At 36.5% G+C, this 50552-nt stretch carries 52 protein-coding genes, 1 other RNA gene and 1 riboswitch; of the genes, 9 read left to right on the top strand and 44 right to left on the bottom strand.

Annotated elements, in window-relative coordinates; genetic code table 11:
- Positions 1–215: 215 nt before the first annotated feature.
- The 5 genes from CCE82_RS10700 to CCE82_RS10680 form a co-directional block, all read right to left on the bottom strand.
- Positions 216–581, bottom strand: a complete 366-nt coding sequence (locus CCE82_RS10700; protein WP_086429368.1) for a YutD family protein — start codon at positions 579–581, stop codon at positions 216–218.
- Between the two features lie 18 nt (positions 582–599).
- Entirely contained in the window at positions 600–1517 is a 918-nt protein-coding gene (gene lipA, locus CCE82_RS10695; RefSeq protein ID WP_086429367.1) for a lipoyl synthase, read from the bottom strand.
- 76 nt (positions 1518–1593) lie between these two features.
- Complete coding sequence (locus tag CCE82_RS10690; RefSeq protein WP_086429366.1) at positions 1594–2922, bottom strand: bifunctional metallophosphatase/5'-nucleotidase; 1329 nt, start codon at positions 2920–2922, stop codon at positions 1594–1596.
- 16 nt (positions 2923–2938) lie between these two features.
- On the bottom strand, positions 2939–3763 hold the full coding sequence (locus CCE82_RS10685; protein ID WP_086429365.1) for a sulfite exporter TauE/SafE family protein: 825 nt from the start codon (positions 3761–3763) through the stop codon (positions 2939–2941).
- A 14-nt stretch (positions 3764–3777) separates the two neighbouring features.
- Complete coding sequence (locus CCE82_RS10680) at positions 3778–4626, bottom strand: DUF72 domain-containing protein (RefSeq protein WP_086429374.1); 849 nt, start codon at positions 4624–4626, stop codon at positions 3778–3780.
- A gap of 123 nt (positions 4627–4749) precedes the next feature.
- Between CCE82_RS10680 and CCE82_RS10675 the strand changes: the two genes are divergently transcribed.
- Positions 4750–5457: an alpha/beta hydrolase gene (locus tag CCE82_RS10675; protein ID WP_086429364.1), complete on the top strand. Its 708-nt coding sequence runs from the start codon at positions 4750–4752 to the stop codon at positions 5455–5457.
- A gap of 21 nt (positions 5458–5478) precedes the next feature.
- Here the strand turns inward: CCE82_RS10675 and CCE82_RS10670 are convergent, their stop codons facing one another.
- The 8 genes from CCE82_RS10670 to sufC all read right to left on the bottom strand — a co-directional run bounded on the left by CCE82_RS10670 (position 5479) and on the right by sufC (position 14203).
- Positions 5479–6552, bottom strand: coding sequence for an NAD(P)H-dependent flavin oxidoreductase (locus CCE82_RS10670; protein ID WP_086429363.1), 1074 nt, complete (start codon positions 6550–6552; stop codon positions 5479–5481).
- Between the two features lie 83 nt (positions 6553–6635).
- The gene (locus CCE82_RS10665) at positions 6636–7634 is read right to left on the bottom strand and encodes a hemolysin family protein (RefSeq protein WP_086429362.1); all 999 of its coding nucleotides are present in this window, start codon (positions 7632–7634) and stop codon (positions 6636–6638) included.
- Positions 7635–8026: 392 nt separating this feature from the next.
- Positions 8027–8740, bottom strand: a complete 714-nt coding sequence (locus CCE82_RS10660) for a type 1 glutamine amidotransferase domain-containing protein (RefSeq protein ID WP_086429373.1) — start codon at positions 8738–8740, stop codon at positions 8027–8029.
- 158 nt (positions 8741–8898) lie between these two features.
- Positions 8899–10296, bottom strand: coding sequence for a Fe-S cluster assembly protein SufB (gene sufB / locus CCE82_RS10655; RefSeq protein ID WP_086429361.1), 1398 nt, complete (start codon positions 10294–10296; stop codon positions 8899–8901).
- 97 nt (positions 10297–10393) lie between these two features.
- Entirely contained in the window at positions 10394–10843 is a 450-nt protein-coding gene (gene sufU / locus CCE82_RS10650) for a Fe-S cluster assembly sulfur transfer protein SufU (protein ID WP_086429360.1), read from the bottom strand.
- Positions 10833–12083, bottom strand: a complete 1251-nt coding sequence (locus CCE82_RS10645; RefSeq protein ID WP_420822117.1) for a cysteine desulfurase — start codon at positions 12081–12083, stop codon at positions 10833–10835. Before CCE82_RS10645 ends, sufU begins: the two co-directional genes overlap by 11 nt.
- 19 nt (positions 12084–12102) lie before the next feature.
- Entirely contained in the window at positions 12103–13410 is a 1308-nt protein-coding gene (gene sufD / locus CCE82_RS10640; protein ID WP_086429359.1) for a Fe-S cluster assembly protein SufD, read from the bottom strand.
- A gap of 22 nt (positions 13411–13432) precedes the next feature.
- Entirely contained in the window at positions 13433–14203 is a 771-nt protein-coding gene (sufC, locus tag CCE82_RS10635; RefSeq protein WP_086429358.1) for a Fe-S cluster assembly ATPase SufC, read from the bottom strand.
- A 297-nt stretch (positions 14204–14500) separates the two neighbouring features.
- Here sufC and popT point away from each other — a divergent pair, with 297 nt between their 5' ends.
- Complete coding sequence (gene popT / locus CCE82_RS10630; RefSeq protein ID WP_086429357.1) at positions 14501–15361, top strand: polyprenyl-phosphate transporter PopT; 861 nt, start codon at positions 14501–14503, stop codon at positions 15359–15361.
- 382 nt (positions 15362–15743) lie between these two features.
- On the opposite strand, the gene CCE82_RS12980 is transcribed toward popT, so the two are convergent.
- The 9 genes from CCE82_RS12980 to CCE82_RS10585 form a co-directional block, all read right to left on the bottom strand.
- Positions 15744–15914 (bottom strand): hypothetical protein, encoded by a 171-nt coding sequence (locus tag CCE82_RS12980; protein WP_159454537.1) that lies wholly within the window; start codon positions 15912–15914, stop codon positions 15744–15746.
- Between the two features lie 722 nt (positions 15915–16636).
- The gene (locus CCE82_RS10620; RefSeq protein WP_086429355.1) at positions 16637–17455 is read right to left on the bottom strand and encodes a MetQ/NlpA family ABC transporter substrate-binding protein; all 819 of its coding nucleotides are present in this window, start codon (positions 17453–17455) and stop codon (positions 16637–16639) included.
- A gap of 129 nt (positions 17456–17584) precedes the next feature.
- Positions 17585–18406: a MetQ/NlpA family ABC transporter substrate-binding protein gene (locus tag CCE82_RS10615; RefSeq protein ID WP_086429354.1), complete on the bottom strand. Its 822-nt coding sequence runs from the start codon at positions 18404–18406 to the stop codon at positions 17585–17587.
- Between the two features lie 19 nt (positions 18407–18425).
- Entirely contained in the window at positions 18426–19121 is a 696-nt protein-coding gene (locus CCE82_RS10610; protein ID WP_086429353.1) for a methionine ABC transporter permease, read from the bottom strand.
- Complete coding sequence (locus tag CCE82_RS10605) at positions 19114–20142, bottom strand: methionine ABC transporter ATP-binding protein (protein ID WP_086429352.1); 1029 nt, start codon at positions 20140–20142, stop codon at positions 19114–19116. Before CCE82_RS10605 ends, CCE82_RS10610 begins: the two co-directional genes overlap by 8 nt.
- Before the next feature lie 97 nt (positions 20143–20239).
- Positions 20240–20347, bottom strand: a riboswitch (SAM riboswitch).
- A 37-nt stretch (positions 20348–20384) separates the two neighbouring features.
- The gene (locus CCE82_RS10600) at positions 20385–20702 is read right to left on the bottom strand and encodes a thioredoxin family protein (protein ID WP_086429371.1); all 318 of its coding nucleotides are present in this window, start codon (positions 20700–20702) and stop codon (positions 20385–20387) included.
- Positions 20668–21063 (bottom strand): toprim domain-containing protein, encoded by a 396-nt coding sequence (locus CCE82_RS10595; RefSeq protein WP_086429351.1) that lies wholly within the window; start codon positions 21061–21063, stop codon positions 20668–20670. The genes CCE82_RS10600 and CCE82_RS10595 overlap by 35 nt, the downstream gene beginning before the upstream one ends.
- A gap of 78 nt (positions 21064–21141) precedes the next feature.
- A complete protein-coding gene (gene gcvH, locus CCE82_RS10590) occupies positions 21142–21522 on the bottom strand; it encodes a glycine cleavage system protein GcvH (protein WP_086429350.1) in 381 nt (126 codons plus the stop codon).
- Positions 21523–21595: 73 nt separating this feature from the next.
- A complete protein-coding gene (locus CCE82_RS10585; RefSeq protein ID WP_086429349.1) occupies positions 21596–21952 on the bottom strand; it encodes an arsenate reductase family protein in 357 nt (118 codons plus the stop codon).
- 286 nt (positions 21953–22238) lie between these two features.
- Here CCE82_RS10585 and CCE82_RS10580 point away from each other — a divergent pair, with 286 nt between their 5' ends.
- A complete protein-coding gene (locus CCE82_RS10580; RefSeq protein WP_086429348.1) occupies positions 22239–22559 on the top strand; it encodes a thioredoxin family protein in 321 nt (106 codons plus the stop codon).
- Between the two features lie 170 nt (positions 22560–22729).
- On the opposite strand, the gene CCE82_RS10575 is transcribed toward CCE82_RS10580, so the two are convergent.
- From CCE82_RS10575 to CCE82_RS10565, 3 genes are read right to left on the bottom strand one after another with little or no spacing between them, the layout of a single operon-like run.
- Positions 22730–23275, bottom strand: coding sequence for a nitroreductase family protein (locus tag CCE82_RS10575; RefSeq protein ID WP_086429347.1), 546 nt, complete (start codon positions 23273–23275; stop codon positions 22730–22732).
- Positions 23276–23329: 54 nt separating this feature from the next.
- Entirely contained in the window at positions 23330–24055 is a 726-nt protein-coding gene (gene aroD / locus CCE82_RS10570) for a type I 3-dehydroquinate dehydratase (protein ID WP_086429346.1), read from the bottom strand.
- Between the two features lie 21 nt (positions 24056–24076).
- Positions 24077–25081, bottom strand: coding sequence for a D-2-hydroxyacid dehydrogenase (locus CCE82_RS10565; RefSeq protein ID WP_086429345.1), 1005 nt, complete (start codon positions 25079–25081; stop codon positions 24077–24079).
- 148 nt (positions 25082–25229) lie between these two features.
- Here CCE82_RS10565 and CCE82_RS10560 point away from each other — a divergent pair, with 148 nt between their 5' ends.
- From CCE82_RS10560 to CCE82_RS10550, 3 genes are all read left to right on the top strand, one after another.
- On the top strand, positions 25230–25649 hold the full coding sequence (locus CCE82_RS10560) for an Ohr family peroxiredoxin (RefSeq protein ID WP_086429344.1): 420 nt from the start codon (positions 25230–25232) through the stop codon (positions 25647–25649).
- 942 nt (positions 25650–26591) lie between these two features.
- On the top strand, positions 26592–27092 hold the full coding sequence (locus CCE82_RS10555; RefSeq protein ID WP_086429343.1) for a GNAT family N-acetyltransferase: 501 nt from the start codon (positions 26592–26594) through the stop codon (positions 27090–27092).
- A 10-nt stretch (positions 27093–27102) separates the two neighbouring features.
- Positions 27103–27474, top strand: coding sequence for a DUF1722 domain-containing protein (locus tag CCE82_RS10550; RefSeq protein WP_086429342.1), 372 nt, complete (start codon positions 27103–27105; stop codon positions 27472–27474).
- 58 nt (positions 27475–27532) lie between these two features.
- Here CCE82_RS10550 and CCE82_RS10545 read toward each other — a convergent pair whose 3' ends face one another.
- Positions 27533–28756 carry a serine hydrolase domain-containing protein gene (locus CCE82_RS10545; RefSeq protein WP_086429341.1) on the bottom strand — a complete coding sequence of 408 codons (1224 nt, stop codon included), beginning with the start codon at positions 28754–28756 and terminating at the stop codon, positions 27533–27535.
- A 261-nt stretch (positions 28757–29017) separates the two neighbouring features.
- The gene (locus CCE82_RS10540; protein ID WP_086429340.1) at positions 29018–30958 is read right to left on the bottom strand and encodes a CDP-glycerol glycerophosphotransferase family protein; all 1941 of its coding nucleotides are present in this window, start codon (positions 30956–30958) and stop codon (positions 29018–29020) included.
- Positions 30959–31454: 496 nt separating this feature from the next.
- Here CCE82_RS10540 and CCE82_RS13410 point away from each other — a divergent pair, with 496 nt between their 5' ends.
- Both CCE82_RS13410 and CCE82_RS10530 read left to right on the top strand, forming a co-directional pair.
- Positions 31455–31844: a DUF6978 family protein gene (locus tag CCE82_RS13410; RefSeq protein ID WP_420822116.1), complete on the top strand. Its 390-nt coding sequence runs from the start codon at positions 31455–31457 to the stop codon at positions 31842–31844.
- A gap of 22 nt (positions 31845–31866) precedes the next feature.
- Complete coding sequence (locus CCE82_RS10530) at positions 31867–32643, top strand: DUF1828 domain-containing protein (RefSeq protein ID WP_086429339.1); 777 nt, start codon at positions 31867–31869, stop codon at positions 32641–32643.
- A gap of 104 nt (positions 32644–32747) precedes the next feature.
- On the opposite strand, the gene CCE82_RS10525 is transcribed toward CCE82_RS10530, so the two are convergent.
- From CCE82_RS10525 to CCE82_RS10450, 16 genes are all read right to left on the bottom strand, one after another.
- Positions 32748–33077, bottom strand: a complete 330-nt coding sequence (locus CCE82_RS10525; protein WP_206184390.1) for a nuclear transport factor 2 family protein — start codon at positions 33075–33077, stop codon at positions 32748–32750.
- Positions 33078–33144: 67 nt separating this feature from the next.
- Positions 33145–33567 (bottom strand): FosB/FosD family fosfomycin resistance bacillithiol transferase, encoded by a 423-nt coding sequence (gene fosB, locus CCE82_RS10520; RefSeq protein ID WP_086429338.1) that lies wholly within the window; start codon positions 33565–33567, stop codon positions 33145–33147.
- Between the two features lie 384 nt (positions 33568–33951).
- Complete coding sequence (locus CCE82_RS10515) at positions 33952–34746, bottom strand: exotoxin (RefSeq protein ID WP_086429337.1); 795 nt, start codon at positions 34744–34746, stop codon at positions 33952–33954.
- A 516-nt stretch (positions 34747–35262) separates the two neighbouring features.
- Positions 35263–35622: a transfer-messenger RNA gene (gene ssrA / locus CCE82_RS10510) on the bottom strand.
- 73 nt (positions 35623–35695) lie between these two features.
- On the bottom strand, positions 35696–36160 hold the full coding sequence (gene smpB / locus CCE82_RS10505) for an SsrA-binding protein SmpB (RefSeq protein WP_086429336.1): 465 nt from the start codon (positions 36158–36160) through the stop codon (positions 35696–35698).
- 15 nt (positions 36161–36175) lie between these two features.
- Positions 36176–38536, bottom strand: a complete 2361-nt coding sequence (gene rnr, locus CCE82_RS10500; RefSeq protein WP_086429335.1) for a ribonuclease R — start codon at positions 38534–38536, stop codon at positions 36176–36178.
- A gap of 50 nt (positions 38537–38586) precedes the next feature.
- Positions 38587–39327, bottom strand: coding sequence for an alpha/beta hydrolase (locus tag CCE82_RS10495; RefSeq protein WP_086429334.1), 741 nt, complete (start codon positions 39325–39327; stop codon positions 38587–38589).
- A 98-nt stretch (positions 39328–39425) separates the two neighbouring features.
- Positions 39426–39659, bottom strand: coding sequence for a preprotein translocase subunit SecG (gene secG / locus CCE82_RS10490; protein WP_014614477.1), 234 nt, complete (start codon positions 39657–39659; stop codon positions 39426–39428).
- A gap of 67 nt (positions 39660–39726) precedes the next feature.
- Positions 39727–40194, bottom strand: coding sequence for a hypothetical protein (locus tag CCE82_RS10485; protein ID WP_086429333.1), 468 nt, complete (start codon positions 40192–40194; stop codon positions 39727–39729).
- Positions 40195–40311: 117 nt separating this feature from the next.
- Entirely contained in the window at positions 40312–41022 is a 711-nt protein-coding gene (locus CCE82_RS12915) for a hypothetical protein (RefSeq protein ID WP_119184412.1), read from the bottom strand.
- A gap of 298 nt (positions 41023–41320) precedes the next feature.
- Positions 41321–42625: a surface-displayed alpha-enolase gene (gene eno, locus CCE82_RS10475; RefSeq protein ID WP_086429332.1), complete on the bottom strand. Its 1305-nt coding sequence runs from the start codon at positions 42623–42625 to the stop codon at positions 41321–41323.
- Between the two features lie 128 nt (positions 42626–42753).
- Positions 42754–44271: a 2,3-bisphosphoglycerate-independent phosphoglycerate mutase gene (gene gpmI / locus CCE82_RS10470; RefSeq protein WP_086429331.1), complete on the bottom strand. Its 1518-nt coding sequence runs from the start codon at positions 44269–44271 to the stop codon at positions 42754–42756.
- Positions 44272–44273: 2 nt separating this feature from the next.
- Positions 44274–45035 (bottom strand): triose-phosphate isomerase, encoded by a 762-nt coding sequence (gene tpiA, locus CCE82_RS10465; protein ID WP_086429330.1) that lies wholly within the window; start codon positions 45033–45035, stop codon positions 44274–44276.
- 45 nt (positions 45036–45080) lie between these two features.
- Positions 45081–46271 (bottom strand): phosphoglycerate kinase, encoded by a 1191-nt coding sequence (locus CCE82_RS10460; RefSeq protein ID WP_086429329.1) that lies wholly within the window; start codon positions 46269–46271, stop codon positions 45081–45083.
- 131 nt (positions 46272–46402) lie between these two features.
- Positions 46403–47410, bottom strand: coding sequence for a type I glyceraldehyde-3-phosphate dehydrogenase (gene gap / locus CCE82_RS10455; protein WP_086429328.1), 1008 nt, complete (start codon positions 47408–47410; stop codon positions 46403–46405).
- A 75-nt stretch (positions 47411–47485) separates the two neighbouring features.
- Entirely contained in the window at positions 47486–48511 is a 1026-nt protein-coding gene (locus CCE82_RS10450; protein WP_086429327.1) for a sugar-binding transcriptional regulator, read from the bottom strand.
- Between the two features lie 301 nt (positions 48512–48812).
- Between CCE82_RS10450 and CCE82_RS10445 the strand changes: the two genes are divergently transcribed.
- The gene (locus CCE82_RS10445) at positions 48813–49043 is read left to right on the top strand and encodes a hypothetical protein (protein WP_086429326.1); all 231 of its coding nucleotides are present in this window, start codon (positions 48813–48815) and stop codon (positions 49041–49043) included.
- Positions 49044–49142: 99 nt separating this feature from the next.
- On the opposite strand, the gene CCE82_RS10440 is transcribed toward CCE82_RS10445, so the two are convergent.
- Positions 49143–49838, bottom strand: a complete 696-nt coding sequence (locus tag CCE82_RS10440; protein WP_086429325.1) for a DUF4887 domain-containing protein — start codon at positions 49836–49838, stop codon at positions 49143–49145.
- Positions 49839–50552: the final 714 nt, after the last annotated feature.

Below are 50552 nucleotides of genomic sequence, written 5' to 3'. Positions count from 1 at the left end.
GAGTGTTTGCGTCCGACTTCCTTCAGATTCCACTTCGCAATGGACACCCTTGTCTTTCGCTAACAGTTCCTACTACCAAGCCTGTAACGGACTTTCACCGTCAAGATGTTACCCATGCCGGGCGCACTAAAAAAACAGCATGCACACAATGAAGTTATCCATGCTTCACTATGCACATGCTGCTCCTATATGATTCAATCTATGACACGTTAGATTTAATCTTGTATTGTCGGTTGTATTTTAACATCTTTCAGTTTGTCTGTTGCATCAATAGGTGTATCATGTCCTAATTGTTGCTCGACTTCTGATTTTGAAAGTCGACGTAAGACAAAGTAGGCACATCCAAAATTACAATATTCATAGAGATAATCTTGTATCGTGGAAAAGCGTTTATTAAAATCTGCTTTTTTATACGAATCATGATAAAAGCCCTTTAATCTCAATTGATCATAACCATAATCCCCAACCACAAAGTCATATTTATCTAGAATTTCAGAATATCTCGCAATAAAATCATCTTCATTGAACCCATCTTTATATGACGTTAATAATTCAAAATAATGGTTTCCTACTTTAATCATACGTTCATCACCTGGTTCTTATAATTTAAGTTGTTCTTCACCAAGTCGATGTTTAGCTTTTGCTGCTTCATTTACTTGTTCATCTGCATGGTAAGAACTACGCACTAATGGACCCGCTTGACAATGTTTGAAGCCTTTTTCCATCGCAACTTTACGCAATTTACCAAATTCTAATGGTGTGTAATATTTTTGAACTTTTAAATGTTTACGAGAAGGTTGTAAATATTGACCGATTGTTAAAATATCTACACCATTGGCACGTAAATCATCCATTGTTTCATGAAGTTCTTCAATTGTTTCACCTAATCCCACCATAATACTTGATTTTGTTGGAATGTCAGGTTGTAATTCTTTAGAACGACGTAAAAACTCTAATGTACGATCATAAGTAGCACGTGCACGCACTCTCGGTGTTAAACGACGTACTGTTTCAATGTTGTGGTTTAAAATGTCTGGACGTGCAGCCATTAATGTTTCTAGTGCTTCATAATCACCACCCATATCAGATGGTAAAATTTCGATTGTCGTGAATGGGTTGAGCTCACGTACTTTACGCACTGTTTCAGCGTACACATTTGAACCTGCATCTTTTAAGTCGTCACGTGCAACTGCAGTGATAACAACGTGTTTAAGGTTCATTTGTTTTACTGAGTCCGCTACACGCGCTGGTTCACCTAAGTCTAACTCGTTCGGTAAACCTGTTTTAACTGCGCAGAAACGACATGCGCGTGTACAAACATCACCCAAAATCATAAATGTTGCAGTACGACGTTCACCCCAACACTCGTGAATGTTTGGACATTTCGCTTCCTCACATACAGTATGTAGCCCCTTTTCGCGCATCATTTTCTTTAAGCCTGTGTAGTTCTCGTTTGTATTTAACTTTATTTTAAGCCAATCTGGTTTGCGTAAAATTTCTTCATTTTTTGTAGCCATAACAGCGGAAAACCTCCCATAATTTATAGGTCTTACTATATTATAACGAACTTTACAAGAAATTAAAATCTCCTGTTCATGTAAAATAAACCGTTAACAACTTTTCTTTAAAAATGTCTCTCAAAAACTCGGGCATTAAGTATTGGATATGACCGCCTTTTAATGTTGGAAAATAACGACCAAATGTGTACATATCAACTGTACCTAATATATATATCGCCTCATCGTCAATTTCTTCGCCTTTCACAAAGTAGCGTTCACTCGATTCAATATAGCCGGCATCGTATAAAATATAGCCACCAAATATATCTCCACGAAACCCTAAACCTTGCGCATATTCATACATATATTCTTGCGCACGTGCTTTCAATAATACTTCTTTGAGTTCAGCACCTGTTAACCGAATACGCACAACATTAATCGGATGTGGCAACATTTGATGGACATCATATTCAGTTAATCGTTGTTCTGTATACCCTTTTACAATGAGCCCTGCATTGATAATTGTACAGTCCGCTTCGGTAAATTCATGCACACTTTCGGCTAATAAATAGCTTGCTTCTGTAATATGATTCATCGCGCGCTGCAAAGTAACAGGCATATCAACGACGGGGGCATTGAGCAAGGCTTGACCTTCAGCTTCAAAGTTCGTCTCAACTTCCGGCAATTGCTCAAGTGTGTGTAACATCGCAGTTTTCTCAATGACTTTTCCATTTTCTATCTCTAAAGTCACTTCTCCTAAAAACTGACCATACTTTCCTGCTGCTGCCATTAATACACCATTTTGAACCTCACCGTCTTCAAAGTAATGATGCGTATGGGCGCCAAAAATGACGTCAATTTCTGGCATGGCTTCACAAAGTTTTTCATCAAAAAAGATACCGACATGGCTTAGGACGATTAATACATCATATTCGCCTTCATGTGCAGCAATCTCTTGTTTAATCGCATCAAACGGATCTGTGACGACCCAATCTAACGCCCGATAAAATGGAGTGAACGGGGCTGTCGCTGCGACATACATGATACGCACATCTTCAATTTGTTCAATGTAAGACGTTAAAAAGTTGTGCGGTAATTGCCCTGATTCATCTAATACATTCGTACATGTCACTTTAAACTGTGCCTCATCGTACAATGCATTGAGTGCCTCGTGCGAAATCGTCATCCCTTCATTGTTACCAATCGTGACCACATCACATCCCGCTTCATTCAAAAGCTCTACGTTGCGCTTACCTAACGTCCCTTCTGTCACAGGTAGTGATAAGTCCACATGGTCGCCAATATCTACATAACGAGAAGGGTGCGTTAATTTTGCACGTGCCTCTCTTAAATATGCTGTGATACGTGAATAAGCATGTAAATGACTATGAATATCATTAGTATGATAAATCGTTAAACGCATAATCTCGCCTCACTTTTTAGTTAAAGAATGATTGTATGATGAGATAAATTCCTAACCCCAACATGACGAGTCGTAATATTAATACAACAGTGTCGGATTTGACGGTTTTATTTAATTTCACACCTAATTGTGCACCGACCCAACTCGAAATGATTAAGATTAAACTGTAACCCCATAATACATGGCCTAACACGATATGGCCTATCGAGCCGGTCACACTCGAAAAGAAAATCATCATCATGCTTGTCCCTACTGCTACGTGTGGTGGGAAACGGAATACAAGCAACATTAATGGCGTCATGAGTGCACCACCGCCAATACCAAACAAGCCTGCTGTGAGACCAATGACAAATGACGCGATAATCGCAATCGACGGCACTACACCATAGCGATAATGTTCACCGTGTGAATCCGTAAATGACTTCATATAACGTTCTTGCTGGAATGCTTTGATCGGTGGAATACGATGGCGCACCATGAGTAGCACCGACACGACGATGAGAAATATTCCAAAATATAAATTAAATGAATGAAGCGTTAAAAACTGACTTAAATAAGCCCCAATCAACGCCCCAGGAATAATACCAATCGTGAAAATAATCCCGTTTTTCACATCGACTTGTTTTTGTTTTAAATACCCTACTGTTGAGGATAAACCTGTTGCAATCAAAATAATAGATGATGTGCCGATTGCCGTTTGAGGCGTGATGCCCCCTAAAATATTTAAAGTGACACCAAAGTATATTAATGTCGGTACTATAATAATGCCGCCACCAATTCCAACTAAGGAACCGATAATAGCGGATAAAAATCCTATAATAATCAGGATAATCACACTCACCGTCGTGGCCTCCTTTAAAATAATTTAAGTTGTTGTGGTGCTAAACCTTCATAATCAATACCTAAAAGCTTTTGAAAATATTTCGCATTCGCTGCAGCATGACCACCTGAGTTATTGTTAAATACGACGTACACCTGTTGTGCCTTTTGATTTAACAACGTCACTTTATCCGCTAATTGTTGTAATTCTTCAGCGTTATAATTATAAAGGTAGCGAACGTCTCTCCATTCTTGATCCGTCATATCTTTTTTCGTCCAACCATACTTGTTACGGCCATGAAGTCGAACGAGCGCCGTGTGATGTGTAATGCGATTGACAAAAGGAATGCTCCCTTCACCTATTTGCGGCTCATCACACACAGAATGAATGAGTTGATTGTCTGTCAAAAATTGCAACGTATGTTCTTTCATTTCGCCTTGGAACCAAGATTGATGACGAAACTCGATACATACCGGCACATGCTCAAGTTGCGCTCGGACGTAGCGAATATATTTAATATTTTTAGCGTTACAATCAAACCAAGGTGGAAATTGAACGAGGACCATTGCTAAACGATCAGCCTCAACCAATGGCTGTAACATGAGTCGAAAATCATTAAACAAGCTTTCAATCGTGTCAGCATAATCATGATAGTCTGCATGCAACGTCAATGCTTGATGAATTTTGACGACGAATTTAAAACGTTGCGGTGTCTCACTGATCCATTTCACGATATTACGTTCTGGTTGAATGGCATAATATGAAGCATCTAATTCCACAATTGGAAAATGACTCGCATAAGTTTGTAATTTATCTGTCTTGCGCTGTAAATCTTCATACAAGGTGTCGTGATCGCCCCACCCTGTTAGACCAATTTCTATCATTTTTATCACCGCCTTCATTTTATCATATCCACCCCTCTGATGTATGGGATGGTGCCCCTCGTTTGTTTAGAAGTGGCATAGGGTATAATGGGATTAAAGTCGTGTAAAAAGGAGTTTTCAATCATGGTTAAACAAATCAGTTACGGGACACACGAAGATCAACATTATGACGTTTATGAAAATGAACAAAAGACGTCACAAGTATGGATTGTACTGATTCATGGAGGCTACTGGAGACAAAAATATAGTAAAGCGATGATGGATTTAATGATTGATACATTAATTGAAGCAGGTTATGCAGTCGTAAATGTTGAATATCGTCGTGGTACGTCACATCCATGGCCGATACCGAGTGAAGATGTAGCAGAAGCGATTCAACACTTTAAAGCTTCTACTTATCAACCGCAACAACTGGTCGGCATTGGACATTCAGTAGGAGGGCAACTCGCTTTATTAAATGCACAGTTGTTTGATCAAATCGTCGCACTTGCACCTGTGACAGACGTCCTTTACACGTTGCATCAACATTTAGGACAAGATGCTGTAGCAGAATATTTTGATACGAGTTCAACTCATATAATGCGTGCAGCTTCACCTTTAATGCAAGACCCAGTGGATGTAGATACACTCATTATACACGGATTTAACGATACTTCCGTGCATATGGATACCACACTTTCTTATGTACAAGAAAACTATAAAAATGGCCGGTATTTAACCCTTTATGCCCTTCCATTTTTGGACCATCTGGACTGTATTAATCCAGGTGCGACACATCAAAATATGTTACTAGAATGGCTAGCCCATCGAACTGCTGGCGATAAAGTCTAGCCATTCACTCATCATGCACAGTTACAATTTGAATTTTTCAACTTGTGATTGTGCATTTTGAATGAGTTGCGTGAAAAATGTCGCCGCATCGACATCACGTGCCATACGTACACCTTGACCACTCCACATATGCATCCACTCTGACTTGCCCACCTTACCCGCTGTCGCACGTATATGTTTTGTTAAATCATTTTGTATCGGATACGGTAATGTCGCTGGTCCATCTTCACGTAGATGTTGAATCAATGCATTATGTATACCTCTTGCAGGTTTCCCACTCAGTTCGTGTGTCAGTATAGCGTCTGTTTCTGCACTATTAAAAATAGCTTGTTTATGTGCCGACTTTGCTTGACTGTCATGTGTCGTCAAAAAGGCAGTCCCCATTTGAATTCCTTGAGCACCTAACGCATGACTTGCAAGCCACCCACGACTATCCATCACGCCCCCTGCTGCAATCACTGGAATATTGACATGATCTACTACTTGAGGGATGAGCGCCATTGTTCCGATTAATGGCGACGTCTCTTCGCTGTCATCAAATGTTGCACGATGACCACCTGCTTCGCTCCCTTGTGCGACAACGGCATCAAATCCTGCTACTTCCACTTTTTTTGCTTCTTCAACAGTTGTGGCACTCCCGATTAATACGATACCTGCCTCTTTTAAACGTTGTATCGTTTGTTCATCTGGGATACCAAATGTGAAACTACAAACCGGGACTTGTTGCTGAATGACAATGTTGATTTGTTCATCAAATGTAGAACTATCATGTTGCCCTATCGTAGGTTTTTCAAGTTTTAATGCCTCTCGGTACGGTGCTAAGAAATCATTCATAGCTTCCACATCATCATCCGTATACGAAAAAGACTCTGGTACGAATAAATTAACTGAAAAAGGTTTCGATGTGCGTGTCTTAACCTGTAAAATCTCTTGTTCAAGTGCATCAGGCGTCATATAACCTGCACCAATCGTTCCTAGTCCACCTAATTCACTCACCGTTGCGACGAGTTCAGGCGTCGTACTGCCCGCCATCCCTGCTTGAATAATTGGATAGTCAATTTGACATTGTTCTGTCACCTTTGTTTTGTACCACATTGTCATTTCCCCCTTAAGTTTAAGAAAAAAGCCGGGATATACGCGACTCCCAGCTAGTTTTCTATATGTTGATGAATATTGTTTTAACGGATTTGTTTCAATTTATCGCTTTCTTCACGATCCATTTCATCTTCAATTTCCATACCTAACATTTCTTCGATTAAATCTTCGTGTGTCACGATGGCATCTGTACCACCATATTCATCAAGTACAATGGCCATATGTTTACGTGTGACCGTCATCTTTCTCAATACCCATTCAGCACGGTTATGCTCATAAACGAATAAAGGTTCTGAACAAAAATCTGTCACCGCTTTGTCCGGCGTTTTACTCCAAGCTAACAAATATTTCGAATGAAACACACCTACTACGTTATCAATATCCCCCTCATATACTGGATAGCGCGTGTATGGATGATTCATCACAATGTCATACACTTCATCATACGTATCCTCTACAGATAAGGACGTCACATTCACACGCGGTGTATTGCTCACATCATTCACTTTCAAACGATCAAAATCCATGACCCCTTGAATACGATTCCGTTCCATTTCGTTAAACGCACCTTCAGTTCCTGCAATCGACACCATCGTGCGTACTTCTTCTTTGGACATCCCTTGATTTTCTTGACCACGTGACAACATACGATTAATACCATCTGTCAATGCATTCAAAATGATTGTTATCGGCTTGAATACGATGACACAAAACCGAATAATTGGGAACACAAGACGTGCAATGGGATCAGGAAATGTTGCGGCTACTGATTTGGGTATCACTTCGGCAAATACGATAATCACGACTGTCAAAATCGCCGACGCAATCCCTACATTAATTCCCATATCCACTGCTAAAATTGTCACTAATGTCGGTAACAAAATATTCGCAATGTTATTACCGATTAAAATCGTCGTAATGAATTCACTCGGTTTTTCTAATAATTTTAATAACTTCGCGGATTTTTGGTGATTTTGGTCCGCTTCAGATTTCAGTTTGACCTTGTTTGCTGCGGTAAGCGCCGTTTCACTACCTGAAAAGAAACAAGAGACAATGATTAATAAAATGATCGCAATGATCATTAAGCAGTTCCCCCTCTTAATCTCTAGCTCAAGGAAATAGTCGATATGTTAAAGTAATGAAGAAAATCAATAGTATCCGATTTATATGTCTAACTTATCCTCATTTTTCAACTGTTTTATCATTATAAATGTACAATAAAACCATTAGAATGAAGAAGATGAGAAAACTTAATGCCTCACCCGATTCCCCTCTTATTTCTGCATATCGCGCTACTTCCCAATCATCTTAAACCTTACACACCGAAAATACATACGGCAGTAATACTCTTATTGTGTCTGAACAATAGGTAAAATGCAAATGAATCACATGGACTAATCGCATGATTTTCACACGTCATTCAACATGAATTGAAGCAAGTTTGATATCTTTATTTGGACACCCTAACAAAAAATTAGCCCCGCTCTTTAACAGCATTGTTATCCTGCTCTAATAGCTCTGCAACAGCTTGGGCGACGTGTTTTGGAGATTGTGGATTTTGGCCTGTCACTAGCCTTTCATCAATTTGGATATAAGGCCTAAACGGTAATTTTGATTTGCTATAATGCGCACCCCGTTTTTCTAATTCGCTTTCCAACATAAAGGGAACGATTCTTTTACGATTGGCTAAAACTTCTTCCACATTCGAAAAACCGGTAAGACGTTTGTTATCTACAAAAAATCTTCCTTTCTCATTTTTCACATTCAATAATGCTGTCACACCATGGCATACCGCAGCAATAACACCGCCGTGATTGTATATTTCATTCACCGCATTTCGTATCGCTTCATTGTCAGGAAAATCATACATCACGCCATGACCTCCAGTAAAATAGATGGCATCATACTGTTTAGGATCTGCATCGGTGATAGGTTGTGCATTTTTTAATACATTTATAAACTGTGTATCTTCATAATATTGTTGCGTGACACGGTCTAACATCAATTTGTTTAAACTCACTGGGTCGATTGGCGTATCCCCACCACGAATATTAAAGATATCAATTTTATAATCATCGTGGTTAAAGTAATCATAAAAATGGACAAGCTCTCCTAACCATAAGCCAGTTGGTTTTTGAGTACCGTCAAACTGATTGTGACTTGTGTTAACAATCATCATTTTTTTCATTGTAAGTATCCTTTCTTGATTAACGAAATGATTTTTCAAAAAACTCATGTAAAAATAAATACCCCTTTATTTTGAACATAATCAAAATAAAGAGGTATTAAAATGGTATCCAGCAGCTTTTTCCAACAATCAAAACTGCTCAACCATGCGTGTTCAGCTTAACCGATACTACCTTCCATCTCAAATTTGATGAGACGGTTCATTTCAACGGCATATTCCATTGGTAATTCTTTAGTAAATGGTTCAATGAAGCCCATGACGATCATTTCAGTTGCTTCTTCTTCAGAAATACCACGAGACATTAAGTAGAATAATTGCTCTTCAGATACTTTAGAAACTTTCGCTTCGTGTTCTAATGAAATGTGGTCATTGAAAATTTCGTTGTAAGGAATTGTATCAGATGTGGATTGGTTATCTAAAATCAACGTATCACATTCGATGTTTGAACGTGCACCTTTTGCTTTACGTCCAAAGTGTACAATACCACGGTAGACAACTTTACCGCCATCTTTAGAAATTGACTTAGATACGATAGTAGAAGATGTGTTTGGTGCTTTATGAATCATTTTAGCACCCGCATCTTGGACTTGACCTTTACCTGCGAATGCGATAGATAATGTGCTACCTTTCGCACCTTCACCAAGTAATACACATGCTGGATATTTCATTGTCAGCTTAGAACCTAAGTTACCGTCAACCCACTCCATGTTACCATTTTCATGAACGAATGTACGTTTTGTTACAAGGTTGTAGACGTTGTTCGCCCAGTTTTGAATTGTTGTATAACGGACGTGTGCATCTTTGTGTACAATGATTTCAACCACTGCTGAGTGTAATGAGTTTGTTGTGTACACTGGTGCTGTACAACCTTCAACATAGTTTACAGATGCACCTTCGTCAGCAATGATTAATGTACGTTCGAATTGACCCATGTTTTCTGAGTTAATACGGAAATACGCTTGTAGTGGTGTATCTAATTTTACGTTTTTCGGCACGTAAATGAATGAACCACCTGACCATACCGCTGAGTTCAATGCTGCGAACTTGTTGTCAGCTGCTGGAATGACAGATGCAAAATATTCTTTGAAAAGGTCTTCATTTTCTTTTAACGCTGTATCTGTATCTTTGAAAATGATCCCTTTTTCTTCAAGTTCTTTTTCCATGTTGTGGTATACCACTTCTGATTCATACTGTGCAGATACACCTGCTAAGTATTTTTGCTCAGCTTCCGGAATACCTAATTTATCGAAAGTACGTTTAATTTCTTCAGGTACTTCATCCCAAGAACGCTCTGAACGCTCTGACGGTTTAACATAATACGTAATGTCGTCAAAGTCTAATTCAGATAAGTCGCCGCCCCATTGTGGCATTGGCATTTTATAAAATTGTTTTAAAGATTTTAAACGGAAGTCTAACATCCATTCAGGTTCATCTTTCATTCTTGAAATTTCACGTACAATATTTTCTGTTAAGCCACGTTCTGATCTAAAAATCGATACGTCTTCATCATGGAAGCCATATTTATAATCGCCTACATCAGGTGCTTTTTTAGCCATCATTGATCACTCCTATTTCTTAACTAATTGATGAGTGCCTTATGACAACTCATTTTCAACTCTATCGTTATAACTGTGTAAAATGCATCATACAGTCTTAATTTTCACTTTTACCTTCTTTTTCTACAGTACCCTTTTCGAGCGCCTTCCATGCAAGTGTCGCACATTTAATGCGGGCAGGGAATTGGGAAACACCTTGTAATGCCTCAATATCTCCCATTTCTTCAGTGATTTCATAATCTTCGCCGAGCATCATTTTCGTAAATTCTTGGCTCATTTGCATGGCTTCTTTCAAACTATGCCCTTTAATCGCTTCAGTCATCATAGAAGCACTAGACATCGAAATAGAACAACCTTCACCTTCGAACTTCGCATCACGAATGACGCCATCTTCAATATCAAATGTTAAGCGGATGCGATCACCACAAGTGGGATTGTTCATATCGACAGTCATCGTTCCGTCTTCAATGACACCTTTATTGCGAGGGTTTTTATAATGATCCATAATCACTGAACGATATAATTGGTCTAGATTATTAAAATTCATATGAGAAAAACTCCTTCGTTTGTTTCAATCCTTCGACAAGTTGATCGATATCTTCTTTTGTATTATAGATATAAAAACTTGCACGCGCTGTTGAAGAAACGTTTAACCATTTCATTAATGGTTGTGCACAATGGTGACCTGCACGCACCGCTACACCTTCAGTATCTAGAGCTGTCGCAACGTCATGTGGATGCACATCTTTCAAGTTGAACGTAATAATACCTGCACGCTTCTCTTTAGATGGTCCATAAATGTCGATACCCTCAATTTGTGACATTTGTTCATAAGCATACGTCGTTAAAGCTTGCTCATGTTCATGAATCGCATCAAAACCAATGGACTCAATATATTCAATTGCTGCTTGTAAGCCAATCGCCTGAGCAATTAAAGGTGTGCCTGCTTCAAACTTCGTCGGTAAGTCTGTCCAAGTACTGTCATACAAGTCCACAAAATCTATCATATCGCCACCAAATTCAGTCGGCTCCATTTGATTTAAGTGTTCTCGTTTTCCATAAAGTACACCAATTCCTGTCGGTCCAAGCATTTTATGGCCACTAAAACTATAAAAATCAACATTCAAATCTTGAACATCTACTTTCATATGTGGAACAGACTGTGCACCATCAACTGAAATAATCGCACCATTTTCATGCGCAATTTCTGCAATAGCTTTAATATCATTAATCGTTCCTAATACGTTAGAAACATGCGCGATTGCTACAATTTTCGTACGTTCTGAAACTGTTTCACGCACAGCTTCTAATGTAATCGTACCATCTTCTGCCATTGGGATAAATTTTAATGTCGCACCTTTACGTTTCGCAAGTTGTTGCCAAGGGACAAGATTCGCGTGATGCTCCATTTGTGTGACAACAATTTCGTCACCTTCTCCTACATTGGCATCTCCATAGCTATGTGCAATCATATTAATCGCTGCTGTTGTACCACGAGTAAAGATAATTTCTTCAAAATATTTCGCATGGATAAAACGACGGACCGTTTCACGCGCCCCTTCGTATCCATCTGTCGCAAGTGATCCAAGTGTGTGCACACCGCGATGCACGTTGGAATTATAACGTTCGTAATAATCCGTCAATGCATCGATCACTTGCTTAGGTTTTTGACTTGTTGCTGTTGAATCCAAATATGCGAGACGTTTCCCATTCACTTGTTGTGCTAAAATGGGAAAGTCTTTGATAATTGCTTCTACATTTAGTTTTGTATCGGCCACTACAATCACAGACCTTTCTTGAATTGTATTATTTGCCTACTTTCAGCTCAATCACTTCACGTAATTGACGTTGAACATCTTCAATTGGTAATTCACGTACAACTGGATCTAAGAAACCGTGAATAACAAGACGTTCTGCTTCTGATTGCGAAATACCACGACTCATAAGGTAGTAAAGTTGTTCTGGATCTACACGACCTACTGATGCTGCGTGTCCTGCTTCTACATCGTCTTCATCGATTAATAGAATTGGGTTCGCATCACCACGTGCATTTTCAGAAAGCATCAACACACGTGATTCTTGGTTAGCTGATGAACCTGAACCCCCATGTTTAATGTGACCAATACCATTAAAGATAGAAGAAGCATTTTCTTTCATTACACCATGCTTCAAGATATAGCCATCTGTTTCTTTACCATATTGCACAATACGAGATGTTAAGTTAATTATTTGTGTTCCACGTCCAACAACCACTGATTTCAGCTCAGAAGTTGAACGGTCACCAATTAAGTTTGTTGTGTTGTCAATAATTTGGTCGCCTTCATTCATTAAACCTAATGACCAACGAATAGAGGCATCCGCTTCTGTCACACCACGGCGAATGATATGACCTGTAAAACCTTGATCTAAAAAGTCAACAGAACCATATGAAATGTTAGAGTTCGCACCCGCAACCACTTCTGAAATAATATTCAATTGGTTTCCTTCGCCACTCGCTGTTGATAAATAGTTTTCGACATAAGTCACTTCTGCACTTTCTTCAGTCACTAATAGAACGTGGTTGAAGAAGCTTGCGTTGTCATCGTCATGAAGCACAACATATTGAATCGGATGTTCGACAACGACATTTTTCGGTACATATACGAAAATACCACCGTTCATTAATGCCGTGTGTAATGCTGTCAAACGATGCTCGTCAACAGTCACCGCATCTTTCATGAAATATTTTTCAACTAAATTGCTGTGGTTCACTAAAGCATCTTGAATATGTTCAATAACCACACCGTCTTGTTGTGCTTTTTCATTTACTTTTGTATATGCAAGCGTATTATTATGTTGAATCACTAAGTTTTCAGTATTTTCCACGTTAATAATACGATCAATTTCTTTTGGTAATTCTTTTAAATCATTGTACACAGCACCTTGTGTTTCATGCTGTTTAAATGAATCAAAATCCCATTTTGTTAATTTTGTTTTATCTGGTTTAGGCATTTCTAAAGATTCGACTTGTTTAAGTGCTTTTTTTCTTAATTCAGTCATCCACGAAGGTTCGTTATGGGCTTGTGAATAATCAACAAGTTGCGCTTCAGAAATATTTAATGTTTCAGTCGTCATAATTATTTCCTCCTATTGATGATTATTGGTTTGCCATTACTGATTCGTATTCTTCTTTAACCCATTCATAACCTTCTTCTTCAAGGCGTTTTGCTAATTCAGCACCGCCAGATTTTACAACGATACCGTTATACATTACATGAACGTGGTCTGGTGTAATATAGTTTAATAAACGTTGGTAGTGCGTAATAATTAATGAACCAAATTCTTCGCCACGCATTTCATTGATTCCTTTTGATACAACTTTTAATGCGTCAATATCAAGCCCTGAGTCAATTTCATCTAAAATAGCGAATTTAGGTTGTAACATCATTAATTGTAAGATTTCGTTACGCTTTTTCTCTCCACCAGAGAAACCTTCATTTAAGTAACGTTGCGCCATGTCTTTATCCATATCTAAGAAGTCCATTTGTTTATCTAACTTTTTAATGAATTGCATTAAGTTGATTTCGTTACCTTCTTCACGTTGCGCGTTGATTGCAGAACGCATAAAGTCCGCATTTGTCACACCCGTAATTTCTGATGGGTATTGCATTGCTAAGAAAAGACCCGCTTTCGCACGTTCATCAACTTCTAATTCTAAAACGTTTACACCATCTAATAACACTTCACCTTGTGTGACTTCATAAGATGGATGACCCATAATTGCTGAAGATAATGTTGATTTACCCGTACCATTTGGCCCCATGATGGCATGAATTTCCCCCGTGTTAATTGTCAAGTTGACACCTTTCAAGATCTCTTTATCGTCAATAGACACGTGTAAGTCTTTAATTTCTAATGTTGATGGCATTAATATTCCCTCCAAAATAATGTTAGATTCCATAGTTTAGTTTATAATAATTTTAATGTAACGTCAAAAGGTTTTCAAATCTATCTAGTTGCTTATTATAACGGAAATAGTGGGATTTATAAACCTTTTCGTGTTATATAACCCGTTTGTATAAGAATCGCTCTGACAATCTTTTTTAGAAACGTTATTGATAATTGAAAGCACTCTGTTCTCATTCAAATGCGCATCATATTATCATTAATAGAAATTGGGTATAATATGTTATGATATATGGATAAAAAAGAAAGGATTACAATTATGTCGAAATTCAAACTTTCTAATATTCCTCGTGGTTTCGCGATGGGCGTCAGCGATCTCATCCCTGGCGTAAGTGGTGGTACGATTGCGTTATTACTTGGAATATATGATGATTTCATTCAATCTGTAAGTGGTGTTTTTTCTAAAAATTTTAAAAAGAGTATTTTATTTTTATTACCGATCGTGATTGGAATGGGCTTAGCAATCGGTATTTTAAGCAGTGTCATCAACTATTTATTAGCAGAACATCCCGTCCCAACCATGTTCTTTTTCTTAGGGCTGATTTTAGGGATTATTCCATTTTTATTACGCATCTCTAGATATAGACAGACTTATCATATTCAACATTGGTTAGTGATGCTCATCTGTGTCATTATTTTAGCGTCAATGGCATTTTTCAAAGGTGATAGTGGCCATGCTGTACCTACACATATTGATTTATCAGGACCGATGTTGATTAAATATTTAATTGCAGGTATCTGTGCATCGAGTGCCATGTTATTACCAGGTATCTCCGGTTCATTCGTTTTATTATTATTCGGTGTTTATAGTACAGTGACATTTTCGATTTCAGAAGCTGTTCGTTTTAACTTCGAAGGGCTGCCGGTGATTTTATTAGTTGGTGTAGGTGTCGTTATCGGCTTCGTTATCGCAAGTAAAATCATCACATTTTTACTCGAGCATTATACGTATTTAACGTATGCTGCGATTTTAGGGCTCGTCATTGGTTCACTTTTCTCAGTATTTCCAGGATTACCAACAACAGGACTCACATGGATCATTTCCATCGTGACGTTAATGATTGGATTTGCAATAAGTTACATCTTAGGTCAATACACAGAAGATACTGCATCTCAATAATTCGAAAGCACACATGATTATTTTCATGTGTGCTTTTTTATATTATTAATAGGAAGAAACACGGACCAACTCAATTTTGGCGCCTCTCATTTTGATACTATTATACTGTACTTTCAGAAATGATATTTTTGTCTTCATAAAAAGAAAAGTTAAATATGTCTTTACTAAGTAACTCTTCATATAAAATATCAGAGACAATTTTTGCTATTTTATCACTATTTTGTAATTGGATATTAATGGAGTGTATGATATCATACCAATTGTTTTTACTGTCATATCGATAAATAAATTTATTTTCTAACCCGTTCACTTTGTTTAATCTATCGACAGTTTTGGTATAAGATTTATTTAAAATTTCATGACCATATCTCATATTAATCACTTACAATTCATTTTTTATTATTTGATAGCAATCATCAAATTCTTTTACAAAATTCTGAATTGACTTAATTTCATCCACTGTAACTTTTTCAATTTGATAGTCAGCTTTAACCCTTGATTGCTTTAGTTTCGAATAAAAAGATTTAATATTTTTTGCCCTAACTAATTTCATTCTTTTTTCTCATCCCTCATAGCTTTATTGACCTCTTTTTCAATAAATAAAATAAGAGATGTATGCGAAGAATTATCGTTATCCTTTTTAGAATATTGAAATTCAGTTTGAGCTAAGTGTAATAATTTTTGAAAGCATGAAAAGTAATATCTATTTGCAACTACATCATTATCATCGCCTTCATTTGCTAATTTATGAGCTAATTCCCTGTTTTTTTGCTTTTGTCTTGCAAACTCATTTTAATCACCTAGCCATTTCTAACCATATAAATAAGACATTATCCTCTTATTGATATCATCTTGTCAATAACTATTTCTAGCTTAATTATACATTATGCTGTCCTTTTTGAAACTGTCTACAAATAAGCTAAATAACGCACATCCAAACTACGACAATTCAATACCCCTATACTTTATTTGGTACTTCCATTATTTTCACATACGCATTCTTTATGAGTTTCAGGCATCTAAAACATATGAATTAAAACTTAAATTTCACACCTTAACCTCTTCAATTCACAGACTTTAAATTCAAATTGATAAAACGAGCGAGGCCCCCGAGTGATTTTACTGAAGTCGAAAACCCAATTTGCCTTCTATAAGAAATACTAACGACTTATAGGCAAATTGAGTTGAGGCTTCGGCTGATCCCGGAAGCTCCACCCGTTTTAAGCAATAGGCATATTTCTCAAAAACATTGTATATGAAATGTGAATCAAAACATTACTTCGCAGGAATGACTGCACCATCAAACTCTTTCTCAATATAATCACGCACTTCATCTGACTGTAATGCTTTCAAGAACTCTTGATACTTCTCATCATTCTTATGTCCTTTTTGAACAGCCAAAATATTCGCAAACGGTGATGACTCATCTTCTACTGCAATTGAATCTTTCAGCGGCTTCAAACCATTATCGATCGCATAGTTTGAGTTCATAATCACCGCGTCACCTTCACCATTATTGTACGTTTTAGGTAAAAATTCTGCACCTTGTTGGTTATCGAACTCTAAATGTTTTTTATTTTCGACAATATCATCTAACTTTGCGTCTTCAATTTTAACGCCGTCTTTAATTTTGATTAGGCCCGCTTTCACAAAGAATGATAAGAAACGGCCCTCTTCAGCTGGATTGTTTGAAATATAAATTTTAGCACCATCTGGTAAGTCTTTTAAGCTTTTATGCTTTTTACTGTAAACAGCCATTGGTGTTGTTAAGACTTTACCTACTTCTTCAATTTGGTAGCCGTGTGACTTTTGTTCTGCTTTTAAATAAGGGACGTGTTGGAAAAGGTTCGCATCGACATCGCCTTTATCCAACAATTTGTTCGGAATTTTATAGTCATTAACTTCGCGAACTTCAACTTCATATCCCTTTTTCTTCAAGATTTCTCCAGCTTTTTTAGCGACTTGCCCATGTGGTGTAGGTGTTGCGGCAACTACGATTTTTTTGCTATCACTTTCATTGCTTCCTTTTCCACATGCTGCTAAAACGAGTACCAATGCGGCAATTGCAGTGAATAATACAGATAATTTTTTCATATGTACATTCCTCTCCCATCTGACCTATGTTAAATGAATGTGGTGTGAAGGTTTAAGCCATTCGAATGACTTCAACTTATCACACCACATGTTGTTTTTATTTCACATTAAATATTTGTGCGATCAACCTTATTCTGCTGGTAATACAGCACCGTCATATTTTTTCTTGATGAAATCTTTAATGTCTTTAGAATGTAAAACTTCCATTAAAGCTTTAATTTTCGCATCATCTTTATGCCCTTCTTTAACAGCAATTAAGTTGGCATAAGGGTTGTCTTCCCCTTTTTCAACAGCAATAGAATCTTTTTGTGGATTCAATTTTTGTTCGATAGCAAAGTTAGAGTTGATGATCACTGCATCGCCTTCATCATTTTGGAACGTTTTCGGTAAAAATTCTGCTGCTTGTTTGCTATTGAACTTAATGTCTTTTTTATTTTCTACAATGTCGTCAAATGTTGCATTTTGAATTTTAACGCCATCTTTAATTTTAATTAAGCCTGCATCTACAAAGAATTTTAAGAAACGACCTTGTTCTGCTGGGTTGTTCGAAACGAAAATCTCAGCACCGTTTGGTAAATCTTTTAAGCTCTTATGCTTGTGAGAATATACAGCCATTGGTTCGATATGAACATCACCTGCTGACTCAATTTTGTAGCCTTTTTCTTTTTTCTCAGTGTCTAAATAAGGTGTATGTTGGAAAAAGTTTGCATCTAATTCTCCAGCATCTAATAATTTGTTTGGTGTTGTGTAATCGTTAATTGTTTTAATTTCTAAGTCATAACCTTTATCTTTTAACAATGGTTTCGCTTGTTCTAAAATTTCGGCATGAGGCGCGGGTGATGCACCAACTACAATTTTCTTGTCGTCTTTTTTATCTGCTGATTTATTTCCACATGCAGCAAGTCCAATGGCTAAAGCTAAAATAACAATAATTGATAAAATTCTTTTCATTCCACATTCTCCTTAATCATTAGCGTTTATCAATTCTATTTGTAATCCAATCCCCAAGAAATTGAATTAAAAATACTAAAATTAAAATTAAAATCGTTGAAATTAAAATGACATCGTTTTGGTTACGCGTAAACCCTGTGAGATAAGCAAGGTTCCCTAATCCTCCAGCACCGATTACTCCGGCCACTGCTGTTGAACCAACTAACGCAATCGCTGTTACAGTAATACCTGAAATGAGCGCGGGTAATGATTCAGGAATCAGCACTTTAAGTACGATGTTCCAAGTTGTTGCACCCATTGAACGTGCTGCTTCGATAACACCTTTATCAATTTCTTTCAATGCAATCTCCACTAAACGACCGTAGAATGGTGACGCACCGATAATCAACGCAGGCAAAGCACCTGTTGGACCACTAATTGTACCGAGCACCAAACTTGTAAATGGAATTAAGAGCAAGATTAAAATGATAAACGGAATGGCTCTGAATAAGTTCACGACGAACGATACAATATTGTAAAAGACGCGTCCGATTTTCGATTCGCTTTTCGATGTTAAAAACAAAATCACACCTAAGATCAAACCTAAAATGAATGAAAATGCTGTTGAAATAATGGTCATATACAATGTTTCGTACGTCGCTTCCCATACATCTGGCCAACGTACATTAGGCATTGTTATCATTTCTTGTAAGATTTCGTTAAAACTTTTACCCATGACTGACCACCTCTATCTCGACATTTTGCGCTTTTAACTCTGTTTGAATTTGCTCAAAGTTAATATCCGAAAAATTTGGAATATGTACTAAAAGATAGCCTAAAGTCCCTGTTTTCGAATGCTTGATATTTCCTTCCAAAATATTAATGGAAATACCGTGCTTTTGTGTTAAGTAAGACACAATCGGTTGCGTCGTATTCTCACCTGAAAATATGAGTTTCGCTAACACATCATCTTTGTCTAATGCAAAAGTTTGCGCTAAGTCATCACTCTCATCGCTTGGTTTTAAATCGTCTTGAACAAATCGACGTGTGACTTGATGTTGTGGATGTTCAAAAATATGTGACACTTTGCCCTCTTCAATCACACGACCATTTTCCATTACTGCCACTTCATCACAAATACGACGAATAACGTGCATTTCATGTGTAATCATAATAATCGTTAAGTTTTTCTCGGTTTTGAGCTGTAATAATAAATCTAAAATTTCGTCGGTTGTTTGTGGGTCAAGCGCACTTGTTGCCTCATCACATAACAAGACTTCTGGATCATTAGCCAATGCACGCGCGATACCGACACGTTGCTTTTGTCCTCCTGATAATTCTGATGGATAGGCATGTTCTCTACCTTGCAAACCCACACGTGTGACTAATTCTTGTGCACGTGCTTTCGCTTCATTTTTTGGCACGCCAGCAATTTCAAGTGGAAAAATAATATTGTCTAGTACAGTTCTTGACCACAATAAATTGAAATGTTGGAAAATCATACTGACTTTTTGACGCTTTTGACGTAATTCAGCTGGACTTAATTGCCCGATATTATCACCACCGATAATCACTTCCCCTGACGTCGGTTTTTCTAAATGATTAAATAAACGGACTAAAGTACTTTTACCTGCACCCGAAAATCCAATAATGCCGTAAATCTTACCTTTGCCGATTTCGAGATTGACACCATCTACAGCAGTAACAGATTTCGTTTTGCTTTCGTACTTTTTCACTATATTTTTAAGTGTGATCATACTGTTCCTCCCCGTGTTGCTACTTTAAAAAATTTGAAAATAAAAAATGCTTTCCCTTTTAAAGAAAAAAGAGAAAGCATGAATATAGACCGCTTTTCTCTCATCTTCAAAAGTAAAAATACTTTATGTGAATTGGCACCATTTCTAAAACTTAGACGGTTGCCGGGCTTCATAGGGCACATCCCTCCACCACTCTGGATAAGAGTTTTCTGACTATTCGATTGATTATTATATTATCATCGTCATTCACTGTCGTCAATGACTTTTTTTAATTTTTCTAACAAGTAAGGTACGGAATGAAATGCATAGAGTCGCTCTACTTCTTGATCATAGCGCATAATCATTAAAATAGGAACTGATTGAATTTCTTTTTCCTGACTCCATTCAGGGTGATAATTCAAATCCAACTTCACAATCGGAAGCTGTGTCATTTCATTTGCGATATCAAGCATGCGTTCTGATATTTTACATGTGCCACACATCGGTGTATAACCAAAAATCAGATGAACACTTTGATCAAAATGCTCAGATATATTGTTCAATTGCTTTGAAACACTCATCATATGAATACTTCCCTTTTACATAAAAGTCTTGCTTCACTTTGAAATCAAAATGGTGCAATACATTGGAGAGGTAATCGCGTGGACAACGGGCAACTTCACTATATTTCGTATCAATATAGATGTCTGTACTTTCACTCAAATATGTCGTAAACCATTTGCGAATGCGACGACCTTCTGCATCTGCATCTACTAAAATGTAGACCTGTTTATCATACAAATATTCAATCATATTGTCTAACTTTTCGATTCCCATCGTCCCATGTGTACAAATGATTTCGACAGGTTCTAACAACACCTCTTGAACACGTTTTTTATCAGATTTCCCTTCAACAACAATAACCTTATGGATCATCGTCATGGTCTTCACCTTCTAAAAAATATTTGAGTATAAAAAACTCCTTGATAATTTAATTACCCAGGAGTTCTCATTTTGATATTATTCGCCAATCATTTTTTCGTAACCCGCAGCATCTAATAATGCATCGAGTTCACTTTCATCTTTTAATTCAACTTTAACCATCCAAGCTTCCTCGTATGGTGATTCGTTTACTGATTCTGGTGAGTCTTCTAAATCTTCGTTAACTGCTACAACTTTACCAGAAACTGGAGAATATAGTTCTGATACTGTTTTAACAGATTCAACACTACCAAAAGTTTCGCCTTCTGTTAATTCGTCTTCTACTTCTGGAAGCTCAACGAAAACGATATCACCAAGCTCGCTTTGCGCAAAGTCAGTAATACCAATGATTGCAGTATTTCCTTCAACTTTTACCCATTCATGTTCTTTTGAATATTTTAATCCACTTGGCACTGCCACTTGAATCCCCTCCTATTTAATGATTACGGTTACAATTTAATCATGACACATTGCAGCTATTCAATCAACTATTTTATGACACCCAGATGTCACGATAATCGTCTTCTTTAAAGCCAACTGTCACTTTATCACCAGAAATAGCGAGTGGTCTTTTCACTAACATACCGTCAGATGCGAGCAATTCTAATTTTTCTTCATCGCTCAAATCACCTAACTTATCTTTTAAGTTCAATTCTTTATATTTTGCACCGTGTGTGTTAAAAAACTTTTTAATGTCTAAATCTGATTTTTCAATGATTTGACGAAATTCTTCTTTCGTCGGTGTATGTTGTGTAATATCAATTGGTTCAAAGCTTACACCATTTTCTGATAAAAACTTTGCCGCTTTTTTACAAGTCGTACAATTTGGATATTGATAAAATTTAATCATCGCTAAGCCTCCTCGTTCAAATTAACTTAAATATAACAAATTATAATTTAAAATGCTTGTTTTTTTAGCAAACAAACTTCAACATATACAACTTTTGCGCTATAACGATTAAATAGCAACAAATTTATTCATGCCACTATAATAACGTTTTCATGATTCAACAGTAAATACCTTTTTTGAATTTTCTTAATTAATAGGACATGGATAGAGCGAATCACACAGGTGACTTCTCTTATAAAATTCGATATAATATCGTTACTTATCAGTTATAAAGGAGAGGTCTAACATGCAAAGTATTACAACTATGGATTCATTCAATCAAGTGATTCAAAGTAACGAACCTGTCATTATTAAATTCGAAGCGGGTTGGTGCCCTGACTGTAGAGCGATGGATATGTGGATTGACCCGATCGTTGAAAAATATAATCAATACGAATGGTACACAGTCAATCGTGATGAATTAGAAGATGCTGTTACACAATATGAAGTGATGGGTATTCCAAGCCTCTTAATTTTCCAAAATGGCGAAAAACGACATCATTTACATTCTGCCAATGCAAAATCACCTGAGCAAGTTGAAAGTTATCTTGCTGAAAGTTTAGGATAGACTTTATAATCACTAAGAATGGATATACGTCCGTCAATAGATATGGCCGGGAGCATTTCAACATGTCCCGGCCTCTTCTTTTTAATATTAAATTCATGACATTGTTTGAAGATGCAGCCTCAAACAATTCGCGTGTTTCTATATAGGATTGCGAGATAAAATAGTCCCCTTTAAAACTCTGTAATCATCGCTTTATTTTGACGTGGTACTTTACGATAATGGTCTTCTTCCTCTAAATCGGTTAAATATAAAAAACCAATGAGCTTTTCATCTGGACCTACACCAAAAGCAGCACGCACTTTAGGCTTAAAAATATATTCTGGTGTTTTCCAGCATGTCCCGATTCCTTTTTCGTACAGTAATAACAGAAGATTTTGCGCAAATGCTCCAACAGCGAGATAGTTTTCATTTTCTTCGCGTTGTCGCGCATCACATTTCATGACAATCGCAAGAAACCCACCTAAGTTTGTCACCGCTTCGTAATGACTTTGCTGCTTTTCTTGATCTCTCGGAAAAGCATAACGCGATATTTCACGGCTCATTTCACCGAGCTTATGCTTTGGTACATATACGACACGCCAAGGTTCTCGCATACCGTGATTAGGCGCATCTGCCGCATCAAAAATCGCTTCTTTTAAGGCCGCTTCATCTATATGCATGTCTCTTTTGAACTTCTTTATACTTCTTCTTGATTTAATAGCTTCTTGAAGTTCCATTCCTATCTACCCCTCTTTTATTGATAACCATTATCAATTATAAACGACAGCATTTTAACTTTCAAATATACTGTATAGAGGCAATACTTGCGCTAACGTTTCCACATGGAGTTGACCTGGCGCTACACTATCAGACAATGCACCGTATGATAGCGCACCACCGAACGTATTTTGCGCAGTTCTCGAAATCAGTCCAAGTTGTCCCATAGATATACCTGTTACCCATTGTTGCAATGCTTCATGCGCTTCACTTAATGCTTGTAACAATGTTAATACGTCTTGTTGACTCTTTGGCATCACTGCAATTTTTAAATGATTGGCACCTAGTTTTGACATGTGGTAATACGTCTTCTTAAGCACTTCAATTGTAGGCGTCGTTTCAAAATTGTGATAAGAAGCTATCGAAACTTTTCCGCCTTGATGAATCGCTTCAACAACTTCGCGACGGTTCTCTTGATTTGGTTCCCATTCAATGTCAATTAAATCTATCTTGTCTAATGCTGACAACTCTCGTAATAACTGTAAATATTCAGCTTGTGATAATTCCCCTTTACCTCCTTGTTGAGACGTGCGATAAGTCACAAGTAACTCAAATGTGACGGGAAGTGCAGTCATTTGTTGAATCATTTGCTCAACGATTGCTACCTCACAATCAGGTATCCCATCAATTCGCAATTCAAGAATATCAAAATTCTTCGCGTAACGTTCGATATTACTTAATTCATCATGAGTTAATGTTTGTTCTAACGGCATTAAACTCGCAACAATTTGTGTTTTCAATGATGTGTCACCTTTTTCTATTTATGGATTAACAATATTTTGTGCTTGTCGAGTATGGATAAATGATAAAACATCATCTAATGGAATATCGACTAAGTTTTTCACGGCCTCATCAGTATAAAATGCCACATGTGGTGAAAGCAACACTTTATCATGCTTTAACAATGCTTTTAATATTTCGTCTTCCAATTCACGATTGCCCCAATCATATCTGAAATATGCACCCTCATTTTCATACGTATCAATCGCAACACCAGCAACATGACCATCCTCTAAACTCCGGATTAACGCTTGTGTATCCACCACACTACCACGTGCTGCATTGATGAGTAACAAACCCGGTTTAGCTAATTTTAAAACAGCTTCATTGATTAAATAATGATTTTCTTTAGAACCCGGAACGTGAAGCGTCAATACGTCTACTTGTGAAATTAATGTTTCGAGACTGTCCACATATGTAACAACGTCCTTTAACCTTGCATCCGGTGCGATGTCATAAGCTAAAACTTCCGAACCAAAACCTTTAAAAATTTTCGCCGCACGACTACCAATACGTCCTGTGCCTAATACCCCGATTTTTAGTGATTCAACTGTTCGACCTTGCAAATTTAAATTCCAAGTAAAATCATTTTGAGCCATATTGCGATCAATTTGTGCGGTATGTCTGACTAACTCCAGCGTACGTGTTACAGCAAATTCAGCAATCGATTGTGGTGAATAACTTGGTACATTACTAATTTTAACATTTTCGAGATTTGCCGCTTCTAAATCAAACTGATCATAGCCTGCTGAACGTTGCGCAATATGATAAATGCCATTGTCAGCGAGTACTTTATAAAATGCACTGTCAAATTGCGTCGTTTGAGAAATTGAAATCCCATCTACATCTGCCAATTGTGCTAATTGCTCAATATCTAGAGGTGATTCAATCAGTTCGACCTCTACTTCAACTTGATGCGCTGCCTTCCATTGTTCTAATGCTGGTAACTCGTCTTCTCTTACATCAAATACTTTAATTTTCGTCATTGTTTAATCCCCCCATAATAGATGTCAGTTAATTCTGAATAAAGTAACTATAGCCCATTCCATTCGTTTTGAAAAGGCGTTATGATTAAAAACGATCTCATCGGGTAAATAGTAGTATGAAACATAAAGAAACAAGGAGGAATTATTGATGGGTACAATTTATCAAACAACTGCAACAAATACTGGAGGACGTAAAGGTCACGTTCAAACAGATGACAATAAATTAGAATTTAAATTAGCACCACCCGATAACGCGAAAGAAGACGAAACAAATCCTGAGCAATTATTTGCTACAGGCTATGCATCATGCTTTAATGGAGCTTTTGACTTAATGTTAAAACGAAATGGTTTCCGTAAGGCTGAGCCGGTCGTTGATTTAACAGTGAAATTAATGGATGATCCTAATTCAGAAAGTCCAATGTTAGGTGTGGATATTCAGGCGAGAGTTAAAAATATGTCACAAGAAGATGCTGAGAAATGCTTAGAGGAAGCACATGCATTTTGTCCTTATTCAAAAGCGACAAATGGCAACATTGAGTTTAGTATGAATGTGACGGTTGAAGATTAATCAAGCACATTTACTTGAGGATGGTTCCTTAATATATCACGATTGCTACCTATGATTTCGCTTTCCGAGGCACTGAAGTCTCAACTCAATCTGGCTGGTTTTAATTCGTTAATTTAATGATGCCGGATTGGATTTTCGGGAGCAGTACAGAAATCTCATGTGTAACGAAGATATCGTCGTACTCCCCCCGCAAGGCTGACTAGACTTCTCAAAAGCACAAGCATTGAGAAGTCAGACAGCTACTGCGATAAACAGTAGCCACCATCAAAGTTAAACGACGACATTTTGTTTTCAACTTTATCCCTTAGGAGCCTCGGCCCGGTATGCAATCTAAAGAGCAATGCTACTTTTTAAAAGTGGGATTGCTTTTTTGTTCTTTCAACATCGGCTTTTTGCTAGGATTGAGATCGGACAAATCGCGACTTGTGTTATTCCCTACTCATCACGCTTTCCGCCTATTCTTAAATTTATCCCAACAGGCGTCTCGAATAGTTCTTGCAATCTTTTTTGATACGTCTTGGATATTAAAAGCGAAATATTTTAGATTGAATTTATACTCCAACACTACCTTATCCCAACTCAAATTACTTTTTATATACAATGCTACTTTTTAAAAGTGGGTTTTTCAGTCCCCTTTTAATCAAGATAGATATAGAAAAAATTGTTCCCCCTAGTTCATCGTTATTTTTACTTCATTTTTTCTTCTCAATAATTTTCTATTTACCGGTATGTCGAATTTTTAACAACCGCTTTTTATTAATTGCTTTTTAAAACCCTATGCTACATTAATACAGAGCTATATTTTAATAATGATAAAGGGATTTATTTTTATAAATGATTTTTTTAAATTCTGAAGATTCTCAAATAGCATTGAATTTCCAAAAGTATTTGATTATGATTAGTAGTGAAAGGTTTGATTTAAAGCATACTGGAGGTGGCACTATGATCAGAATATTGACGCGTAACGATTTGAGTCAATTTAAACAACTCATAGACGACGTGCAACTTATCGAAACGGAGCCCAATAGTCATGAATCTTTTTTACAACTTGATCTGACATCTGAAAACATTGACGCTTTATTTCATCCAAATTATCAAGATCGCGTAGTATTATTTGGTGCATTCGAGAATGAAGTGTTAGTGGGGTTTATTCATCTCAATTATACTTTGCAACTTACAAAACGTCATAAAGCAATGATTGAATGTTTATATATCATCCCCCAATATCGAAATGAAGGTATTGCACAACAATTATTAGAAGCACTCATAAATTATGCAAAAGAAAATGGCATTGAGAATATTTTACTTTCTGTTGCATCGAATAACATTGCCGCTAAAATTTTTTATAATAACTTTGGTTTTGAATTTTTAGCTTTAGAAGAAAAAGCGCGTAAAATTGATAATCATTATATCGAGGATCATTGGTTAATTTATTATACTTAAGGTGATTACGTTGAAAGAAATTACAAGAATCCAAAACTATTGGCGCTATCAAAAATATAACGTCATGATGCGGAGTTATAAAGATTATAAAGAGATTCAAATGTTGATTAAACAAAAGATGTCTTTTAAAACGATAAAAGCAGCCATTCAAGAAATATTAGCAAAACCAATCGACAACTCAGCTTTTATTAATACATTTCAACATTTATGGGGATATTTCAAACATGATGCTACACCAACAGAAAAAGAAAGTTATACCTCTTTATTAACTCAACTTGAAACAAGAATCGTCACTTATGATGCGTGCATTCAATTCATTCAAAATCTGATTCAAAAATATCAACAACCTTACCTACTTCAAAGTGCCATTATGGACTTATAAAAAGAGACGCAACGAACCTTTCACGTTAAGATTCATTGCGCTTTTTTATTGGTATCATTTATGACGATTTCGGTACAGTCACTGTCACACCAGGATGATTGATGATTTTGTGCTGCTTTAAAATGTCAAAATAAATATGTTTAATGCGTTCTTCATTGTTGTTCGGTTTAGGTTGATCGTAATTGGTACCTAATACAATAATATATTTGTCATTGTAATAAGTCGTAAATATATGACCGAAGAAAATACCATTAATACGGTTAAAATCATTATAGACATAAAAACCGTAACGATATTTTTCAGGATAACGCACCGTCAATAATTCGTGTAAATATGGCATAGTGACTTTTTCAGGAAATACGCGATTCGTCTGCAACTTTCTCACTAAAACGCCCATATCATGCGCTGACATATATAAATTCCCCGCACCATAATACTGATTCAAGTAATGCGGTTCGCGATAGACTACATTTTGCGTTTCATTATCAAATCGATACCCTTTTGCCATATTTCCTTTATACCGTTCATCATCGAAAAATCCAGAATGCATCAGTCGAAACGGATTTGCGATATAACGATAATAATTTTTAACATACGATTCTTGCGTTACATTTTCAATAACTTTAGCAAGCACAAGATAATTGGCGTCATTGTATAAATGTTTATGATAATATTTAGGATCGATGCCCCGTGCTTCAATGGCTTTAATCGCACCATCTAAATCTGAAATATCATCTGAACCCTTATATTTATACAGACCACTTTGATGTCTCAGTAAATCTTGAATCGTAATATCTTGCGGTAATTGAAAATCAGGAATGTATTTTGTTACAGAATCTTTTACATTGATTTTATTTTCAAGCTCTAACTTTTTAACCATCATTCCTGTTAGAAACTTTTGTGCAGAGCCGATTAAATAAACCGTATTCGGACTGTTTTTCGTTTTATTTTCAAAATCTTGATAGCCGTACCCTTTATCCATTTTTAACTTACCATTCTCAAAAACTGCAATGGTGCCGTTAAACTGCACGCTTTCTAAATATTGATCTATCGTATTGTATACAGGGTTTTGTTGATCAACGACTGTTTCAAGCGGTTGGATTTCTTTTGCTTTTTCAGCTGTATGCGTGTTTTGATGTTGCTTCCTATCTTGCAACGTCAATTGATCCTGTTCATTCAAAAGTTTAAACTGGTGGTATAAATAAAAACCACTTACGAATATGACAATAATAATGACACTGATGATGACATAAGTAAGTCGAGATTTTTTGCTTTTGTTCACATTTGTTCTACTCCTCTACCATTCTCCACCTTTACTTGTCATTTGACTTTGGCGTTATTCTCCAAAAGTAGCATAAATTGGGAGAATTGAAGTGTTGATGTAATACGCCGCTGTTTAAACATATGTACCTATATTGACACATTTGAGCAATTGTATTGTATAAAGTGTACCATGAAATGTGTCAATTTTAAAAATGTTTTATATTTTTATTGTGCCATACTATTGTGAAATCATAAACTTACGCTGTTATCTGATAAACAATCAATCTTTCAAACTAAAACGTTGAATCATCGCTTGAGCAATGCGTTGACATGCACGTCGATCAGCGTATTCATAAAGTTGTTTTAAATTTTGACGATACACTTTTGACATAGTGGTATGTTGGAGTGTTTGTATCAACGCATCTTGTGACGTGACAACCTCGCCTGGCAATAATGCTTTCGGCTCAAGTGCGTAATCCTTCCCTAAAATGTGCGCAGGCCTGAAATAGACGACTTTCTTATGCATTAACGCAAAATCGAGCCCCACACTTGAATAATCTGTGACAAGCACTTGGTAATCTGCCAACAAATCTTTGACGTCATGATCATGATCACTTAAAATCTCAACATAGTCTGAATGAAATAAATGACTAAATTTTTGAAAGTTACGATGCAAATAAAACGCGACTTCATAGCCGTGTTGCTCCACCATTTCTTTCAATTTTTCATGATTAATGAGACTTTGAAACTCCTGATAATAATCGGTTTGTATAAATCTCTCATCATCATAAATGTTCAAACCTTGTCGCCATGTCGGCATCACTAATACTTTTTTACGATGACGATATTTTTTAATATATTTCCTTCTCTCGTTGATCACATTATCGAAACGCGGCAGCCCTGTAACGATAATTTCATCCTTGTTAAAGCCATAATCACGATGAATTAATGCTTGCTCACGATACGAAGAAACGACAAATAAATCAGCAATGCGGTCATGTGCCTTTCTTCCGTACAAGTTGCTCACGTCTTTAGAACCAATAATGCCATGTTGCAAAAATACGCGATGTGGTTTTTCAACATATTTTTCTGTTTGATTCGTAATAAAAGGCAATACATACTCTGACATATGCGTGTGACAAATCACATCCGCTTCTCGCATCAATGCTAGATTTTCCGGTGATTTATAATAAATCATATGTGCTTCATAGCCCGTCAAATTAGCTAAATCTTTACTTTCAGAACTCACCATGTAATAAATATTGAACTTTTTCTGATAATGTTTGACGAGCCATTTAAACAAAATCATCCCATTTTCTTGTGCTTTTTCAGGATATTCAATACAGACGATATTTTTCTTGCCATTTTGATTCAACCGTTTGATTTGGCCTTTCGTATAATCTTCATATGTCGCCATTGGAATAGGAATCAAACGCATTGCTAGATTACCACTCATTGTAGGATACGGACGACATAACAACTTAAAATGTTCATCCAATGACATCCAATGTTCGTCATGCCATTTATATTTGTCTTCAACTGGAAATTTCACTTTTGGATAAAATTGAGAAATCGGCATATCCTCTATTTGAAAATTAAAGCGGATGTCATATATGTCACTATTATATGTATAAAACGGTATCGTATCCCCAAGTAATTTACGAATTGCCACCAAATCAAATACTAAGCTTGCAGTCACTTCATAAACATCTTGATTTTGTTGAATTTGATGTACAATTCCCGTTGAAATGACTTCGGTATCTTTATTTCTCACCTTTATCTTTCCTTTAATGGATACAGGCTTGTAGTGCACCGTTGTAAAAATCACATGAATGTTAAGCACATCATTTTCAACCGTCACCCCTTGATAGCGACAAGCGCTGTGATAAAAATTTAAAATGCTAGGTTTTTTGTTGTAAATCACACACAACTCTCGCTTCTCATTCACATATAGCGTATAAGTCGCCTTTCCCTTAGCAATACGACCCGCTTTAAATCCTTCTACCAATTGACCTTTAACAATGTAGGGTTGACCCTCTGCGGTTTGAAAAATAAGCGGTTCATTCTTTTTAGTTAATACTTCTTGTAATGCTTCATAAGAAATTTTGAACTGATGTCCTTCCTGTTCAAATTTTTGTTGACGTCCATCGTATTCAAGGATTAACTGGTCTTCTTGAATATCTGTAATGTTAAAGCTATCTCCTTCAACATTCATTTTCATCGTTTAAACATCTCCCTGCTCATTTCTCAAAAATATAAATTCCTATTAAATTATAAAATAAAGCTTTCAATCATTCTATGTATTAATACTATTCCTGCAATGTGATCCGGTAGAAGTGCTATCACAAAGGAATCGCTACTCTAATTTGGTACGACTTAACTTATGTCAAGCACATTAAAAGATGTCACGTTACGACTTGCAAATTAACGAAGTGCACTATATGATTTATATCAATATCTAAATCTATTTTGTCTTCTCTTTAATGATTATGTATTTAACGATGCCTTTTATCTCCCTTTACTACTTTTTAAAATCATTTATCCATATCATATGATCAGTCGTACATTCATTTTCTTTAAGCATGAATGATTTGGATTTCATAAAACAATTTGTACATAGCCAAATTAGAACTAACCATCAAACAAAGGAGGCTTTCTATGGAAAAAGAAATATATGAACGATTAATGAGTAAAATAAAAGTATTTGAAAAAATATTGTGAATCTACCAAGTGTCGGAGAGCAAACTAAACATAATTTAATACATATTATAGACGACTCTGAAAGGTTCAAATTAATCATAAATAAGATAGGTCATAAAAACCCCGACAATTTAACCATAATACTATACAGCATTAATCAAAACAGTACTATGATTCGTTTTGACGTTAATGGTAGTGATCATGCTAATCCACCAAACTTTAATCGAATACCTACACCACACATCCATATCATGACTGCTGAATATGAATATGGTGGAATTGCTATTCCATTACACGAAATAAAAAATATTCACTTGATTAATGAGCTTATAGATGCCTTAGATTTTTTTATGAACTATACTAACATTAAACGTGAAAATGTTATCATCAAACCAAAATTATTTTAAAACAGAAAGGAGTGAACTGCAGATGGAGTTAATTGAACAAAAAATGAATGAATATTTTAAATGGATGAAAGAAAATTACAGATATAAAGAACTAGAAGGTTCAACAGAAATAACGACACCATTTATAAACCATTTAAATGATTATATAAGAATATATCTTGAGGTATTACCTAATCAAGAAATCCGATTATCTGATGATAGCTTAACAATAAATGAACTTGACCTCGCTGGTATCGATGTTCATACTAAAACAAGAAAGAGGCTTATTCAAAACGTACTCAACCAATTTAACCTCGTTTTAGATGGAGAAGAAATTGTCTCTTTTGTCAAGAATGATAGTTTCGCACAGTCAAAACACAACTTGATACAAGGTATTTTAAAACTCTATGATCTAACATTAACTACAAAGTCAAATGTATCTCGTCTTTTTTATGAAGAAGTATTCGATTTTTTATACAACGAAGAGATTTTAGGTTCGGCAAAAGTTTCAGTTTCAGGAGAATCAGGAATAAAATATTTTATTGATTTCATTTTACCGGAAACAAAATCAAAACCTGAAAAACTTATCAATTTTGCAAACCATCTAGATTTTAATAAAGTGACGACTGATGCTTTTATGTACAGAGATGTTAAAGATAATAGACCTAGTAGAAGCGGACTAGCACCTCAAATGTTCATCGTCGCAAATGATTTTGAGAATCCAATTACTACTAAAGCACGGCAAGCAGCAGAACATGAAAATCTTTCAATATTAAACTGGTCAGATAAAGATAGAATAAAAGCGATTTTGACACAGTAAAGTAATAACAGCAAATCCAAAGTTGAAATAAGTCCAATTCAAAATTTCCAGCTAAAAATAAAACTGCACCTAAGCTTTCTCAAAGTCTTAGGTGCTTTTCCATTTTAAGTTAGTTCTCGTTTCTCTGTTCCTTGATGAAACAATAACTTCCAATCTCCTTCATGAATTTTCCAGATTGATGCTCTATTTGTCTTAATGTGCCGCGTATGATCTACTAAAGTATATGTACATAATCTACAATCTTCTGCTAAATAATCAATTTGAAAATCACTTATTTCATACTCAGCTACGTGTAATTCAATACCTTCAAAGTCGCTCCTATCATACACTTTTCCCGACATACCAAACTCTTTAAAATCTGGATGCAAAACCTCAATAAATTGCCCACTTTCCCGATTTTCACATTTCAAATGTTTCCATTCGTACTCAATCATTTAATGTCTCCTTCAAATAATTGCTTATTAACAGCACCATCATTTCCTTAATAAAAGTGTTTCGTGTTTAATGCTTAAAAAATCTCATATGTGGCTTTTCTTGTTGATAAAAATCTAAACGCTCTTCTAAAGTACCGGTATGTAGCTCTATTTTATGACCGTCAGGATCTGTAAAATAAATCGATTGCTTGTCTTTAACATTTCTTTCTCTACCCTTTAGTATATTCACTCGATTACGCTTTAGCCAGTAGTGCCAACTGTCAAAGTCACTTTCACTTATAGAAAAAGCAATATGTGTGTATGATTGTTTTATCTCATTTCTAGGTATGTTCTTTTCCTCATTCAGGGCTAACCAAACTCCTCCTAGTGTAAAATAGGCTGTATGCTCCCCTTCAACTAATAATGTCGCTTTTAAAATATCCTTATAGAACTTAATAGAATTCCTTAAATCCGAAACAGAATATGTGATATGATTGATAGCTTTAATCATGAAATCCTCCTTTAATACATCACGACTTCTTTTATCTCAACGATATTTTAAACTATATTTTGTGTAAATAAAATAATAGTTAGAAATCCCACTGCTTAATACCTGTGATTTATTGTATATGTCTCTAAAAGCATGTGATAAATCTGATTTTGATACGACTCCTAAAAAATCATAGCCTTACCAAATAAAATCCTTGAAAACGGTGCTGAACATAAACTAACCATTTAATAATCAAATGACTGCCCAATTTAAAAATTCAAGTACTTTCACATTCCTTATTCAATCAAAAAGCAAGTACCGAAATGCCTGCTTTCAAACTTAACGATTGAAAATAGCGCTTATGATTGTGATCTGTTCTCAATCATAAGCGCTATTTTGTTGTCTTTATTGTTTCGTTAAGTGTACTTCGATTTTTACACATCTAGAATCAACAGTTTTGTTATCACGATACATTAATAAATACTTAGATTGATCAAACTTATCACCGGGTGGCGGCATCATATCATACCAGAACGTATCGCCACCATATTCAATGAACTTGATATAGCCTGTTTCATACGGTGATCCTTTAAATTCATATAGTTTGAGTTTACTAACCAAAAATTGTCTCGCTTTTACGTCAAGTTCTTGTGCGGTTACACTTTTCTTATCGGTTTGTACATTAAAAGTGATGGTATGTTGACCATTTTCGAAAACTTGTATATAAATCGTCTGTGAATTGCCCTTACCTAGATGGTTGCCTTGATGTGCTGTCAGGCCACCATACATGCACGTTTTACCTCTATTTGCCGCATCCTCTTTTGCTATTCCCGAGAAATAACAGTTCGCATAATAATTTGTACCAAAAATATCTACATGTTGATTTTTATATTTTTCAGCTAATTCTTTACTTATTAATTCTGTTTTGACTTGTTCCTGACTTTGCGATTGTGCATCTTTTAAATCGAAAATTAAATCATGTCCTAAAAAGCTATCGACAGATTTAACATTTTGTGCTGATAGAGAATGACCTTCATACAAAAATTTCATGTTTTCCATTAATCCTGTGAATTGGCTTGATTTGTTCAGTTGATCTGGTGTTGGGTCTGGCATATGATCTGCTAAAGCGGTAGAACTTGAAATCATGCATAAGATTGTAATGCTACACAATAAACTGATGACAAATCGTTTCTTGTTCATACTTTTCTCCTCCATCCAAACGCCCCAAGAATAGCTATATATACTTATAATATAATAATAAAATTATATAAACAATCAACTAGCTATGCCGGAATATGGAAAAGTAAATATCTAAGTACCTTACACTCGTCCTGTTCGACGCCTACTACATTGGATTTATCCTGTTTCTATACATTCATGTTACATTCTCTCATCATTGGTCATATTCACAAAATTAAATCTTAATCTTTAAAAATAGAAGACAATGATCTACACAAACAAAAAAGCAAGGCCGATGTGTTAGAGTCATACACTCTTGACACATATTCGACACTTGCTTATAAGAAACGTTGTTATATCAAAGGTTTTAGTCGCAATATAATAGAGATGGTCAATTTCTTTGGTCAACGTTTATTTTTTGACCATCCAATGACCAAAATAGTAGTAAACGAATATTAACGAAATACAAGAAAAATTCCTGCAAACATTGAAATATCAACGCTTGCAGGAATTTATTAAACATGATTATTCTCTAAAAAATGGAGATGGCGGGATTTGAACCCGCGTCCAAAGGTCCTGATACAAATGTTTCTACGTGTGTAGTCTATCGTTGAAATTCACATCATGCAAGGCGATAGACAGCCAACATGATGCTAGTTTGATTCATCTCTTCTCGTCAGACTTCAAACGGCAGTGACGAGCGTATCCTACTCAAGTTGAATCACGTTAACAGCACATAGGCGATGCTGTTAGGTGATGCAGAGTGCGCTTAGGCAGCTACTGCGAAGTTATTGTTAGTTTTGCCAGTTATTATAAACTGATGTGTTGATGACGAAGACAACCCTCCGACACGCTTCATGAGCTCGGGGGACCCCTGTCGAATCCATAAACATCCCCGTAGTATTAAATGTGCTTCCGTGATATGAAAGCACATTATATCATATCAAAAATTTACATTCTTCGCAAATCATTAATATTTTTGTTTCATCGCACGATCCATATCGCGTTTGACCGCTTTTTCTTTTAAAGATTGGCGCTTATCATATTTTTTCTTACCGCGTGCAACACCTAGTAATACTTTACAGTTGCCTTGTTTTAAGTACAATTTAAGCGGAATAATCGAATAACCAATCTCACGTGTACGCTCGCCTAACTTTAAAATCTCACGTTTATGCAGTAAAAGTTTACGTACACGAAGCGGATCATGATTAAATCGGTTTCCCTCTTCATAAGGTGCAATATGCATATTATGCAAGAAGATTTCGCCATGCTTCACTTGTGCATAACTATCTTTTAAGTTGGCACTTCCACGACGAATCGATTTGATTTCCGTACCTTGTAACGCAATGCCCGCTTCAATCGTATCCTCGATGTTATAGTCATGGCGTGCTTTACGATTTTCTGCTAATGTGCCTTTTCCTGATTTTTTTGGCATTGGTTTCACCTCGAGTTATTTTTTCTTTTTACGTGCTTTTTTCTTTACTTTTTTACCTTTATAAAATGGTTTATGCTGCGTATTGCCTGATTTTTCACGCTGTCTTGCGTTTTTACCTTTACGTGATTTACGCTTTTTCTTTTTATCTTTTTTCTCAAATTGATTGCCTTTTGTTTTCGCTTGAATGGTTTTACCGCGTGCTTCTCTTTCACGTTTCGGTCCAACATCAATCGGCATCCCTACAATTTGGAAATCGATTTGGCGTTCATCCACATCAACATGAATGACTTTAACTTTCACGACATCACCAATACGGTAAACTTTCGCTTTTCGTTCACCAATCAATGCCATTTGACGCTCATCAAAATGGTAATAGTCGTCTGACATATTTTGCATATTGACCATACCTTCAATCGTGTTTGGCAATTCTACAAACATACCAAAATTCGCGACAGAACTAATGACACCTTCAAATTCATCACCAATATGCTGAATCATAAACTCGGCTTTTTTCAGTTCATCTGTATCACGTTCAGCATCAATCGCACGACGTTCACGATTAGACGTGTGCTCAGCAATCTGTGGCAGCTTTTCTTCCCATTCATGCATTGCACGACCATCCATTGATTTTTCGATTAAATATTTACGCACTAAACGATGAACAATCAAGTCTGGATAACGACGAATCGGTGACGTGAAATGTGTATAATAATCTGCTGCTAAACCGAAATGGCCTAGGTTGTCAGCATCATAGCGTGCTTGTTGCATAGAACGTAACATCATTGTAGAAATGACCATATCTTCTGGGCGTCCTGCAATTTCTTCGTTAATATTTTGCAGCGTACTTGGATGAATATCTTCGCCTGTTCCTTTGACCATAATACCAAAGTTCGTAATAAAATCGAAAAATTGACGGAGACGTTCTGACTTCGGCTGTTCATGAATACGATAGATGAATGGCACTTCCATTTTGTTAAAATGCTCTGCGACTGTTTCGTTCGCAATCAACATAAATGATTCGATTAAACGTTCACCTTCACCGCGTTCACGTGTCACCACTTCTTTCGGAATACCTTCTTCGTTCACGATAACTTTCGCTTCTTTAATATCAAAATCGATCTCACCACGATTTTTACGCATTGCAATCAATTGTTGAGATAACGTTTGTGCTAAATCTAACATGGGCACGATTTCTGGATATTGTGCTCTTGTCGCAGCATCTTGGTCCGTAATGATACGATTCACAGCCTCATACGTCATACGCGCATTAGAATGAATGACACTTTCAAAAATCTCATGTTTCACGACTTGACCCTTAGCATTAATTTCCATACGACAACTCATCGCTAATCGATCCACATCAGGGTTTAACGAACAAATCCCATTACTGAGTCGGTGCGGAATCATCGGAATGACGCGGTCAACTAAATAGACACTTGTTGCTCGGTCGTATGCTTCACGGTCTAGTGCTGACCCTTCAGTAACATAATAGCTCACATCCGCAATGCTGACAGTTAACTCAGTATTACCATTATCTAGCTTTTTCACCGCGATGGCATCGTCTAAATCTTTCGCATCTGCACCATCGATGGTTATCGTCAGTTCATCTCTTAAGTCACGACGCCCTTTAATTTCATCCGGTTGAATTGTTTCAGGCACGTCTTCTGCTTCTTTCAACACATCATCTGGAAACTCGATTTCAATACCGTGTTGGTAGATGATGGATAAAATATCAACGCCTGGATCATTTTTATGACCTAAAATCGCTGAAACTTGACCCTCGGGACTGTTCGTACCATCTGAGTATTGCGTAATCTGTACCAATACTTTATGTCCATCAACAGCACCCAATTCTTGACCTTTAGGGATGAAGATATCTTGCATAATACGTTTATCATCAGGCACAACGAAACCGAAGTGACGCGCTTCAGAATAAGTACCGACCACTTGTTTAATCGAGTGTGATTCGATTGCTTTTACTTCACCTTCGAACTTACCTTTACGAAAATCGCCACGAGACTTTTTCACTTCGACTAATACAACATCGCCATCCATCGCACGGTTAATCTTCGTTGGTGGGATAAAGATATCTTCCATTTCTTCATCTTCTGGACGCAAAAAGGCAAATCCTTTTTTATTTTGGCTTAACGTCCCTCTCACTAAACCTGAATTCGTCTTCTGCTGTTGCTGTTTTTGATAACGGTCTTGTTTTGTACGCGTCACCATTCCTGTTTGTTCTAACTCTACCAAAATCTTTATAAGGTCACGAAATGAATCCGCACTACTGAGTCCTAATGCATCTTGGAAGTCAGAAACAGACATCGGTTCATAGTCTGCACTTTTGATGATTGCTGTAATCTCTTCTTTTAAATTCATTTTGCTCCTCCTTTCTTTTTATAAAATAAAATATATGTGTTATCGCCTATTTATTCAGACCAATCTAATGACTCTAAAAATTGGTAAACATCTTCAAATACTGCTTCTTTTTCTTTATCAATCGTGATAACATGTCCAGAATCTTTGTACCAAGAGATACGTTTATCATCTGACATCACTTCATCGTAAATGACGTTAGCAGAATCTGGATTAATCATCTCATCTTTTTCTGCTTGAATGACTAAAATCGGGTCAATTACTTCATCCACACTATCACGGACATCTTGAATCGTACCTTGTAGCTCTCTCAATGTGTCAGTTGGATGAAATGCCGCCATTTCGCGTTCAATTGTTTCATCATCTTTACCTTCATATTTTTTAAATTGACGGGCATATTCTAACACACCTTCGTACATAGCGCCTTCTGTCTTAATGTACATAGGTGAACACATCGTTACAATACCCTTTACACTTCGATTTAAGCTTAGTTTTAATGCAAAAACGCCACCTAATGATAAACCTGCGACTGCAATTTCGTCGTAACCTTGTTCCACTAAATATTCATAACCATCGAGCACATCTTTATACCAAACGTGCGGACTCGATTGTAAAATCTCTTCAGGTGGTGCGGCATGGCCTTCATAATGAGGTGCATAAGACGTATACCCTTTCTTCTGTAAAAAGCGTCCTAATTGTCTCACATCTGAGCTGTTGCCAGTAAAACCGTGTAATAATAATACTGCGCGTTTGCCTTCCTCAAAAAAGAAAGGTTTCGGTAATTGAATCTTCATCGGTAAACTCTCGTCCTTTCAATAACTCATACACTCTATTTTATCGGTTTGAAGCGACGCACACAAACAAAAAAGTCCGACTTTTCAACGGCCGGACTCTACATATTGAAGTAACTGATACCTAACATTAATACAAAGAAAATAATCGAAAGTACAATTGTCAATCTATGCAAAAATAAATCTACACCACGTTGTTTTTGTTTGCCAAATAATTGTTCAGCACCACCACTGATGGCACCTGATAATCCATTACTTTTACCTTCTTGCAATAAAACAACTGTGATGAGCGCGATACAGTCAATAATGAGTAATACTACAAAGAAACTATGCATCAGACTGTCCTCCATTCATCATATACGAAAGCTATTTTATCATATATTTAATCGATTCACAACAGGCTTATCGATTAAACGTGGACTTACGCTTGACACTGACTGTAATCATCATCACTGCGAGAATGAGTGATCCGATAATGACAACTGCATATGGAATTAATCCGAAAAACCCTTTCACATGAAATATCGCTGAGTAAAGGACGGGTGGGTTCAGTAACGCGTTGAAAATTTGCGAAACGAATACTGCTAACATAAACCACCATAAATACGGGTGTTGATTTTTTAACGCCACGACGCCCGCTGCATTCGCAAGTATGTATAGAATACCGATGTAGCGTAGACTGTTGTTGATGGCATTAATACTATTTTCAGTCGCTTTATTTCCCGAATGTTCAAGCATGTATGTTACCACTTGACCATCCACGATCACGACTTGATGGATCACTAAACAAACAGCGAATAGAAACGACAGATAGGCAATTAATTTTCCTGTATGTTGGGCACGTAACTCCGTGTCTTGTAATTGTGGCATTGCTTTGCTCCTTCTTCATCATTTAAGACTATTATAACAGTTTAAAACGATGAAAGAAAATCAATGATGAATGGGTTTCCTTATAGGTATAAAACGTATTAGCTACAAAGCCAGTGCTTATTCGACATGCACCACAAAATCCCTCTTAAAAGTAATCATAAAAATCCAGAGTAGTGCGATTAAGTCTATCATTGAAAACACCATACTGACACTCTCTAATTGCATAATACTCATAACTATTGAAATCAGAACGAACAATGGTAAAACATATTTTATGATATTGTAAAACAAAGAAAATACACTTGATTTAGATTGAACTAATTTTCCAATAATCATCACCCATATTGTTAAACATATATTAACAACGATGTATGTACTAAAGGAAATACCACCATAATGTAAAACCCAGTTAAATATATTAACAGCAAACGCATGGCTTCCTAAAACGTTTTCTTTGTCTATTAGATGGATTGCAAATTCAGCAGTGATACCTTGAATGATTAATGATACACCGTTCACAAAAAAGTAAATCACCCCAAATAGCAGAGCTACAGTATTACCAATATTATTATTGTCATTTTTCAATTTAAAAAATACATTTAATGGGATTAATAAACCGACTATGTATATGATGCCTTTTGATACATGATCCGAGCCAAAATACCCTTTTATTTGTCTATAATATTCTAAAGCTTCATAAGTAGATAAGTTATTTTTAGGAGGTGGTATTACCCATCCTTGTATCACTAACGTCATTAAAATCCAAAAAACAAATGAAAATAACAATAATAGTGTTATCACTTTTGATGACTTATCCAAAGTTGCCATTCCAACCTCTCCTTTAACGTGCTGAAACATTTAAATTGATTGTTTAATATTTGCATTGAAATCATAATAGTAACCTCACAAATATTCTACATTTAATTTATATTCCGTTTTAACGATATAAATTCGGCATAATAAATCACCCTTGTTTATTTTATGTTTCATCATAGGTTCTATTGCTATGCTAAATTTTGAAATATCTATTTTATTTATATACTGAAAATTCAGGAAAGTAAATGCTAAACAATTAAAAAAGAGGTTAGAACATGATGTCCTAACCTCTCATTATGATTTCATCTACTTATTTGCTTAAGTTGTAGAATGATTTTAAACCTTCATATTTAGCTGTTTCATAAAGTTCATCTTCAATACGTAATAATTGGTTGTATTTCGCAATACGATCTGTACGTGATAATGAACCTGTTTTAATTTGTCCAGCATTTGTCGCAACTGCAATGTCAGCAATTGTTGTATCTTCTGTTTCACCTGAACGGTGTGATACAACTGCAGTGTAACCTGCTTTTTGTGCCATTTCGATTGCTTCAAACGTTTCAGTTAAAGTACCGATTTGGTTGACTTTGATTAAGATTGAGTTACCGATACCTTGTTCGATACCTTTAGATAAGATTTCAGTGTTTGTAACGAATAAGTCGTCACCTACTAATTGAACACGGTCACCGATACGTTCAGTTAATAACTTCCAACCTTCCCAGTCATTTTCATCCATACCATCTTCAATAGTAATGATTGGGTATTTGTTAACAAGTTGTTCTAAGTAGTCTACTTGTTCTTCTGCAGAAAGTTTCGCTGCATTTTCACCTTCGAATTTAGTGTAGTCATATACACCATTTTCATAGAATTCAGATGATGCACAGTCAAAGCCTAAGAATACATCTTTACCTGGCTCTAAACCAGCTGCTTTGATGGCTTCAAGAATTGTTTCTACGCCATCTTCAGTACCTTCGAATTTAGGCGCGAATCCACCTTCATCACCTACTGCAGTAACTAAGCCACGTTTTTTCAAGATTTTAGCTAATGCGTGGAATACTTCAGCACCCCAACGTAAAGCTTCTTTGAATGACTCAGCACCTACTGGTAAAATCATGAACTCTTGGAATGCGATTGGTGCGTCTGAGTGAGAACCACCGTTAACAATGTTCATCATTGGTGTTGGTAATACTGTTGCATTGAATCCACCTAAATATTTGTATAAAGGTTGACCTAAGAAGTCCGCTGCTGCACGCGCAACTGCAATAGAAACACCTAAAATGGCATTGGCACCTAATTTACCTTTGTTTGCAGTACCATCTAATTGAATCATCATTTTATCGATTGAAACTTGTTCTAATACTGAGAACTCGCCTTCGATTAATTCTGGTGCAATAATTTCGTTTACGTTTTCAACCGCTTTTTCTACACCTTTACCTAAGTAACGATCCGCATCGCCGTCACGTAATTCTACTGCTTCGTGTTCACCAGTTGATGCACCTGATGGCACTAAAGCGCGACCGAACGCACCACTTTCTGTTAATACTTCCACCTCAACTGTAGGGTTACCGCGTGAGTCTAATACTTCGCGAGCGTATACATCAGTAATAATTGGCATAATGTTAAATCTCCTTTTTCAATCAATTTATAAATATATATTCAATATGGTTTGAACATACTTTATTCCACTTAATATTTGACTACTTAATATTAATTATAGCGATTCATCTGTGTTTCTCAAATGATTTAATGCTGAATTAATGATTCACCTGTCATATCTTCAGGTTGCTTAATGTTTAATAAATCAAGCAATGTCGGTGCTAAGTCGCCAAGACGACCCGTTTCACGTAATGTGATACCTTCTTTTGTTACAATGACAGGCACTGGGTTTGTTGTATGTGTTGTCATCGGTTGATCGTCATCTGTTAATACTTCATCTGAGTTACCATGGTCCGCTGTAATAATCGCGTATCCGTCCATGTCTAAAATTTTATCAACGACGTCACCTAAACATGCATCTACTGCCTCAATCGCTTTGATTGTTGGCTCTAACATCCCACTGTGTCCTACCATGTCAGGGTTGGCAAAGTTAAGGATAATCAAGTCTAACTCGCCTTTATCCAACTCTTCAAGTAATGCATCACGGACTTCGTAAGCACTCATTTCAGGTTTTAAGTCATACGTTGCTACTTTTGGTGAATTAATCAAAATACGACGTTCACCTTCGAACTCTTCATTTTGTCCACCGTTCATGAAATATGTCACGTGTGGATATTTTTCAGTTTCAGCAATACGTAATTGAACTAAACCGTTGTCTTGTGCCACTTCACCAATTGTATTTTTTAAGTCTACTTTTTCAAATACAACTGCTGCGTCCACTTGATCATTGTATTTTGTGAATGTCGCATAGAATAAGTCATTCACGCGTTCAACTTCAAAACCATCAAAAGCTTTACTTGTGAAGATTTCAGACATTTGGCCTGCACGGTCAGGTCTGAAATTGTAGAAAATCACTGCGTCACCGTCATTTACGCCATTGTTTTGGTTTTCAACTACAAATGGTTCAACAAATTCATCTGTCAAATTGTTGTCGTAATTTGCTTGAACACCTTCATGCGCTGATGCGTATGTCACATCGCTAAAACCGCGAATCGCATCGTAAGCTTTTTGCTCACGTTCCCAACGTTTATCACGGTCCATCGCATAGTAACGACCTGATACAGATGCAAATTGACCCACACCGTATGCTTTAAATTGATCTTCTGTTTCGTCGATATATTTTAAAGCTGATTTTTGATCAACGTCACGGCCATCTAAAAATGCATGAACATAAACTTTTGTTAAGTTTTTACGTTTCGCTAATTCTAATAACGCAAATAAATGTTTGTAATGACTGTGTACGCCACCATCAGAAAGTAAACCAAAGATGTGTAATGCACTATTGTTGTTTAATGCATGGTCCATTGCTTTGTTTAAGACGTCATTTTCGTAAAAGTCACCATCTTCAATAGACTTATTGATACGTGTTAAGCTTTGATATACGATACGTCCAGCACCAATGTTCATATGGCCTACTTCCGAGTTACCCATTTGGCCTTCTGGAAGTCCCACATCTAAACCACTTGCTTCAATTTGAGTCGTAGGATACTTCTCATAGTAGCGATCAAAGTTTGGTTTATGCGCTTGTTTTACAGCATTCCCGTGTACTTCTTCGCGATTCGCAAAACCATCAAGAATGATAAGCGCTGTAGGTTTTTTAGCCATAATTATTTTGCACCTTCTAACAATTGTGTAAAGTCTTCCACTTTAAGTGACGCGCCACCAACTAATGCGCCATCAATATCCGTTTCCGCCATATATTCTTTAATGTTATTTGGTTTAACACTACCGCCGTATTGAATACGTGTTGCTTGTGCCACTTCATCACTTGTTAATTGAGCGATTTTTTGACGTACCGCTGCACACATTTCATTGGCATCTTTTGCTGTTGAAGATTTACCTGTACCAATTGCCCAAATTGGTTCGTATGCGATGACAACTTGTTTAATTTGTTCATCTGATAAACCTTTTAATGCTTTTTCAACTTGTGCTTCAACAATTTCATTTGCTTTGCCACTTTCACGTTCTTCATCTGATTCGCCCACACAAATGATTGGCGTCATATTGTGGTTGAATACAGCGTGTGCTTTTTTATTGATGTCTTCATCTGTTTCGTGGAATAAATCACGACGTTCAGAGTGACCAATAACAACGTAGCTTACGCCTAAATCTTCTAATGCAACAGGAGATGTTTCGCCTGTGAATGCACCACTCTCTTCAAAGTAAGTGTTTTGTGCACCAATTTTAAGACCTGGTGCAACATTTTCTTTTGTTAATGAAATTAATGCATCGAGTTGAATTGTAGGTGCACAAATCACTGCCTCAACTTCATTTGTATCTGGTAATGCTGGTAACGCTTGAACAAAATCTTTTGCTTCTTGTACTGTTTTGTTCATTTTCCAGTTACCTGCGATGATTGGTTTTCTCACTATCATACACTCCCTCTATTCTTCAAACATATCTTATTTAAAGACTTATTGATTTGCAATTGCTTTAATGCCTGGTAATTCTTTACCTTCTAAGTATTCTAATGACGCACCGCCACCTGTAGAAATGTGTGTGAAGTCTTCTTCAAAGCCAAGTTGCATTGCCGCTGCCGCCGAATCGCCACCACCGATAATTGTTGTCGCATCTTGTAGTTCAGCAATCGCCTCACAAACACCAATCGTACCTTGTGCAAAATTACTAAATTCAAATACACCCATTGGTCCGTTCCATACCACTGTGTGCGCACCTTTTAATTGCTCTTTGAAAAGTGCAACGGTATCTGGGCCAATATCCATCGCTTCTTGATCTTCAGGAATGTCATCGATAGATACTGTTGTAATTTGCGCATCGTTTGAGAATTCTTTCGCCACTTTCGCATCAACTGGTAAAACGATTTGGTCGCTTGCACGTTCTAATAAGTCTTTCGCAAAGTCAATTTTATCTGCTTCAAGTAATGAAAGTCCAATCTCTTTGCCTTGTGCTTTTAAGAACGTGTACGCCATACCGCCACCGATAAGCACTTTATCTGCAATGTTTAATAGGTTTTCGATGACACCGATTTTATCAGAAACTTTCGCGCCACCAAGAATCGCAACAACAGGCTTGTTAGGATTTTCAACAACACCGCCGATAAATTTAATTTCTTTTTCCATTAAAAATCCAGCAACTGTTTCTAAATGTGTTGAAATACCAACGTTTGATGCATGCTCACGGTGAGCTGTACCAAATGCATCATTAACGAAAATGTCACCAAGTGATGCCCAGTAACGACCTAATTCACTGTCGTTTTTAGATTCTTTCTTACCATCTACATCTTCAAAACGCGTGTTTTCGAACATGAGCACTTCGCCTGAATTTAATGACTTGATAGCAGATTCTAACTTCTCACCACGTGTTTCAGGAATAAATTGTACATCTTGACCTAATTTTTCTGATAAACGTTTTGCAACAGGTGCCAATGAGAGTTTCTCTTTATCACTTTCTTCTTTGACTTTACCTAAATGTGAGAATACAACGACTTTCCCACCTTGCTCAATGATATACTTTAAAGTAGGCAACGCTTGAACGATACGGTTGTCATTCGTGATCTCTCCGTCTTTCATAGGAACATTGAAATCCGCACGTACTAAAACAACCTTATCTTTTAATTCAACATTTGTGACATCCTTTTTTGCCATAGAGAATCCTCCTCATAATCGTTGTCAATTTTAAAATAAGCGGAGAAGCGTTTGTGCTCCCCCGCCTACTATCAGCTACAAAATAGTTAGAAGCACATATTAAAGTACTTACAAAGCTATTTTAATCTATTTTATTTAGATTGGCTTGCTAAATATTCTAAAGTACGAACTAATTGAGCAGTATATGACATTTCATTGTCGTACCAAGATGCAACTTTAACTAATTGACGATCGCCAACAGTCATGACACGTGTTTGAGTTGCGTCGAATAAAGCACCGAAAGTCATACCGATAACATCAGAAGAAACGATTTCGTCTTCAATGTAACCGAATGATTCGTTAGTTGCTTCTTTCATCACTCTGTTAACTTCTTCAACTGAAACTTCTTTTTCTAATACAACTGTTAATTCAGTTAATGAACCAGTTGCTACAGGAACACGTTGTGCACCACCATCTAATTTACCATCGATTTCAGGAATAACTAAACCGATTGCTTTAGCAGCACCAGTTGAGTTAGGAATGATGTTTTCAGCAGCTGCACGCGCACGACGTTTGTCACCTTTTCTGTGAGGTGCGTCTAATGTGTTTTGGTCACCAGTGTATGCGTGAATTGTTGTCATTAAACCTTCAACGATACCAAAGTTGTCTTGTAAAGTTTTTGCAACAGGTGCTAAAGAGTTAGTTGTACAAGAAGCACCAGATACAACTGTTTCGCTACCATCTAAAATTTCGTGGTTAACGTTGTATACGATTGTTTTAAGGTCACCTTTAGCTGGTGCAGAAATTAATACTTTTTTAGCACCTGCTTCGATGTGTGCTTCAGCTTTTTCTTTATCAGTGAAGAAACCAGTACATTCTAATACAACGTCGATGTCTAAGTCGCCCCATGGTAAGTTTTTAGGTTCTGGTTCAGAGAATGATTTCACTTCTTTACCATTTACACGGAAACCACCGTCAATTACTTCTACTTCTTCAGTAAAACGACCTTGAGTTGAGTCATATTTTAATAAGTGTGCAAGCATATCGTCGTCTGTTAAATCGTTTACTGCTACAACGTCGATATTTTCCACATCTTGAATTCTTCTAAATGCTAAACGACCAATTCTACCAAATCCGTTAATTGCTACTTTTACTGCCATGTTAATGGCCTCCTTTAAATGATATTTAAAAAGTGGATCAATTCAATAATAAAACAATTCACTCACTTTTTATTTTCAACAAACTTTTTCCCTTGTGATCACTTTCGCCGCAGCTTCATCTGTGATTAACACCGTATTAGGTGTCGCCATCTCAAGATAAGCTTTAATCGCAAGCCCTTTTGATTCTCCGCCAGCTACAGCAAAAATGTGCGTTTTTGATTGCGCTTCTTCTAGTTGAATACCAATCGTTTTTACTCTGTGAATAATTTGGCCTTGTTGATCAAAATAATAACCAAACGCTTCACCCACAGCAGCATGATGTTGAAGTTTTTCTATGACTTCTGGTGGCGATTGTCTTCTCTTCGCCATTTTCAGCGCATCACCAATGCCATGTATTGTAAATTGTGATTCACGTATTTTATCTAGTGTCTGAATCACTGAAGGTTCTTTCATTAAATTTTGATAGGTCAATTCACTCACTTGTTCAGGCACATATAATGTTGTGTAACTGCCACCTGTTCTTTGAGCCATACGAGAACAAATTGTGTTCGCTTGAAAGATGACATTTTGACCGAGACCACCTCTTGCCGGCACAAAGAGTACATGGAAAGGTAAATGAGACATTGCGTCACTTACCGATGCCATAGTAGAGCCACCTGTGAGTGACACAATAGCACGGTCATACAATTGCTTTTCAAGAAGCTGTCCAGCGATTCGACCTAATTCTACTTTAACGTTTGAATCTTTATCACTATCACCAGGAATCACATGAACTTCATTCAATTGATATGCCGATTTAATCGATTGTGCAAGGCGATGATAATCTGTATATTGATTGAAGTATTCGCTCAATTGTGAGACCACATCTAAACCTTGAGAAGTTAATGTCATACCTGTTGATTTAACAGATATCAAATCTTGTTGTTTCAATAAATCAGTTTCCGAACGCAATACGCGCTCAGTAATGTTGAGCAACTCACTTAACGTCCGCCGCCCAACAGGTTGATATTTTTGAATCGTTGTTAGAATAGAAAAACGTCGATGCATTTTGTCTATCAAGTCAGGCACAATTTTTTGTTGAACATGAATCATACGTTCCATGATAAAGGCCTCCTTAATAGTGACAAGATGGCCATATTCAAGCCATGCCGTGACATTTTTAGTCCCAAATACAATAAAAACTTATCATGTTTACAAGTTCATCATACTATTTGTGCACAACAAATGCAAGTCAAAAAGCATCCCGATTTTTATAAACGCTGGACAAATAACGACCATCGATGCACAACTTAATTACTGTTGTCATATTATTATTCACATTTTTCACTTAAATTAAACATCCTTACCCAATCCATTGCATTCATCGTTGAGATATTTTACATTGAAAGAAAGAGGTGAAACTATGTCTAAACAAACAGAGCAACCTGAAGTCATTGACCCATCTGACCCGCGCTATCGACACCCTGATGATATCAATCGACGCCAAGATGACACATTTCATAACGATACAGGTCCATTCCAACATACATACGTGCGACAAATAGGATGTACGCCGGTGGGATGTTTACCTGGCTGCCTTTTCTCTATTATTATTTCAATACTGTTAACATTACTGCTCAACCTCATTTTCTAACATAAAGCCAATCATCAAATAAAAAATAGGCTGATGAGATTTTACATATGTCTCATTAGCCTATTTTGCCCTTATTCATTCTGTTTTTAAAACTGCTTCTTACGACTCATCATTACCACTTTGTTTTGAAGAAGATTGTACGTTTTGTTGTGGCGCAGTGTTTCTCTCAGACCTTGCACGTTCACCGGATTGTGAGCGATTCGATTGCGCGTCTTGAGATGAACCTTGCTCAGTTGAAGGTTTAGGTTGCGTTGTTTTCGGTTCAGCTGTAGGTGCTTCTTCGGTCGTTCGTTCTTCTTTCGTTTCTGGCTCTTCTTCGGTTGCTTTCTTATCACTATCGTCATCTTCTTCAGTTTTTGGTTCTTCTGATTTGGATTTTGCTTTTCGATCTTCAGCCGCTTTTTCTCTTTGACGTTGTTGCTCTTGTAGACGTTGTTGTTCGAGTTGTGCTTGACGTTCTGCTTCTATTTGCGCTTGACGTGCCGCTTCTATTGATCGCTCTTGTTCAGCTTGAGCCTCTTCAATGCTTCGTTCTTTTTCTCGTTCCTCACGAGCTTTTTTCTCTTTTTCTTTTTTTATCTCCGCTTCACGTTTTTCCTTTTGTTCTTCAATTGACTTCTCTTTTAAACGTTCATTTCCTCTATGTGATTGATCGACAAATGAAAAAATCGCAAAGACTAAGCCCCCGAGCAATAATAGAATGACGATGATACTTAAACATCCTAATAAACGTTTCTTATCTTTATTAGATTCAACATTGTGGGTCTCTTGCTCATTGCGTTTTGGTGCTGACATTGCATTCCCTCTCTTTATAAATTGATAACAATATATTTTATTCAACCATATTTCATTGTAAATGCACAACTTAATGCACACATTTTATTGCAAATAATAAAATTACTTATGTTTAAGTATACTGTAATTACAATTAAAGTAAATTACACGATAATCTCATCGTAACATTGATACACATTTCTTTCTGTAAATTCGCTTCAAAAATAGCCATTTCGTAATTCAATTGGAATAGCGCTTTTTTCACACTCACTTTCACATTATTTTACCCGTTTATCATTTCTAAAATCATTCATAGACCCATCTTTTTAAAATAGATTCAAGAAAACGTTTCATTCAAAAGGTCTAGAGGCTTAAGTTTAATTTGTAAAAATAAAGGAATGTATGTACTACGACAAATATAAAGGAGCATTCAGATGAAAAGAATTGTCAATATGCTAGTTCGTTTTATTATCTATCGTGTGATTGGAAAATTGATTAATCAAAAAATGAATGACCGTCAGCGTAAAAATAAATAACATCATGCACACGAGTCATTTTCAATACGTAATATTGAGGATGATTTCTGAAGACCTTCGTGACTCCCGAAAAATCGAGTAGGAGAATAGTCATTAATTGACTATTCGTCCTCTCACACCACCGAGCGTACGGTTCCGTACTCGGCGGTTCAATATCTTGCGTAAGCCAACTCTGCAAGCTGGGCTAATGGTATCAGCC

Source organism: Staphylococcus cornubiensis, assembly GCF_900183575.1.
In the GTDB taxonomy this organism is placed as follows: Bacteria; Bacillota; Bacilli; order Staphylococcales; family Staphylococcaceae; genus Staphylococcus; species Staphylococcus cornubiensis.
The sequence above is the reverse complement of the archived record's forward strand: the minus strand, read 5'-3'. Positions and strand labels throughout refer to the sequence as shown.

Excerpts from the sequence above, each read along its gene's own strand:
- CCE82_RS12980 (WP_159454537.1), bottom strand. The coding sequence starts at position 15,914 with ATGAAATTAGTTAGGGCAAAAAATATTAAATCTTTTTATTCGAAACTA.
- CCE82_RS10515 (WP_086429337.1), bottom strand. The coding sequence starts at position 34,746 with ATGAACAAGAAACGATTTGTCATCAGTTTATTGTGTAGCATTACAATC.
- CCE82_RS10575 (WP_086429347.1), bottom strand. The coding sequence starts at position 23,275 with ATGGAACTTCAAGAAGCTATTAAATCAAGAAGAAGTATAAAGAAGTTC.
- CCE82_RS10585 (WP_086429349.1), bottom strand. The coding sequence starts at position 21,952 with ATGATTAAATTTTATCAATATCCAAATTGTACGACTTGTAAAAAAGCG.
- secG (WP_014614477.1), bottom strand. The coding sequence starts at position 39,659 with ATGCATAGTTTCTTTGTAGTATTACTCATTATTGACTGTATCGCGCTC.
- CCE82_RS10555 (WP_086429343.1), top strand. The coding sequence starts at position 26,592 with ATGATCAGAATATTGACGCGTAACGATTTGAGTCAATTTAAACAACTC.
- CCE82_RS10560 (WP_086429344.1), top strand. The coding sequence starts at position 25,230 with ATGGGTACAATTTATCAAACAACTGCAACAAATACTGGAGGACGTAAA.
- CCE82_RS10460 (WP_086429329.1), bottom strand. The coding sequence starts at position 46,271 with ATGGCAAAAAAGGATGTCACAAATGTTGAATTAAAAGATAAGGTTGTT.
- CCE82_RS10670 (WP_086429363.1), bottom strand. The coding sequence starts at position 6,552 with ATGTGGTACAAAACAAAGGTGACAGAACAATGTCAAATTGACTATCCA.
- CCE82_RS10595 (WP_086429351.1), bottom strand. The coding sequence starts at position 21,063 with ATGACGATGATCCATAAGGTTATTGTTGTTGAAGGGAAATCTGATAAA.
- CCE82_RS10700 (WP_086429368.1), bottom strand. The coding sequence starts at position 581 with ATGATTAAAGTAGGAAACCATTATTTTGAATTATTAACGTCATATAAA.
- CCE82_RS10450 (WP_086429327.1), bottom strand. The coding sequence starts at position 48,511 with ATGGAACGTATGATTCATGTTCAACAAAAAATTGTGCCTGACTTGATA.
- CCE82_RS10680 (WP_086429374.1), bottom strand. The coding sequence starts at position 4,626 with ATGATAGAAATTGGTCTAACAGGGTGGGGCGATCACGACACCTTGTAT.
- sufU (WP_086429360.1), bottom strand. The coding sequence starts at position 10,843 with ATGAATTTTAATAATCTAGACCAATTATATCGTTCAGTGATTATGGAT.
- CCE82_RS10600 (WP_086429371.1), bottom strand. The coding sequence starts at position 20,702 with ATGAGTGTTTCAAAGCAATTGAACAATATATCTGAGCATTTTGATCAA.
- CCE82_RS10690 (WP_086429366.1), bottom strand. The coding sequence starts at position 2,922 with ATGCGTTTAACGATTTATCATACTAATGATATTCATAGTCATTTACAT.
- CCE82_RS10440 (WP_086429325.1), bottom strand. The coding sequence starts at position 49,838 with ATGTCAGCACCAAAACGCAATGAGCAAGAGACCCACAATGTTGAATCT.
- CCE82_RS10485 (WP_086429333.1), bottom strand. The coding sequence starts at position 40,194 with ATGCCACAATTACAAGACACGGAGTTACGTGCCCAACATACAGGAAAA.
- CCE82_RS10610 (WP_086429353.1), bottom strand. The coding sequence starts at position 19,121 with ATGGGTAAAAGTTTTAACGAAATCTTACAAGAAATGATAACAATGCCT.
- sufC (WP_086429358.1), bottom strand. The coding sequence starts at position 14,203 with ATGCCATCAACATTAGAAATTAAAGACTTACACGTGTCTATTGACGAT.
- CCE82_RS10565 (WP_086429345.1), bottom strand. The coding sequence starts at position 25,081 with ATGACGAAAATTAAAGTATTTGATGTAAGAGAAGACGAGTTACCAGCA.
- rnr (WP_086429335.1), bottom strand. The coding sequence starts at position 38,536 with ATGAATTTAAAAGAAGAGATTACAGCAATCATCAAAAGTGCAGACTAT.
- sufB (WP_086429361.1), bottom strand. The coding sequence starts at position 10,296 with ATGGCTAAAAAAGCACCTGATGTAGGCGATTATAAATATGGCTTCCAT.
- CCE82_RS10660 (WP_086429373.1), bottom strand. The coding sequence starts at position 8,740 with ATGAAAAAAATGATGATTGTTAACACAAGTCACAATCAGTTTGACGGT.
- CCE82_RS10620 (WP_086429355.1), bottom strand. The coding sequence starts at position 17,455 with ATGAAAAAATTATCTGTATTATTCACTGCAATTGCCGCATTGGTACTC.
- CCE82_RS10445 (WP_086429326.1), top strand. The coding sequence starts at position 48,813 with ATGTCTAAACAAACAGAGCAACCTGAAGTCATTGACCCATCTGACCCG.
- CCE82_RS10675 (WP_086429364.1), top strand. The coding sequence starts at position 4,750 with ATGGTTAAACAAATCAGTTACGGGACACACGAAGATCAACATTATGAC.
- CCE82_RS10605 (WP_086429352.1), bottom strand. The coding sequence starts at position 20,142 with ATGATCACACTTAAAAATATAGTGAAAAAGTACGAAAGCAAAACGAAA.
- CCE82_RS10540 (WP_086429340.1), bottom strand. The coding sequence starts at position 30,958 with ATGAAAATGAATGTTGAAGGAGATAGCTTTAACATTACAGATATTCAA.
- gap (WP_086429328.1), bottom strand. The coding sequence starts at position 47,410 with ATGGCAGTAAAAGTAGCAATTAACGGATTTGGTAGAATTGGTCGTTTA.
- gpmI (WP_086429331.1), bottom strand. The coding sequence starts at position 44,271 with ATGGCTAAAAAACCTACAGCGCTTATCATTCTTGATGGTTTTGCGAAT.
- lipA (WP_086429367.1), bottom strand. The coding sequence starts at position 1,517 with ATGGCTACAAAAAATGAAGAAATTTTACGCAAACCAGATTGGCTTAAA.
- CCE82_RS10580 (WP_086429348.1), top strand. The coding sequence starts at position 22,239 with ATGCAAAGTATTACAACTATGGATTCATTCAATCAAGTGATTCAAAGT.
- CCE82_RS12915 (WP_119184412.1), bottom strand. The coding sequence starts at position 41,022 with ATGGCAACTTTGGATAAGTCATCAAAAGTGATAACACTATTATTGTTA.
- eno (WP_086429332.1), bottom strand. The coding sequence starts at position 42,625 with ATGCCAATTATTACTGATGTATACGCTCGCGAAGTATTAGACTCACGC.
- fosB (WP_086429338.1), bottom strand. The coding sequence starts at position 33,567 with ATGATTAAAGCTATCAATCATATCACATATTCTGTTTCGGATTTAAGG.
- CCE82_RS10495 (WP_086429334.1), bottom strand. The coding sequence starts at position 39,327 with ATGAAGATTCAATTACCGAAACCTTTCTTTTTTGAGGAAGGCAAACGC.
- CCE82_RS10530 (WP_086429339.1), top strand. The coding sequence starts at position 31,867 with ATGGAGTTAATTGAACAAAAAATGAATGAATATTTTAAATGGATGAAA.
- sufD (WP_086429359.1), bottom strand. The coding sequence starts at position 13,410 with ATGACGACTGAAACATTAAATATTTCTGAAGCGCAACTTGTTGATTAT.
- CCE82_RS10665 (WP_086429362.1), bottom strand. The coding sequence starts at position 7,634 with ATGATCATTGCGATCATTTTATTAATCATTGTCTCTTGTTTCTTTTCA.
- CCE82_RS10525 (WP_206184390.1), bottom strand. The coding sequence starts at position 33,077 with ATGATTGAGTACGAATGGAAACATTTGAAATGTGAAAATCGGGAAAGT.
- popT (WP_086429357.1), top strand. The coding sequence starts at position 14,501 with ATGTCGAAATTCAAACTTTCTAATATTCCTCGTGGTTTCGCGATGGGC.
- smpB (WP_086429336.1), bottom strand. The coding sequence starts at position 36,160 with ATGCCAAAAAAATCAGGAAAAGGCACATTAGCAGAAAATCGTAAAGCA.
- CCE82_RS10615 (WP_086429354.1), bottom strand. The coding sequence starts at position 18,406 with ATGAAAAGAATTTTATCAATTATTGTTATTTTAGCTTTAGCCATTGGA.